The 55852-nt window shown below is 67.0% G+C and carries 53 protein-coding genes and 1 pseudogene (2 of these 54 cut by a window edge); 25 read left to right on the top strand and 29 right to left on the bottom strand.

The annotated features are described in order from the left end of the window. Positions 1-1579 carry the 3' portion of a dynamin family protein gene (locus ACWRN3_RS10445; protein WP_255175649.1) on the top strand. It extends 302 nt beyond the left edge of the window, so 1579 of the gene's 1881 nt are visible here — the last part of the coding sequence; its start codon lies off the left edge, out of view; it ends in the stop codon at positions 1577-1579. Continuing rightward, positions 1576-3069 (top strand): dynamin family protein, encoded by a 1494-nt coding sequence (locus tag ACWRN3_RS10440; protein WP_476740598.1) that lies wholly within the window; start codon positions 1576-1578, stop codon positions 3067-3069. The genes ACWRN3_RS10445 and ACWRN3_RS10440 overlap by 4 nt, the downstream gene beginning before the upstream one ends. Positions 3070-3099: 30 nt before the next feature. Here the strand turns inward: ACWRN3_RS10440 and ACWRN3_RS10435 are convergent, their stop codons facing one another. Both ACWRN3_RS10435 and ACWRN3_RS10430 read right to left on the bottom strand, forming a co-directional pair. Then, complete coding sequence (locus ACWRN3_RS10435) at positions 3100-3669, bottom strand: hypothetical protein (RefSeq protein WP_476740597.1); 570 nt, start codon at positions 3667-3669, stop codon at positions 3100-3102. Positions 3670-3674: 5 nt separating this feature from the next. Further along, a complete protein-coding gene (locus ACWRN3_RS10430; protein WP_324643014.1) occupies positions 3675-4064 on the bottom strand; it encodes a PLD nuclease N-terminal domain-containing protein in 390 nt (129 codons plus the stop codon). A 61-nt stretch (positions 4065-4125) separates the two neighbouring features. Between ACWRN3_RS10430 and ACWRN3_RS10425 the strand changes: the two genes are divergently transcribed. Further along, positions 4126-4437, top strand: a complete 312-nt coding sequence (locus ACWRN3_RS10425) for a DUF4229 domain-containing protein (protein WP_224026972.1) — start codon at positions 4126-4128, stop codon at positions 4435-4437. Here ACWRN3_RS10425 and ACWRN3_RS10420 read toward each other — a convergent pair. The 5 genes from ACWRN3_RS10420 to ACWRN3_RS10400 all read right to left on the bottom strand — a co-directional run bounded on the left by ACWRN3_RS10420 (position 4434) and on the right by ACWRN3_RS10400 (position 8856). Beyond that, the gene (locus ACWRN3_RS10420) at positions 4434-5315 is read right to left on the bottom strand and encodes a 1,4-dihydroxy-2-naphthoate polyprenyltransferase (RefSeq protein ID WP_476740596.1); all 882 of its coding nucleotides are present in this window, start codon (positions 5313-5315) and stop codon (positions 4434-4436) included. The genes ACWRN3_RS10425 and ACWRN3_RS10420 overlap by 4 nt on opposite strands. Positions 5316-5390: 75 nt before the next feature. Next, the gene (locus ACWRN3_RS10415; RefSeq protein ID WP_476740595.1) at positions 5391-6614 is read right to left on the bottom strand and encodes an AMP-binding protein; all 1224 of its coding nucleotides are present in this window, start codon (positions 6612-6614) and stop codon (positions 5391-5393) included. A 12-nt stretch (positions 6615-6626) separates the two neighbouring features. Continuing rightward, complete coding sequence (locus ACWRN3_RS10410) at positions 6627-7580, bottom strand: 1,4-dihydroxy-2-naphthoyl-CoA synthase (RefSeq protein WP_476740594.1); 954 nt, start codon at positions 7578-7580, stop codon at positions 6627-6629. A 22-nt stretch (positions 7581-7602) separates the two neighbouring features. Further along, positions 7603-8043 carry a VOC family protein gene (locus ACWRN3_RS10405; RefSeq protein ID WP_324643011.1) on the bottom strand — a complete coding sequence of 147 codons (441 nt, stop codon included), beginning with the start codon at positions 8041-8043 and terminating at the stop codon, positions 7603-7605. 51 nt (positions 8044-8094) lie between these two features. Next, on the bottom strand, positions 8095-8856 hold the full coding sequence (locus ACWRN3_RS10400; RefSeq protein WP_255173189.1) for a CPBP family intramembrane glutamic endopeptidase: 762 nt from the start codon (positions 8854-8856) through the stop codon (positions 8095-8097). A 208-nt stretch (positions 8857-9064) separates the two neighbouring features. On the opposite strand from ACWRN3_RS10400, the gene ACWRN3_RS10395 reads away from it, so the two are divergent. Then, entirely contained in the window at positions 9065-10525 is a 1461-nt protein-coding gene (locus tag ACWRN3_RS10395; protein WP_255173188.1) for an amino acid permease, read from the top strand. Between the two features lie 103 nt (positions 10526-10628). On the opposite strand, the gene ACWRN3_RS10390 is transcribed toward ACWRN3_RS10395, so the two are convergent. Further along, positions 10629-11366, bottom strand: coding sequence for a dienelactone hydrolase family protein (locus ACWRN3_RS10390; RefSeq protein WP_476740593.1), 738 nt, complete (start codon positions 11364-11366; stop codon positions 10629-10631). A gap of 110 nt (positions 11367-11476) precedes the next feature. Here ACWRN3_RS10390 and ACWRN3_RS10385 point away from each other — a divergent pair. Continuing rightward, positions 11477-12544 (top strand): annotated as a pseudogene (locus ACWRN3_RS10385) (DNA polymerase IV); the annotation flags it as partial. 162 nt (positions 12545-12706) lie between these two features. Here ACWRN3_RS10385 and ACWRN3_RS10380 read toward each other — a convergent pair. After that, entirely contained in the window at positions 12707-12883 is a 177-nt protein-coding gene (locus tag ACWRN3_RS10380; protein ID WP_255173186.1) for a CsbD family protein, read from the bottom strand. A 125-nt stretch (positions 12884-13008) separates the two neighbouring features. Between ACWRN3_RS10380 and ACWRN3_RS10375 the strand changes: the two genes are divergently transcribed. The 4 genes from ACWRN3_RS10375 (at position 13009) to ACWRN3_RS10360 (ending at position 16713) form a co-directional block, all read left to right on the top strand. Further along, positions 13009-13683 (top strand): pentapeptide repeat-containing protein, encoded by a 675-nt coding sequence (locus ACWRN3_RS10375; RefSeq protein WP_476740592.1) that lies wholly within the window; start codon positions 13009-13011, stop codon positions 13681-13683. A gap of 118 nt (positions 13684-13801) precedes the next feature. Continuing rightward, the gene (locus tag ACWRN3_RS10370; protein ID WP_476740591.1) at positions 13802-15028 is read left to right on the top strand and encodes a thiolase family protein; all 1227 of its coding nucleotides are present in this window, start codon (positions 13802-13804) and stop codon (positions 15026-15028) included. After that, positions 15028-15837: an enoyl-CoA hydratase/isomerase family protein gene (locus tag ACWRN3_RS10365; protein WP_255173183.1), complete on the top strand. Its 810-nt coding sequence runs from the start codon at positions 15028-15030 to the stop codon at positions 15835-15837. Before ACWRN3_RS10370 ends, ACWRN3_RS10365 begins: the two co-directional genes overlap by 1 nt. A gap of 3 nt (positions 15838-15840) precedes the next feature. Continuing rightward, positions 15841-16713: a 3-hydroxyacyl-CoA dehydrogenase family protein gene (locus tag ACWRN3_RS10360; RefSeq protein ID WP_324643004.1), complete on the top strand. Its 873-nt coding sequence runs from the start codon at positions 15841-15843 to the stop codon at positions 16711-16713. A 24-nt stretch (positions 16714-16737) separates the two neighbouring features. On the opposite strand, the gene ACWRN3_RS10355 is transcribed toward ACWRN3_RS10360, so the two are convergent. Then, positions 16738-16971 carry a DUF6480 family protein gene (locus ACWRN3_RS10355; RefSeq protein WP_324643002.1) on the bottom strand — a complete coding sequence of 78 codons (234 nt, stop codon included), beginning with the start codon at positions 16969-16971 and terminating at the stop codon, positions 16738-16740. Positions 16972-17045: 74 nt separating this feature from the next. Between ACWRN3_RS10355 and ACWRN3_RS10350 the strand changes: the two genes are divergently transcribed. After that, a complete protein-coding gene (locus ACWRN3_RS10350; protein WP_476740590.1) occupies positions 17046-17654 on the top strand; it encodes a GNAT family N-acetyltransferase in 609 nt (202 codons plus the stop codon). A gap of 20 nt (positions 17655-17674) precedes the next feature. On the opposite strand, the gene ACWRN3_RS10345 is transcribed toward ACWRN3_RS10350, so the two are convergent. Further along, positions 17675-18481 (bottom strand): SGNH/GDSL hydrolase family protein, encoded by an 807-nt coding sequence (locus ACWRN3_RS10345; RefSeq protein ID WP_476740589.1) that lies wholly within the window; start codon positions 18479-18481, stop codon positions 17675-17677. A 146-nt stretch (positions 18482-18627) separates the two neighbouring features. Between ACWRN3_RS10345 and ACWRN3_RS10340 the strand changes: the two genes are divergently transcribed. Continuing rightward, positions 18628-19344, top strand: coding sequence for a tyrosine-protein phosphatase (locus ACWRN3_RS10340; protein WP_476740588.1), 717 nt, complete (start codon positions 18628-18630; stop codon positions 19342-19344). 130 nt (positions 19345-19474) lie between these two features. Then, positions 19475-21604, top strand: coding sequence for a S1 family peptidase (locus ACWRN3_RS10335; RefSeq protein ID WP_476740587.1), 2130 nt, complete (start codon positions 19475-19477; stop codon positions 21602-21604). A gap of 61 nt (positions 21605-21665) precedes the next feature. Here the strand turns inward: ACWRN3_RS10335 and ACWRN3_RS10330 are convergent, their stop codons facing one another. Together ACWRN3_RS10330 and ACWRN3_RS10325 are read right to left on the bottom strand one after the other, a co-directional pair. Continuing rightward, the gene (locus ACWRN3_RS10330; RefSeq protein WP_476740586.1) at positions 21666-22394 is read right to left on the bottom strand and encodes a DUF4397 domain-containing protein; all 729 of its coding nucleotides are present in this window, start codon (positions 22392-22394) and stop codon (positions 21666-21668) included. A 99-nt stretch (positions 22395-22493) separates the two neighbouring features. Then, complete coding sequence (locus tag ACWRN3_RS10325) at positions 22494-22928, bottom strand: PaaI family thioesterase (RefSeq protein ID WP_476740585.1); 435 nt, start codon at positions 22926-22928, stop codon at positions 22494-22496. 142 nt (positions 22929-23070) lie between these two features. On the opposite strand from ACWRN3_RS10325, the gene paaZ reads away from it, so the two are divergent. Together paaZ and ACWRN3_RS10315 are read left to right on the top strand one after the other, a co-directional pair. Beyond that, entirely contained in the window at positions 23071-25182 is a 2112-nt protein-coding gene (gene paaZ, locus ACWRN3_RS10320) for a phenylacetic acid degradation bifunctional protein PaaZ (RefSeq protein WP_476740584.1), read from the top strand. Positions 25183-25358: 176 nt separating this feature from the next. Beyond that, complete coding sequence (locus tag ACWRN3_RS10315) at positions 25359-25754, top strand: VOC family protein (protein ID WP_476740583.1); 396 nt, start codon at positions 25359-25361, stop codon at positions 25752-25754. 93 nt (positions 25755-25847) lie between these two features. Here ACWRN3_RS10315 and ACWRN3_RS10310 read toward each other — a convergent pair whose 3' ends face one another. From ACWRN3_RS10310 to ACWRN3_RS10290, 5 genes are all read right to left on the bottom strand, one after another. Beyond that, positions 25848-26153 (bottom strand): hypothetical protein, encoded by a 306-nt coding sequence (locus ACWRN3_RS10310; RefSeq protein WP_255173173.1) that lies wholly within the window; start codon positions 26151-26153, stop codon positions 25848-25850. Between the two features lie 12 nt (positions 26154-26165). Next, a complete protein-coding gene (locus ACWRN3_RS10305) occupies positions 26166-27296 on the bottom strand; it encodes a S1C family serine protease (RefSeq protein WP_476740582.1) in 1131 nt (376 codons plus the stop codon). A 103-nt stretch (positions 27297-27399) separates the two neighbouring features. Next, positions 27400-28035, bottom strand: coding sequence for a TetR/AcrR family transcriptional regulator (locus tag ACWRN3_RS10300; protein ID WP_255173171.1), 636 nt, complete (start codon positions 28033-28035; stop codon positions 27400-27402). A 97-nt stretch (positions 28036-28132) separates the two neighbouring features. Then, positions 28133-29485, bottom strand: a complete 1353-nt coding sequence (gene paaK, locus ACWRN3_RS10295) for a phenylacetate--CoA ligase PaaK (protein WP_324642989.1) — start codon at positions 29483-29485, stop codon at positions 28133-28135. Between the two features lie 7 nt (positions 29486-29492). Then, positions 29493-29969, bottom strand: a complete 477-nt coding sequence (locus tag ACWRN3_RS10290; protein WP_255173169.1) for a hotdog fold thioesterase — start codon at positions 29967-29969, stop codon at positions 29493-29495. A gap of 267 nt (positions 29970-30236) precedes the next feature. On the opposite strand from ACWRN3_RS10290, the gene pta reads away from it, so the two are divergent. Further along, entirely contained in the window at positions 30237-32363 is a 2127-nt protein-coding gene (gene pta / locus ACWRN3_RS10285) for a phosphate acetyltransferase (protein ID WP_476740581.1), read from the top strand. A 77-nt stretch (positions 32364-32440) separates the two neighbouring features. Here pta and ACWRN3_RS10280 read toward each other — a convergent pair whose 3' ends face one another. Next, complete coding sequence (locus ACWRN3_RS10280) at positions 32441-33772, bottom strand: MFS transporter (protein ID WP_324642987.1); 1332 nt, start codon at positions 33770-33772, stop codon at positions 32441-32443. A gap of 260 nt (positions 33773-34032) precedes the next feature. On the opposite strand from ACWRN3_RS10280, the gene ACWRN3_RS10275 reads away from it, so the two are divergent. From ACWRN3_RS10275 to ACWRN3_RS10260, 4 genes are all read left to right on the top strand, one after another. Next, positions 34033-34755 carry a GntR family transcriptional regulator gene (locus ACWRN3_RS10275; RefSeq protein WP_255173166.1) on the top strand — a complete coding sequence of 241 codons (723 nt, stop codon included), beginning with the start codon at positions 34033-34035 and terminating at the stop codon, positions 34753-34755. 165 nt (positions 34756-34920) lie between these two features. After that, positions 34921-36267: an L-fuconate dehydratase gene (locus ACWRN3_RS10270; RefSeq protein WP_476740580.1), complete on the top strand. Its 1347-nt coding sequence runs from the start codon at positions 34921-34923 to the stop codon at positions 36265-36267. Further along, positions 36264-37748, top strand: a complete 1485-nt coding sequence (locus tag ACWRN3_RS10265) for an aldehyde dehydrogenase (NADP(+)) (RefSeq protein ID WP_476740579.1) — start codon at positions 36264-36266, stop codon at positions 37746-37748. Before ACWRN3_RS10270 ends, ACWRN3_RS10265 begins: the two co-directional genes overlap by 4 nt. Then, positions 37745-38980, top strand: a complete 1236-nt coding sequence (locus ACWRN3_RS10260) for a fumarylacetoacetate hydrolase family protein (RefSeq protein WP_476740578.1) — start codon at positions 37745-37747, stop codon at positions 38978-38980. The genes ACWRN3_RS10265 and ACWRN3_RS10260 overlap by 4 nt, the downstream gene beginning before the upstream one ends. A 62-nt stretch (positions 38981-39042) precedes the next feature. On the opposite strand, the gene ACWRN3_RS10255 is transcribed toward ACWRN3_RS10260, so the two are convergent. Next, positions 39043-39333, bottom strand: a complete 291-nt coding sequence (locus tag ACWRN3_RS10255) for a hypothetical protein (RefSeq protein ID WP_476740577.1) — start codon at positions 39331-39333, stop codon at positions 39043-39045. Positions 39334-39820: 487 nt separating this feature from the next. Here ACWRN3_RS10255 and ACWRN3_RS10250 point away from each other — a divergent pair, with 487 nt between their 5' ends. Together ACWRN3_RS10250 and ACWRN3_RS10245 are read left to right on the top strand one after the other, a co-directional pair. After that, positions 39821-40981 carry an acetate kinase gene (locus tag ACWRN3_RS10250; protein WP_476740576.1) on the top strand — a complete coding sequence of 387 codons (1161 nt, stop codon included), beginning with the start codon at positions 39821-39823 and terminating at the stop codon, positions 40979-40981. Positions 40982-40986: 5 nt separating this feature from the next. Then, complete coding sequence (locus ACWRN3_RS10245) at positions 40987-41547, top strand: GNAT family N-acetyltransferase (protein WP_476740575.1); 561 nt, start codon at positions 40987-40989, stop codon at positions 41545-41547. A 3-nt stretch (positions 41548-41550) separates the two neighbouring features. Here the strand turns inward: ACWRN3_RS10245 and ACWRN3_RS10240 are convergent, their stop codons facing one another. Together ACWRN3_RS10240 and ACWRN3_RS10235 are read right to left on the bottom strand one after the other, a co-directional pair. Beyond that, positions 41551-42747 (bottom strand): NAD(P)/FAD-dependent oxidoreductase, encoded by a 1197-nt coding sequence (locus ACWRN3_RS10240; RefSeq protein ID WP_476740574.1) that lies wholly within the window; start codon positions 42745-42747, stop codon positions 41551-41553. 4 nt (positions 42748-42751) lie between these two features. After that, a complete protein-coding gene (locus ACWRN3_RS10235) occupies positions 42752-42958 on the bottom strand; it encodes a hypervirulence associated TUDOR domain-containing protein (RefSeq protein WP_056392720.1) in 207 nt (68 codons plus the stop codon). Positions 42959-43202: 244 nt separating this feature from the next. On the opposite strand from ACWRN3_RS10235, the gene ACWRN3_RS10230 reads away from it, so the two are divergent. Next, positions 43203-43655 (top strand): SRPBCC family protein, encoded by a 453-nt coding sequence (locus ACWRN3_RS10230; protein WP_476740573.1) that lies wholly within the window; start codon positions 43203-43205, stop codon positions 43653-43655. 61 nt (positions 43656-43716) lie between these two features. On the opposite strand, the gene ACWRN3_RS10225 is transcribed toward ACWRN3_RS10230, so the two are convergent. Beyond that, positions 43717-45933 carry a S9 family peptidase gene (locus ACWRN3_RS10225; protein WP_476740572.1) on the bottom strand — a complete coding sequence of 739 codons (2217 nt, stop codon included), beginning with the start codon at positions 45931-45933 and terminating at the stop codon, positions 43717-43719. 155 nt (positions 45934-46088) lie between these two features. On the opposite strand from ACWRN3_RS10225, the gene ACWRN3_RS10220 reads away from it, so the two are divergent. The 3 genes from ACWRN3_RS10220 to ACWRN3_RS10210 all read left to right on the top strand — a co-directional run bounded on the left by ACWRN3_RS10220 (position 46089) and on the right by ACWRN3_RS10210 (position 49321). Next, positions 46089-46652, top strand: coding sequence for a hypothetical protein (locus tag ACWRN3_RS10220; protein WP_476740571.1), 564 nt, complete (start codon positions 46089-46091; stop codon positions 46650-46652). A gap of 23 nt (positions 46653-46675) precedes the next feature. Further along, entirely contained in the window at positions 46676-48307 is a 1632-nt protein-coding gene (locus ACWRN3_RS10215; RefSeq protein WP_476740570.1) for an FAD-dependent monooxygenase, read from the top strand. A 591-nt stretch (positions 48308-48898) separates the two neighbouring features. Continuing rightward, positions 48899-49321 carry an Hsp20/alpha crystallin family protein gene (locus ACWRN3_RS10210; RefSeq protein ID WP_255173155.1) on the top strand — a complete coding sequence of 141 codons (423 nt, stop codon included), beginning with the start codon at positions 48899-48901 and terminating at the stop codon, positions 49319-49321. Between the two features lie 184 nt (positions 49322-49505). On the opposite strand, the gene ACWRN3_RS10205 is transcribed toward ACWRN3_RS10210, so the two are convergent. From ACWRN3_RS10205 to ACWRN3_RS10180, 6 genes are all read right to left on the bottom strand, one after another. After that, positions 49506-50435 carry an NAD(P)H-hydrate dehydratase gene (locus tag ACWRN3_RS10205; RefSeq protein WP_324642968.1) on the bottom strand — a complete coding sequence of 310 codons (930 nt, stop codon included), beginning with the start codon at positions 50433-50435 and terminating at the stop codon, positions 49506-49508. Further along, complete coding sequence (locus ACWRN3_RS10200; protein ID WP_255173153.1) at positions 50419-51210, bottom strand: histidine phosphatase family protein; 792 nt, start codon at positions 51208-51210, stop codon at positions 50419-50421. Before ACWRN3_RS10200 ends, ACWRN3_RS10205 begins: the two co-directional genes overlap by 17 nt. Positions 51211-51382: 172 nt before the next feature. Further along, on the bottom strand, positions 51383-53074 hold the full coding sequence (locus ACWRN3_RS10195; RefSeq protein ID WP_476740569.1) for an alkaline phosphatase D family protein: 1692 nt from the start codon (positions 53072-53074) through the stop codon (positions 51383-51385). 169 nt (positions 53075-53243) lie between these two features. Then, positions 53244-54056, bottom strand: a complete 813-nt coding sequence (locus ACWRN3_RS10190) for an LCP family protein (protein ID WP_476740568.1) — start codon at positions 54054-54056, stop codon at positions 53244-53246. Positions 54057-54419: 363 nt separating this feature from the next. Continuing rightward, positions 54420-55565: an LCP family protein gene (locus tag ACWRN3_RS10185; protein WP_476740567.1), complete on the bottom strand. Its 1146-nt coding sequence runs from the start codon at positions 55563-55565 to the stop codon at positions 54420-54422. A gap of 127 nt (positions 55566-55692) precedes the next feature. After that, positions 55693-55852 carry the end of an arsenate reductase/protein-tyrosine-phosphatase family protein gene (locus ACWRN3_RS10180; protein WP_476740566.1) on the bottom strand. It continues 605 nt past the right edge of the window, so the window shows 160 of its 765 coding nt (coding positions 606-765); the start codon falls outside the window, past its right edge; the stop codon is at positions 55693-55695.

The following is a 55852-nucleotide window of genomic DNA, read 5'->3' as shown; positions in this document are numbered from 1 at the left end:
CCAGGCGGCCGACTCTGCGGGCGACGGCGGGGACGGCAGCATCGAGCGCCGGCCCATCGAGCTGTCAGAGCTGCCGGCACTCGTCTCCGAGCAGGGCAACCCTGGAAACAGCCGGAAGCTCGCGGCCGCGGAAGTTTGCCTGCCCCGCCGCGTCCTCACCGGGGGACTGACCATCATCGACTCCCCGGGGGTGGGCGGCATGGGCTCCACCCACACGCTGACCACCCTCACCGCCCTTCCCACCGCGGACGCCATGCTGCTGGTCTCGGATGCCTCCCAGGAATACACGGAACCGGAACTGCGATTCCTGCGCCAGGCCATGCGGATCACCCCCAGCGTTGCCGCCGTCCTCTCCAAGACGGACCTGTACCCGGACTGGCGCCGGGTTGAAGAGCTGGACAGGAACCACCTGGACCAGGTGGCGCCGGACATCCCGTTGTTCCCGTTGTCCGCAGACCTCCGCCTCGAGGCCTCACGCCTCCAGGACGCCGAGCTCAACGCCGAATCCGGCTTCCCAGCCCTGGTGTCACACCTGCGAAACGACATCGTGGGCAAGGCGCAGCGCATCCAGCGTCGCTCCGTCAGCCAGGACCTCCTCTCCGTCACCGAAAACCTGCGCCTGTCCCTGCAGTCCGAGCTGGACGCGTTGGAAAACCCCGACGGCACGCCGCAGATGCTCGCAGCCCTGGAGCAGGCCAAAACGGAGGCGGACGAGCTGCGAAAGAGGTCCGCGCGCTGGCAGCTGACGCTCAGCGACGGCATCAACGATCTCATCGCCGACATGGAATACGACCTCCGCGACCGCCTGCGCCGGATCCAACGGGAAGCCGAGAACGCCATCGACCAGGGCGATCCCGGTCCTGTCTGGACGCAATTTTCCGCGTGGCTCGAAGAGTGTGTCGCCGCGGCGGTCTCGGACACCTTTGTCTGGACCAGCGAGCGGTCGCAATGGCTGGCCGCGCAGGTGGCTGAGCACTTCGCCGCAGAGGAGGTGTCACTGCCCGTCCTGCACGTGTCCGACTCCGGGGACGCCCTGGACCCGGTGGACCAGATGCCCGGGCTGGATCCCGGCCGCGTGAACCCGATCCAAAAAGTCCTCATCGGCATGCGGGGATCCTATGGCGGCGTCCTGATGTTTGGACTCCTGACGGGGATTTTCGGGATGGCCCTGATCAATCCGCTCTCCGTGGGTGCAGGGCTGCTGCTGGGACGCAAAGCCTACCGGGAGGACAAGGAAACGCGGCTGAAGCGCCGCCAGGGCGAAGCGAAAGCGCTGGTCAGGCGCCAGCTGGACGATGTCACCTTTCAGGTGGGCAAGCAGCTGAAGGACAGGCTGCGCCTGGTTCAGCGGACCATCAGGGACCACTTCACCGATATCGCGGATGAATACCACCGGTCGTTGTCGGACTCGGTGGCAGCAGCCCAAAAGGCAGCCAACTCGTATGCCCAGGAGAAGGAAGGCCGCATCCGGGACATCAGGGCCGAGCTCAAGCGGGTGGACGCGCTGCACCGCGCGGCTGAAGCGGTGGCAGCGGAGGTTGCCGCGGCCGGGACCCGTACCGCGGCAGGGGTGGGATGACGGCGTCCACCACAGCCGGAGCCGCGGCACTGATCCGCGAAGCGCTGGAGGCCTATGCGGATGACCCGGATGCCGTCCAGGCGCTGCAGGGCTACGCGCAGCGGTTGGCCGAGCCCCTGAGGATTGCCGTTGCCGGCATGGTGAAAGCAGGGAAATCCACCCTCCTGAACGCCATCATCGGCGAGGAGATCGCGCCCACGGACACCGGCGAATGCACCCGGATTGTGACCTGGTACCGGCACGGACGCACACCCCGCATTACCGTGCACCCCACGGACGGCGTGCCCCGGAACCTCCCGCTGAAGCGCGTGGACGGGCGCCTGGTCTTCGTCCTGGACGGCGTGCGGGCGGAGGACGTGGAGCGCCTCGACGTCGAATGGCCGTCGCCGGCGCTGAAGGCCATGACGCTGATCGACACCCCCGGCATCGCTTCCCTTTCCCAGGATGTGTCGGCACGGTCCCTCCGGTTTCTGACCCCGGAGGATACGCCGTCGGAGGCTGATTCCGTGATCTACCTGATGCGGCACCTGCACGAATCCGATATCCGGTTCCTGGAGTCCTTCCGCGACATCGGGGCGGGACGCTCGGGCACCGTCAACGCCATCGCCGTGCTGTCCCGGGCCGACGAGGTGGGAGCCGGCCGCATCGATTCCCTGCTGTCCGCCGGCACCATCGCGGAACGGTACAGCCGGGACCCCAACCTTCGGAAGCTGGCGCTGGGCGTTGTCCCGGTGGCAGGGCTCCTGGCCCAAAGCGCCCGCACCCTGCGCCAGGCGGACTTCGAGGCCCTCCAGCTGCTTGCCACCCTGGACCGCGCCGCACGCGAACGGATGCTGCTGTCGGCCGACAGGTTCCGCCGCTCCGCCGAACCGGAGGGACTGACGGAAGAGGCCCGGGCATCACTGCTGGAGCGCTACGGGCTCTTCGGCATCCGGCTCGCCATGGTCCTGGTCCGCAACGGATTCGGGGAGCCCACAGCCCTGGCCCATGAACTCGCCCGGCGCAGCGGCCTGGACCCACTGCTGGAGCTGCTGGACCGCCAGTTCCAGGCGAGGGCCGGGGCGCTGAAGGCCAGGACCGCGCTGGCCGCGGTGGAAGACCTCCTGGCCAGCCGGCCCCGGCCGGGAACGGAGCAGGTGGCGGCATCCCTGGAGCGGCTGCAGGCCGGCGCGCACGAATTCCGTGAGCTCCGGCTGCTGGCGGCGTTGCGGACCACGGGGGTGGAACTGACCCCGGAACTGGCGGCCGAAGCTGAACGGCTCATCGGCGGCCAGGGCGCCACGGCATCCCAGCGGCTGGGGGTAGCGGCCGGTTCGGCTCCCGAGGTGCTGGCGGCCCAGGCCCGCCAGGTGCTGGGCCGCTGGCGCGCGGTCGCTGAAAGCCCGCTGACTGCACGGTCAGCCGTGGAAGCCTGCCGGGTGGTGATCCGCAGCTGCGAGGGCGTGCTGGCCGATTGCACGGGCCGGACGCGGCAGCCGCAATCGGCATAGTGCGGCCGGCAAGGTAAGGACGCGCGCGGCTCAGATCCGCGGACGCTGACGCTTCAGCCAGGCTCCCGCGGGCGGCAGGAACAGGAGCACCAGCCCGGCGAAGGCCAGGAGAAGTTCGGCGCCCCACAGCATCACCACGTAACTGCCCGCGGCGCCACTGGGGACCAGGAACGCGGACGCAAGGACCATGATGGGCAGATGGCCGGCCAGCAGCAGCACCAGGGCCCAGCGGCCCCAGGGCCGGCGGCCCATTACTGCGGCCAGCACAGCGGCCTCCAGCACGGTGACCAGGAGCAGGGCGCCGATGCTGCCCCAGAATACGATGTTCGCTGCGGTTCCCACCGATCCCGCATCGCTTCCCGAGGCCATGTCCGCCACCACCCCGCGAAGCCGCTGCAGGTTGGAGTCACGGGCCACGAAGGAGCCCAGCAGTACTGCCAGCCCGGCGGCGAAGCTGAACAGCCACAGCGAGCGGGCAGTGCGGACGGTCCGCGGCGCAGGGAGAGTGACTGGGATGGGCGGTGGCGCTGAGTAGGACAGGCCGGGCCTCGGTGGGGGAGCGGACAACCGCCGCTCTTCTCCTCCGGACGGGGACGCCATGGGCCTTATTTCAGTCCGTCGGTATCGTGTTCGTCCGTGCCGCGCGGGTGCTTCCCGCCGTCCTCCTTGGCCTTGGACTCCAGCTCGTCACGCAGCTTCTTGAGCCGCTCGGCCTCGGCCTGGCTGCGGCGGCGCGCCTCCAGGTTGCGGAGGAAGTCCGGGTCGTCATCCGGGGCGGTGGGGTGCGGGTAGCTGGGCCGCGGCTGCGCAGTGCCGCGCGGCCGGCCGATCAGCAGCCACAGGACGGCGCCGAGGACGGGGAGGACGATCTGCACGATGATCCACGCGGGTTTCGAAATGCCCCGGGTCAGGCGGCCTTCAGTGCGGATCACGTCCACCAGGCCATACACAAAGATGACGAGGACTGCGACGGCCAAAGCCACACGGAAGAGCATGCCATTAAGTCTATCGTCAGGACGCGCAGGGGCCGCTGGCCGGGGCGGCTAAACTTGAATAGTGGCCTTTTTGAAATATTCCCTGATCCGCCTGGCAATCTTCGTGCCCCTGTTTGTCCTGTTCGCGCTCCTGCAGGTCGGGGCGCTGATGGCGGTTATCTGCGCCGCACTCATTGCGTTTGCGATCAGCTACCTGTTCTTCCAGAAGCAACGCGACGCCGCTTCGGCAGCCCTGCAGCACCGCTTCTCCGGGAAGGCCAAGCCGATGCGTTCGGCCGGTGAGGTCCAGGACGCCAACGCCGAGGACGCCCTGCTGGACGCCAACCCGGACATCACCATCAACAACGCCAAGGGCAGCGGCAAGAAGAGCTAGAACCCGTGGCTGAGGACCAGCCCCAGTGAGAACAGCACGCTGTAGCCGAGGTTGATCAGGCCGGTCTGCTTCAGGACCGGGATCAGGCTCTTGCGCTTGCGGCCGTTGATCATCAGCCAGGCCGGCATCAGGCAGGCCGGAATGAGCAGCAGCACGATCAGGATCCACGGCCGTCCCGGCGCCAGGATCACCACCAGCAGGATGGCCACGGCAAGCATCAGGACGTAGCTTTCGCGCGCATGCTTGTCACCAAGCCGCACGGCCAGGGTTTTCTTGCCGGCCTGCATGTCGGTGGGAATATCCCGGACGTTGTTGGCCATGAGCAGCGCGGTGGCGATCAGCCCGGTGCCGATGGCGCCGATGACAGAGGACAGGCTGATGTGTCCGGCCTGCGTGTAGGTGGTGCCCAGGGTGGCCACCAGGCCGAAGAAGACGAACACGAACAGGTCGCCCAGGCCCATGTAGCCGTAGGGGTTCTTGCCGCCGGTATAACCCCACGCGGCCATGACGCAGCCCAGGCCCACCAGGATCAGCCACCATGCCTGGGTGAGGACCACCAGGACCAGGCCGAACACCATGGCCAGGGCGAAGGTGCCGAACGCCGCCCATTTGACGTGTTCTGGCTTGGCGGCACCGGAGCCCACCAGCCGCAGCGGACCCACCCGGTCATCGTCCGTCCCGCGGATGCCGTCCGAGTAGTCGTTGGCGAAGTTCACGCCCACCTGGAGCAGGAGCGCCACCAGCGCCGCGAGGATCGCATTGGGCAGGAGGAACGAGTCCATTTCGTAGGCGGCGGCGGTGCCGATCAGCACCGGCGCGATCGCTGCCGGCAGCGTCCGGAGTCGGGCGCCTTGGATCCATTGGGCGGCTGTTGCCACGGTTAGTACCTCGTGTTGTTTCGGTAAGACGGCTGGATGGAACGTGTGCACCGGCCGCGGTGGTGCAGGTCCACTCTACTTTCCCCCGTGCCGGGTGCTGAGTTCGGCGGCCATGGCGAGCCGGTCCGGTTTTCCGTTGGGCAGCATCCGCAGGGCAGGTGCGGTGAGGACCGTTTTGGGTGCCAGCACGCCCAGTTGCCGCTGCCAGTGCTGTTGAAGCACGACGGCGGGGTCCCCGGCTTCCTGCCCGGGCCCGCCTTCAACGGCCGTACTGTTGCCGGCGGCACCTTCAGGTGCCAGCGCCACGTAGGCCGCCACGGCCTGGCCCCATTCCGCGGAAGGGACGCCGGCCACGAAAGCCGCTGCGACGGCGTCGGACTTTTCCAGCTGCTCCTGCACGTGGCCGGCCGAGACCTTGACGCCGCCGGTGATGATGACGTCGTCCGCCCGGCCCAGCACGGTGAGCCGGCCGTCGTCGTCAATCGTGCCGAGGTCGCTGGTGCGGTACCAGCGAACCCCGTCCTCCTCGAAGAATGTTCGGGTTTCCTCATCCGGGGCCTCGATGTACCCGGCAGCCACGGTGTCCCCGCCCAGCAGGATCCGGCCGTCCTCCGCCACCCGGACCGAGACGCCCTCCAGGGGGTAGCCGTCGTACACGCAGCCGCCGGAGGTTTCCGCGGAACCGTACGTGGTGACCACCCGTACTCCTGCGTCGCGGGCGGCATCCAGCAGGGCCGGGGACGCAGGGGCGCCGCCCAGCAGGATGGCGTTGAAACGGCGGAGCACGGCGAGCGTGTCCGGCGAAGGATCGTCCAGGAGCCGCTGGAGCTGCGTGGGAACCAGGGAAGTGAAGCGGATCTTGTCCGTGAGTTCCAGCGCGGCCGACGTGAAGGCCTCCGGGGTGAAGCCGCCGGACATGTCCATGACCCACGGCCGCGTGCCGGCAAAGAGGGACCGCACCAGCACCTGGATGCCGGCCACGAACTGCACGGGCAGCGCCAGCAGCCACTGGCCCTCGCCCTTGAGCCGCAGTGCGGTGGCCATCGAGGACGCCGCCAGGGACTCCACGGTCAGCAGGGTCGCCTTGGGCGTGCCGGTGGAACCGGAGGTGCGGACCACGGCCACGGCGTCGTCGCAGCCGGGGGTCTCCACGTGGCCCACCACCAGTCCGCCGTCCGGTCCAACGGACAGTTCGACGGCGGGACCCTCGCCGTGGAGGGCGGCCGCGAGGGCCTTCAGGGCCGGTTCGATGTTGAGCGGGCCGCCGTGGGCAGTGCTGGGTGAGGCTTCGCTGTTCATTGCCGTCCTGCCTTAGAAGTAGTGCGGGAAGCGTGACCAGTCGGGGTCGCGTTTTTGCAGGAAGGCCTCCTTGCCCTCCACAGCCTCATCCGTCATGTAGGCCAGCCGGGTGGCTTCACCGGCGAACACCTGCTGGCCGGCCAGGCCGTCGTCGGCCAGGTTGAACGCGAACTTCAGCATGCGGATGGCCTGCGGGGACTGCCGGGCGATGTCGGCGGCGTACTCGAGCGCCACCTCCTCCAGGCGTTCGTGGTCCACGGCCTCGTTGACCGCGCCCGTGCGAACCATGTCTTCTGCGGAATATTCGCGGGCCAGGAAGAAAATCTCGCGGGCGGTCTTTTGGCCCACCTGCCGGGCCAGGAGCGCCGAGCCGTAGCCGGCGTCGAAGCTTCCCACCGTGGCGTCCGTCTGCTTGAACTTTCCGTGCTGCCGGGACGCGATGGTGAGGTCTGAGACCACGTGCAGCGAGTGTCCGCCGCCGGCCGCCCAGCCGTTGACGACGGCGATGACCACCTTGGGCATGGTGCGCATGAGGCGCTGGACTTCCAGGATGTGCAGCCTGCCGGCCCGGGCGGGGTCGATGGTTTCCTGGGTCTCGCCGTCGGCGTACCGGTAACCGTCCCGGCCCCGGATCCGCTGGTCGCCGCCGGAGCAGAAAGAGTGGCCGCCGTCCTTGGGGGAGGGACCGTTGCCGGTCAGCAGGACGGTGGCGACGTCTGGCGTCATCCGGGCGTGGTCCATGGCGCGGTAGAGCTCGTCCACGGTGCCGGGCCGGAACGCGTTGCGGACCTCCGGGCGGTTGAACGCGATCCGGACCGTGGGCAGGTCACGTACCCACACGCCACTGGAATCCCGCTCCACCTGCCGGTGGTAGGTCATGTCCTGGAAGTCCTCGAAGCCGGAGACCACCCGCCAGCGCGTGGGATCGAAGACGTCGGACACCGGGGCGGGGATCTGGTTGCTCACCGTCCAAGTCTAGTAATCGTGCTTAGCTGATGCAGAACTCGTTGCCCTCGGGGTCCGCCATGGTGTGCCAGGAATGCGGTCCCTGCCGAGCGGACCAGAGGAAGGAAGCCCCGCGTGCCTCTAGTTCGCGCCGCACCTCATCCTTGTCCCTGCCGTCCAGCCGGACGTCCCAGTGCACCCGGTTCTTCACCGTTTTTCCCTCGGGCGCCGTCTGGAACAGGATGCGCCGTTCGGGATCCGGCGAGCCAATCTCCTCCGGCGGGCGGATGGCGGCGCCGTCCTTCCACACCAGGTTGCCGCGGTGGGTCATGGACTGGTTTTCGGTGGCATAGCCCTGCTCGATCATGGAGCGGATGAACCCGGCGTCCTGGGGTTCGACCGCCCACTGGAGGGTTTCGGCCCACCAATCGGCAAGCTCATGCGGGCGGGCGGAATCGACAACAATCTGGATGTTCAGTCCCATCCGTCCACGGTAAGGGCGGCCGGGGCGTTGCGGAAGGTCCTGTGCGCGCGCCTAGGCCTGGACGTTCTGCATCTGGTCAAACAGTTCCGGCGGGATGGCGTAAACAAGGATCACGGCCAGCAGGTTCTTGGCGGCGTGCACGAAGTAGGAAAACATGAGGTTCTTCCCGGTCCACATGTAGACGGACACCAGGGTGGCACCCATGGCCAGGTAGGGGAGCAGGGCAGTCAGGGTCAGCGCCTCCTGCCCCACGATGTGCAGCGCGGCGAACAGCACCACGGACAGGGCGCAGCAGATCCAGACGTTCACGCGCCTGGACATCTTGCCGATGAGCAGGTGGCGGAAGATGTACTCCTCCACGAACGGACCCACCACCACCAGCAAAGGCACCATGAGCCACGCCGGGACCTGCTGCATCAGCGCCTGCAGTCCGGCCTGGTTGGCGGAGGTTTCAACCTGCCCGTTCGCGGCCACCACGACGGCGGTCAGGATCATCATCGCGATCACGGCTGCCGGCACCATCAGCAGGGTGAACCAGGGCCGGGTCGCCAGCACTTTGAGATCCCGCGCCACCACCCGGCGGGCGGCCAGGAGGGCGAGTATTCCGACCGAGGCATAGAACAGCAGGTTCACGGCATAGGAGGCTGCTGCCGGGGACGGGGCCACCAGCCGGAGCAGCGGGGCCAGTACATTTCCGGCCACCGCGAAGAACCCCGCAATGGCAACGTAGAGGCACAGCGTCGCCAGGTCCAGGGGGGAGAAACGGTAGAGCTGGGGCTGCGGAGCGGGCGGTAAGCGGTGGGCTGTTGCCATGGTCCCAGCCTATCGCCGGGCGGCGGGGTGTAGTGCGCGTCACGTACCACTCCGGACGGTCTTGTAAGATGTACAGGTCGCGTGAAGCTTCGGCAGTTCGACCGATCCACCCTCACATCTGTTGGTCCTCAGGCCTAAAGGCCGAATTTTGTGAGCTTGATCATACGAAGACCGGATGCGGCCAACCCCCAACCCACAAGGAACAGTTGTGCCTCAAAGTACCCCCACAGACCTAAAGAACAGCACGGCGCCATCCTCCGCCGTCGACCCTTCCCTCAGCGCCGAGGGCTATAAAAAGACGCTGGGCCGACGCCACGTCACCATGATCGCCATGGGCGGCGCCATCGGCGTCGGCCTCTTCATGGGTGCCGGCGGCCGCCTCGCCTCCACCGGTCCCGCCCTGATCTTCTCCTACGCCATCGCCGGCGTCATCGCCTACCTGCTCATGCGGGCCCTGGGCGAGCTCATCATGTACCGCCAGACCTCCGGCTCGTTCGTCAGCTACGCCGGCGAGATGTTCGGCAAGAAGGGCGCCTTCCTCTCCGGGTGGATGTACTTCATCAACTGGGCCATGACCGGCATCGCGGAGCTCATCGCGATCGGCCTGTACTTCCAGTTCTTCTTCCCCAACGTCCCCGTGGAACTGTCCGCCATCGCAGCCCTGGTGCTCCTGGTGGCCGTGAACCTGTTCAGCGTCAAGGCATTCGGTGAATTCGAATTCTGGGCTTCCGTCCTGAAGGTCTCCGCCATCGTCATCTTCCTGGCCGTGGGCACCTTCATGGTGGTCACCAACGCCAAGGTGGGCGACGGCCACGCATCGGTCAACAACCTCTTCGCGGCCGACGGCGGCATGTTCCCCAAGGGCGCCCTGGTCATGATCCTGGTGCTGAACGCCGTGATCTTCGCCTACAACGCCATCGAACTGGTGGGCATCACCGCCGGCGAGATGCAGAACCCGGAACGCGAAGTTCCCAAGGCGATCCGCGCCGTCGTGGTCCGTATCGTCGTGTTCTACGTTGGCTCCGTGACCCTGCTCGCCATGCTGCTGCCCTCGGACCAGTACAAAGCCGGCACCTCCCCGTTCGTCACGGTCTTCGGCCAGATGGGCCTGGGCTGGATGGGCGACGTCATGAACATGATCGTGATCACCGCCGCTTTGTCCTCCTGCAATTCGGGCCTCTACTCGATCGGCCGAATCTTCCGCACCATGGCCAACAACGGCCACGCGCCGCAGTGGCTGACCCGCATGTCCACCCGCCACGTGCCTTACGCGGCGATCCTCGCCATCGGCGCCGTCTACTTGGTGGGCATCCTCCTCAACATCTGGCTGGGCGGCTCACACGCCTTCGACCTCGCACTGAACACCGCCTCCATTGGCGTGATCTTCACATGGGGCTCCATCTTCGCCAGCCAGATCGCGCTGCGGAAGAAGAAGGGCAACGTCTCCAGCCTGCCCATGCCGGGCTCACCCTGGACCAGCTGGGCCGGCCTCATCGCCCTGCTCGCCATCACCGTGCTCATCGGTTTTGACACCATGACCAGCAAGGACGGCGAAGTGTTCTACCTGGGCCTGTGGACGCTGGCCACCATCCCGTTCTTTGCCGTGGTCCTGTGGCTTGGCTGGCAGAAGGTCAAGAACAACCAGCCCAAGAGCGAGCTCTTCAGCTAGCGCTTTCCGGACAACGTTCGACGGCGGGCCGCCCCTTCAGTGGGTGGCCCGCCGTCGGCGTTTTCACGGGGTGCCGGGACAGGCCCAGCCCATCAGCTGCTGTTTAGTCCTTCAGGTACCTGGCGAAGTGGTCCTGGATGCGCTGCCAGGCCTCGGGGGCGGAGTCCGGGTCCGGCCCCACGCCCATGACCCGCATCAGCGGCCTGAGGAGAACCGGCCCCATTTCTTTATCATTGAGGAAGGAGTGGCCGGCACCGGGAAATTCTTTGACGCTGTGCTCGATGCCCAAGTGGTCCAGTGCTGATTCGAGCCGTGACGCGGCCCCCTTCAGGGACCTGTCCGCGCCGCCGTAGTTGGCCACGATGGGGCAGGAGCCGCGCAGTGCGTCTTCCAGTTCCTGCTGCTGCTTGCCCGGGAGCCGGCCGTAGTTGACGGAGGCAGCGTCGAACCCGTCCCGCGCCACCAGCAGCGCGAAGCCGCCGCCCATGCAGAAGCCGATCACCCCGGTTTTGCCGTTGCACAGTTCAGACTCCGCGAGCCAGGTACGGGCCGTGGCGATGTCGGTGAAGGGACGCCCCGTGCGGGCCGCCATGGCCCGCATGGTTCCCACCAGGCAACGCCGCGGGCCGCCGTCGCTGTACAGGTCCACGGCCAGGGTGAGGTACCCGGCCCGGGCCAGCCGGTCCGCGTGCCGCCGGGTCTGGTCGTCCAGGCCGAACGCTTCATGGATCATCACGACGCCGGGAAAAGGCCCCTGTCCAACAGGTACGGCAAGGTAACCGTGCAGGGAAGGGGATCCGCCGGCAGCCCTGCCCGCGGCGCTGAGATCTACATTCGTCATGGGCCAAGGCTAACCGGGAGCCTATGGGATGTCGCGCGTTTCGCGCCCGCGGTATTCGCCCGCGGGAGGCGGGGTGGTGCGCGCTGCACGGCCGGTGCAGACTGGGGCTTGTGAGCGAACAGTGGGTGCTGCATGTGGACCTGGACCAATTCATCGCCGCCGTCGAGGTACTGCGCCGTCCCGAACTTGCAGGCAGGCCGGTCATCGTGGGCGGCCGCGGCGACCCCACGGAGCGGGCAGTGGTGTCCACGGCGTCCTACGAAGCACGGGCCTACGGCGTGGGGTCCGGAATGCCGCTGCGGATCGCCGCGCGGAAAGTGCCCGATGCGGTCATCCTGCCGGTGGACCACGAGGCATACCTTGAAGCATCCGAAAAGGTGATGGCGGTCCTGCGCGCCCAGCCCGGAACCACCGTCCAGGTGCTCGGCTGGGACGAGGCATTCGTCGGCCTTGAGACGGCCGATCCCGAAGCCTTCGCCCGCCGGCTGCAGGAGGCAGTCCTGGCGGAAACCCAGCTGCACTGCAGCGTCGGCGTCGGGGACACCCTGGTCCGGGCCAAGGTCGCGACAACGTTCGGCAAACCCGCGGGCGTTTTCCGCCTCACGCAAGGGAATTGGCTTGAGGTCATGGGGGAGCGGCCCACCATCGACCTGTGGGGCGTGGGAAAGGCGGTGTCCCGCCGGCTCGCCACCCTGGGGATCACGACCGTTGCCGAACTGGCAGCGGCGAACCCCGATGACCTGGTTCCCGAATTCGGTCCGAAAATGGGGCCCTGGTACGCGCAACTGGGGCGGGGCGACGGTTCCCGGACCGTCGATGACACCCCGTGGGTGGCGCGCGGGCACAGCCGTGAGACCACTTTCCAGCGGGACCTGACCGACCGGGCACAGATTGAGGACGCCGTCCGGGAGCTGGCCGCGCACGTCATGGACGATGTCACCGGTGAAGGCAGGCCGGTGGTCGGCCTGACGTTGAAGGTCCGCTACGCCCCGTTCACCACCAGGACTTACGCGCGGAAAATCCCCGAGACGTCCGATCCCGCCGTGGTCCTGGCAGAGGTGCTTGGCCTGGTCTCAAAGATCGAACCCGGCAACGCTGTCCGGCTGCTGGGTGTCCGGGCCGAGATGACCATGCCCGAAGATTCCCGAAAGGGGCACACGCCAACCCGCCGCGGCTGGTACCCCCACCGATTGCTGCGTAGATGCCGTTTTGAGGCCTCAAAACGGCATCTACTCAGCAATCGATGGTGGGTGGACAGCGAAACGGCGGCCGATCCATTGGATCCGCCGCCGTTTTGGGCTGTTGCAGCACGCCGTTCGCTGCGGCTGCACCAGCAACGACTAGCTGCGCTTGAACTCGTCCTTCACGCTTTCGCCCACCTTCTTGGCGTCTGCCTTGACCTGGTCGGCCTGGCCTTCTGCCTTCAGGCGGTCGTTGTCGGTCGCGTTGCCTGCAGCTTCCTTGGCCTTGCCGCCAAGGTCCTCTGCCGCGTTACTGATCTTGTCTCCGAGGCCCATGGTTCCGGCCTCCTTTCGTTTCCGTCGATCAACCGTGCTCTTTCACCATAAACAAAGCTTGCTTACTATTTCAAGTACCAGGCTGCAGTTGCCTCCTGCCGGCTGCCCGGCGTTAGGCTCGGCCTATGGATAAAGGACGTGGCACGGCGGGGGCCAAGGTGGCCCCGCCCCGGCTTTCCGCGGTGGAACTGCAGGATTTTGAAGAACTGCCGGAGCCGGTGTTCCGCCGCGGGGACCGGTACGAAAACCTGCGGTTAAACCGCGCCGCCCTGGATGGCCTTGACCTGGGTGAAGCCGTATTTGCCGAGTGCCGGTTCGATGCTCCGTCTTTCAACGAGGCGCAGCTCCGCGGCACCTCGTTCCGCGACTGCATCCTGGCGGAGGCCTACGCGCCGGTCTTCCAGGGTGCCCGCAGTACCTGGCGGGACGTGGAGCTTCACAACCCGCGCCTGGGCTCCGCCGAATTGTATGAAAGCGGCTGGCAGTCCGTCCGGATCGACGGCGGCAAGCTGGACTACCTCAACCTCCGCGGCGCCAAACTCGCGGACGTGCTCATCAGCGGCTGCATCATCAACGAACTGGACCTGGGCGGTGCCGGCGCAACCCGCGTGCGGCTGGAAAACTGCACCGTTGGATCACTGGACCTGACGGGCGCCAGGCTGAAGGACTTCGACCTCAGGGGCACGGACTTCCGCAGGATCAGCGGCCTTGGCAGCATGTCCGGGCTTGTGATCGATGAGTATCAGTTGGGCCTCCTGGCGCCGCTGATCGCCGCGCACCTGGGGGTGCGGGTCCTGTAACCGGATGCGCGGCCGGGGCCGCCCGTGTACCATTTACAGAACGAACGGTCGGTAAGTGGAGGATTCTGCTGCGCCGGCCGCCGATGACAGTGCTGTTTATCGCGTGAAGGGTGTTTCCATGGCTGCAACCGCAGGTCCACAGGCTTTCCTTGTTGGCGGGGTCCGAACGCCCGTAGGCAGGTACGGGGGCGCCCTGTCCTCCGTCCGGCCGGATGATCTTGCAGCCCTGGTGGTCCGCGAAGCCGTGGCACGCGCAGGCCTGGATCCCGAGAGCGTCGACGAAGTCATCCTGGGCAACGCGAACGGCGCGGGGGAGGAAAACCGGAACGTGGCCCGGATGGCCACCCTGCTGGCCGGGCTGCCGCTGCATATTCCGGGAATCACGGTGAACCGGCTCTGCGCTTCCGGCCTCAGCGCCATCATCCAGGCCAGCCACATGATCAAGGCCGGAGCCGCGGACATCGTCATCGCCGGCGGCGTGGAGTCCATGAGCCGCGCCCCCTGGGTCCAGGAAAAGCCAACCAGCGCGTTCGCCAAGCCCGGCCAGATCTTCGACACCTCCATTGGCTGGCGTTTCACCAATCCCCACTTCCAGCACGGCGGCCTGTCCCGGGACGGCAAGATGACCTACTCCATGCCGGAAACGGCGGAGGAAGTGGCCCGGGTGGACGGCATCTCCCGTGAAGACGCTGATGCATTCGCCGTCCGTTCCCACCAGCTCGCCCTGGACGCCATCGAGGCCGGCCGGTTCAAGGACGAAATCGTGCCCGTCACAGTCAAGACCCGCAAGTCAGAGACCGTGGTGGACACCGACGAGGGCCCGCGCGCCGGTACCAGCATGGACGTTCTCGCCAGGCTCAAGCCCGTGGCGCACGGCGGGTCCGTGGTGACGGCCGGGAACTCGTCATCCCTGAACGACGGCGCCTCCGCCATTATCATCGCTTCGGAAGCAGCCATTGAGCGGCTGGGACTGATCCCCCGTGCCCGCATCATCGACGGCGCTTCTGCCGGCTGCGAGCCCGAAATCATGGGCATCGGCCCGGTCCCCGCCACCCAGAAGGTGCTCAAGCGGAGCGGCTTGAGCGTTGGCGACCTGTCCGCCGTCGAGCTTAATGAAGCCTTTGCCACGCAGTCCCTGGCCTGCATCCGCCGGCTCGGACTGGAACCGGAGATCGTGAACCGCGACGGCGGCGCCATCGCCCTGGGGCACCCGCTCGGTTCCAGTGGGTCACGGCTCGCCATCACCCTGCTGGGACGCATGGAACGCGAAGACGCAAAAATCGGCCTGGCCACCATGTGCGTTGGGGTCGGCCAGGGCACCGCGATGCTGCTGGAGAAAATCTGATGACGTCCGCGGTGGACCTCGCGGCAGAAAGCTTCTCCGCGCTGCTCGTGGAGGAGCGCGAGGACCGGGTGGTGGTGCTGCTCAACCGGCCCCAGGTGAAGAATGCGATCGACCAGCAGATGGTGGATGAACTCCACACTGTCTGCGCAGCCCTGGAACAGAACCCCAAGGTACTGATCATCGCCGGCGTGGACGGGGTCTTCGCCTCCGGTGCCGATATTGCCCAGCTGCGCGAACGCCGGCGCGATGACGCCCTGCAGGGCATCAACTCCACCATCTTCGTCCGGATCGCCAGGCTGCCCATGCCGGTCATCGCCGCCCTGGACGGCTACTGCCTGGGCGGCGGCGCGGAACTAGCCTACGCCGCGGACTTCCGCATCGGCACCCCCAACGTGCGGATCGGCAACCCGGAAACAGGGCTGGGAATCCTGGCGGCGGCCGGTGCCAGCTGGCGGCTCAGGGAACTCGTCGGCGAGCCGCTGGCCAAGCAGATCCTGCTGGCCGGGCTGGTCCTTGGCGCCGATGAAGCCAAAGCGGCCAACCTCATCACGGAAATCCACGATCCGGCAGAACTCCTGGACGCTGCCCACAGCCTGGCCAACAGGATCGGGCGGCAGGACCCATTGGCCGTCCGCATCACCAAATCCGTATTCCACGCCCCCGCGGAAGCGCACCCGCTGATCGACCAGCTGGCCCAGGGCATCCTCTTCGAATCGCAGGCCAAATTCGACCGGATGCAGGCCTTTTTGGACCGCAATGCAGCGAAGAAGGCAAACGCCGCCTCCGCCCACCCCGCCGACGGAAAGTAGACCATGAGTAATTCATCAGTAGCCCCCGGTCTTCCCCCTTACGTGGGCGTGCTGGGCGGCGGCCGCATGGGCGCCGGCATCGCGCACGCCTTCCTGATCAAGGGCGCCAACGTGCTGGTGGTGGAACGCGACGACGTCTCCGCCGAAGCTGCCCAGGAACGGGTGGAATCCGCCGCCTTGAAAAGCATTGAACGCGGGGCCGTGGATGCCAACTTCGAAGAACTGGTGACCCGGCTGACCGTCAGCACCGACTACGACGCGTTCAAGGACCGCCAGCTGGTGGTGGAAGCAGTCCCCGAAGACTGGGACCTGAAAGTCACCGCGTTGCGGGGCATTGAGGAACGGCTTGCAGAGGAGGCCTTCATGGCGTCCAACACGTCATCGCTGTCCGTCAACGGCCTGGCCCGCGAACTAAAGCGGCCGGAGAACTTCCTGGGCCTGCACTTCTTCAACCCTGTGCCGGCATCCACGCTCATCGAGGTGGTGCTGGGGGAGCGCACGTCTCCCGAACTTGCTGCCGCGGCGAAAACCTGGGTGGAGGCACTCGGCAAGACCGCCGTCGTCGTCAATGATGCCCCGGGTTTCGCGTCCTCACGCCTGGGCGTGGCCATCGCGCTGGAGGCCATGCGGATGGTCGAGGAAGGCGTCGCCTCCGCCGGGGACATCGACAACGCGATGGTGCTGGGCTACAAGCACCCCACCGGGCCGCTCAAAACCACGGACATCGTGGGCCTCGACGTCCGCCTGGGAATCGCCGAGTACCTCCACTCCACCCTTGGCGAACGGTTCGCGCCCCCGCAGATCCTCAGGGACAAGGTGGCCCGGGGGGAACTCGGACGCAAAACCGGCAAGGGATTCTTCGACTGGCCCAGCTAGGCTGCCCGCCGGCCGGAAGCGGGCCTAGTCGAAGAAGCCCACGATGTAGCCGATGAAGTACAACAGGCACAGCAGGACCACCACGCCGATGATGCCGATCCACAGGAACTGGGTGCCCCTCCTGGTGCCGTGCTCCTCGTGGCCCTGCGGACCGGCGGTGGAGGCTTCCCCCGGCGGGGTTTCGCCCGGTGGAACCCCGCCGCCAGGCTCCAGTCCGGTGATCTTGTCGTCCTCGGGATCCGGGTTGGTTCCTGACACAATAACTCCCTCGCTCGACGTCCTGGTGCTTGCCCCAGCGTAACCCGCGCGGTTGGCGGGCCTAGGCTGGTGCAGTGACTTTCCTTGAACCCCTTACCCTGACCGGCCGCCGTGTAATCCTGGAGCCGCTCGCGGAAGAACACCACGACGGGCTGCTGGACGCGGCCAGGGACGGCGAACTCTGGAAGCTCTGGTACACCTCGGTGCCCGCGCCGGACGCCATGGCCGCGGAGATCAGGCGCCGCCTCGCCCTGCAGGAACAGGGATCCATGCTGCCCTTCACCACCCGGCTGATTGATCCACGCACAGGTGGCCCGGGCCGCATCATCGGCATGACCACGTACATGAACATCGACGCCATCACGCCCCGCGTGGAAATCGGTTCCACCTGGAATGCGGCCTCGGTGCAGGGGACAGGGACCAACCCCGACTCCAAGCTCCTGCTTCTCCGGCATGCCTTCGAGGTGCTGGGCTGTCCCGCCGTGGAGTTCCGCACACACTGGCTGAACCACCAGTCGCGGGAAGCCATAGCACGGTTGGGCGCCAAGCAGGACGGCTTGCTCCGCAGCCATTCACGGACCAGCGATGGAAACCTCCGGGACACGGTGGTGTTCTCCATCCTGCAGCATGAATGGCCGGCCGTCCGTGCCGGGCTGGAATACCGGCTGGCCCGCCGCGGCTAAGTGGTTGAGTTCTGGGAAAGTCAGCTCAGGTTGAAGGCGCCCTGGCTACGGAGCGAGTCGTAGTAGCCAAGACGATAGCCGTCACCATTCGGGTGGAAATTGGCGGGATCTGCTGGGTTGGTGGGGTGGAAGGTTATCCACGGATCGGCTGAGCCGATACCGTGGGCGTTGAAAGCAGTGGCTACATCAACGTATTGAGCCCCTGTATTTGCGGCAACTCCTGCAATCAAACCGTTAAGAATGTCAGCCAGCGGGTTGGCAACCGGAGCAAATTGCTGGTCCGGTGCGAACAACCTTGGGTATCCCGTCAATACAACCTTGGCGCCGGGAGCTTTCGCATGAATCGCGCCGACTAAAGTTGCCAAGGCTGTGGCAAGGCTTCCGTCCGTTAGCTTTGCCTGAGCGCCCGCCAAACTGCCGGTGCAGGTTAAAGAGGCCGGATCGGGCAGGCATGCACCAAGTATGGCCATTGTATTGACGTCATTTCCGCCGACCGTAACAGTGACCAGGTCTGTGCCCACCGCAACGGAGGTTTGAACGTCCAGGAGGACGTCTGCAACAACCTGACCGGAACATGCCGCGTTGGTTAGTTCTAAGCCCGGAAGTTTGTCGGCGATGGCGGGATATCCCCTCCGGCTTACATAGCAGGTTGGATCTGTGTAGGGCACAGCCCCCTGTCCCGCCGCGTAGGAATCACCGAGGGCGACGTAATCGACCTTGGATGGTGCCGCTTCGGCTGGAACAGCCGCAAGGCCTGATGCCATCACCAGGCTCGCGAGGCCGGCCACCAAAGCCGGGATTCGGCGTCGTAATGCAGATTTTCCCACTGGGTTCCCCTTTGAACATCAGTCACGTTGAGTAGCTTGCGTTGCAAGAGTATTGCCCAGTAGGCGTTGGCCGTGAGGTCTTTATACCCTTTTGCCGCTTACTCTTGTGACGGGCAGCATTCGGGAGCAGGTGGTTAGCTGTGCGGATGAGCGATTCGGGCGGGCCCGTCAACTGGGACGGGGCCGTGAATGCCTGGCACGTGGCCGGCGGCATCTTTCGCATGGGCAGGCTGGAGTGGCTTACCGAGCTGGGCTGGAAGCAGGCGTACGACGACGGCATCCGCACAGTGGTGGACCTGCGCAACCCCGCAGAGGCGCAGCGGCGGGAGACGGACCCCTTGGTGGCCGAGGCAGCGTGGCCGGGAATCACAGTAGTCCCGGCGCCGACAGAAGAACCGGGTGACCCTCGTTTCACGGACCTGTGCGGGCCCTACCTCAACGATCCGGTTCACTACGCGGACAACGTCAAGCTGTTTCCGGAAAAGATTGTTGCTGTCTTCCATGCAATCGCTGCCGGTGCCTCCGCCTCCGTCCTGATTCATTGTGCTGCCGGGAGGGACCGGAGCGGAATGATCGCCGCGATGGTCCAGGACCTCGCCGGTCACAGTGACGAGGACATAGCGGCCGGCTACGCGCGGGCCGCTCGCGGGATCAACGACCGCTACGGGACCCACGGGCCGCCACACGCCCGCGAACGACACCTCCCGGAAAGCGAACTTGCTCCGCTTCTTGAGGAACGCGGCCATGCTGTGGTGGCTTTTGTCCGGCAATTGGATACCAGGGCATTCCTGCTGGAGCACGGCCTTCCCGCCAATGAATTTGACACTCTTCTCACTCTTATGCGCGGCCCGGTACCCTTGTGACCAAAGTGACTGCTGTGACGGATGATGCTGATTTGATACCCCCACCGTCACAGCGGAGCGAGACGTGTCATTGAACGAGCGGACGGCGACCGGAATGAAACGAATCCTTGCCACAGGAACGGTAGCGGGAATGGCCCTGACTTTAGGGTTGGCCGCAGTCCCGGCCCTGGCTGCCAGTGGACCGGCGGTAACGGACTCCCCGGCGCCGGACAGCACTACCAGCCCCACCGCCGGAACAAGCGCGGCCCCTGCCGGGCAGACGTCGATGCCGTCAGACACGCAGCTTGCTGAAGCTGTGCGCCGGGACCTCGGGATGAGCTTGGCGGCATTCAACGCCGCCGGAGAACTGGGCCGCAGGGCAGCCGACGCCCTCCCGTCACTGCGCAACGTCCCGGGCTTCGTCAGCATCAGGATCGACGGCGGCCGGATCCTGGTTGCCGGGTCCGGCGAGGCGCTCCAAGCCAAGGTCGCCGAACTGAACCAGGCGGCCCCGGGAGGCTTTGAACTGGTTCCTCCTCCGACCCGCGATGGGCGGACGGATGCCTCTCCGGCGGTCCCTGCTGCCACACCCGTGCCCCAGGCACGGGATGACGCGGCCCGGGAGCAGGCAACTGCACCTGCAACCGCCGCCACCCGCTCCGAAGTGGCCACCAGCGTCGAACAGCTTTTCCAGGCCTACCTCCGCGACGTTGGAACCGCAGGGCTGCAGGCCGTGGTTGCCGAGGCTGGAAAATTCGTGATCCGTTTAGGCGGAGTCGCCGCCGCACAGTCAGCCGCAGACGGCGTTGCAGCGGCAGGTCCCGGCAACCAGGCCGCTGCTGCCCCAAGCCCTGGGAGGATCTCGCCATCGGAATTCGTTTCGAAGTACACCAACGTCGTGCTCGACGGCGCCTCCCCCCTCAAGCCGGAAGCTGACGTCCCCGGCGGTGTTGGGTACAGATCCGACACCGGATTCACCTGTTCGACAGGCTTCTCCGCCTTTGATCCGGCGGGACTTCCCACTGTCCTGACCGCTGGACACTGCGCAGAAGACGGTACTGCCAAAACAGCCGACTTGCTGCTCGGGGGAGCACCGGCAGGCCGACTGGGCAGCTTCGAGTTCAACCAGTTTGGCGGTTCTGGTAACTCCCCGGTGCTGGACCCAAACACCCCCACGGGCACCGACTACACTGCACTCACCGATCCGGGCAACGTGGGAACTGACATCGCCGTCATTGGAACCATCCCGCAGGGCCTGGACCCGCTGCCGGCCACCAGCACCCACGGGGACCCGTCGCAGCCAAACCCGGACGTCAAGATCATCGGAACCGCATCCCCGGTGCCCGGCATGCCCGTCTGCCGTTCCGGATGGAGGACGGCGTGGTCCTGCGGCCACATCAGCGCGGTGGGAATCTTCCTGGTTGGCGGCCCCAACTACCCCACAGACCCTAATGACATCCGTGCGTTCAACGGGTTCCTCTCCTACGACGTGCAGTCCAGCGGCGGTGACTCAGGCGGTCCGTGGATCAGCGGTAACTTCGCAGTGGGCACCCATTCCGCCGGTGACTCGGACGGGGTCCGGAACATTGCCGTGGCAGCCACCCTGGACGACTCGCTCAAGGTGCTGCCGGGCTACGAACTGGAACTCTTCCTCAACAAGCCTGCCGTCACGGCTCCAGGACCCGGGGAGACCTACCAGCCAGGGCAAACCATCAGCGGCCAGGTTCCTGCGGCACCGGCCTCAGCGGTTGCAACCGGTTCCAGTGTCCGCATCACGGTCCAGGGGAAGGACCCGTTCGATGTGCCCGTGTATGCAGACGGGAACTGGAGCTTCACCGCCCCGCAGGATACGGACACACTCCGGTTCACGGCTGAGACGGTCAACGGGTTCAGCAGGTCGGGTGCCGGCAGCTTTGAGTTTGCCCCGGCCGCAGCCCAGCCACCTGGTCCGCCTGCCCCCACCGGCCCGCCGGCAACTCCGGCCCCGACCACCCCAGCCCCGGCTACCCCGACCCCCGCGGCGACGCCATCTTCGCCGCCCGCCGAGACGCCCGTCGTCGTGACCCCGCCTTCAAGCACTCCGGTCTCCACCATGCCGCCGACTGACCTGCCGCCGGCGGACCTGGCCGATACGGGCGGAAACAGCAATGATTCCGCTGATCTGGCCTATACCGGATCGTCAGGGGTGGTCATCGCGGCGATTGCCGCAGCCGCAGCGCTCGCCGTCGGGATTCTGCTGACGGTGCTTGTACGCCGGCGGAACCGGCGGCCTTCCCGGTAGCCGCTACGGACCGGCCCACACATACAGAGTCCGGTCCGTAGCGATCCCGGGGGAACGGCGCTTAGCGCCTCCCGGTTGCGTTAGCCTCAGTGGCGTCCGCCGCACCTCTGCCGTCAACCACCTGGACCGCAACGTCCAGCGTGCCGTCCGCCAGGCTTCCCCAGGCGTAGACGATGGTGTTCTTGCCGGCTTCGACGGTGATGTCGGCTGGACCGATCACGGGGTCGGTGGTCCCTGCCGCTGCCACCGAGGCCGAAACCGTGCCGGCCTTCAGCTTCAGGGTCGCCTCATCAGGGTTGCTGAGGCCTTCAATCACGGCCGTTCCGCCGGCCAGCACGTCCACCGCGGGCGCTGCGGCCACGTGCCGGACTGTCAGCTTGCCCTTCGTGTCATTGCCGGGGGCCTTGGTGTCGTTGGTGAAAAGGGTCGCCGTGGGGGCTCCGCCGGCGTCAAGGTGCGCCACTGCCGTGTAAGTGCGGCCCTCGTCGAGCTGCACATCGACCGGGCCGATCACCGGGTTTTCGGCGCTGGTGGCGTCCGAAGCGGTGATGGCGATCTGGTAATCGCCGGCGGCCAGTTCCAGCGGTCCGGCCAGGGTGCCGGGCGTGAAGTCATCAAGGGTGAGCTCGCCGTTCACCCAGACATCCACGGTCAGGCCGGGTACCCCGTGTAGGACCGACAGCAGGGCGGGGTCGTCATCGTGGTGCCAGTTGCCGGCCTGGGCGGGAGCGGCGAAGGCCAGTGAAGCAGCAAGGGAAAGTGCTCCAGCGGCATAGGTTATTTTGCGCATTTCGAACTCCTTGGGGGATGCCCGGTAGCCGGGCTGGTGATGCTGACACGTTTATTACCTTCCGAACGCCGCCCATGAATGCACTGCCCGCGAATTTGTTCAGTTTTTTTGCTTCATCAGGAGGTTGGTGATGCGCAGGGTGCACAGCCGCTGGCCGGCTTCATTGGTGATGAGCACCTCGTGCGTGGTCAGCGTCCCGCCCAGGTGGATGGGCGTGGCGGTAATGGTCACCTGGCCCTCGCGTGCGGAACGGTGGTGCGTGGCGGAAACGTCAACGCCCACCGCCGTCTTGCCCATGGTGCTCGCGTGGATAACGGCCGCCCAGGACCCCACCGCCTCTCCCACGGCCAGCGAGGCGCCGCCGTGCAGCAGCCCGAACGACTGCCGGTTGCCCTCCACGGGCATGGTGGCCACCACCCGCTCCACGGACTCCTCCAGGATTTTCACGCCCATCTTCTCGTCCAGCTCGCCGAGGGTGATTTTCCAGAGCTGGTGCTGGCTGTCGGAAGCATCCTGGGGTGACGGGGCGTTCATGCGTTCTCCTTTGGGTGGCCAATTCGGTCCTGGCCTTCTAGTGTGCAGCACGGCACTTCATGTATGGTGAATATATTACCGAACGGACGGTCAGTAATGGCCGGCCCGTTTGCCTGCCCCCTTGTTGGAAGGACCGTCAACGATGACCACCACAGCCACAGCTCCCCAGGCCACGGTCGACACCGTGGAGACAGTGCCCAGCTTCGTCATGGACGCATGGTGGACGCCCGACGCCGGCTCCTCGGCCTCCGCGGTCCCCGTCAGGGATGCGAGCATCGGGGAGGTCCTGGCCAAGGTGAGCACGGAGGGGCTGGACCTCGCCGCCGTCGTGGAGTACGGCCGCACCACCGGCCAGGCCGGACTGGGCCAGCTGACCTTCCACCAGCGCGCCCTCAAGCTCAAGGAGCTGGCGCAGTACCTCAACGCCCGCCGCGACCACTTCTATGGCTTCTCCTACCAGACCGGCGCCACCAAGATCGATTCCATGGTGGACATCGACGGCGGCATCGGCGTCCTCTTCACCTTCGGTTCCAAGGGCCGGCGTGAGCTGCCCAACTCCCAGGTGGTGGTGGACGGTCCCATGGAGGTGCTGTCCAAGGACGGATCCTTCGCCGGCGAACACATCTACACCCGCATCCCCGGCGTCGCCGTGCAGATCAACGCCTTCAACTTCCCGGTCTGGGGGATGCTCGAGAAGTTCGCTCCCGCCTTCCTGGCCGGCGTCCCCACCATCGTCAAGCCGGCCACTCCCACGGGCTATGTTGCGGCCGCAGTGGTCAAGGCCATCGTGGAATCGAACATCCTGCCCAAGGGGTCGCTGCAGCTCATCTCCGGCTCGGTCCGCGGGCTGCTGGACGTGCTGGACTACCGCGACCTGGTGGCGTTCACCGGGTCCGCCTCCACCGCCAGGTCCCTGAAGGCCCACCCGAATGTGGTGGAGGGCGGCGTCCGGTTCACGTCCGAGACGGACTCCCTGAATGCCGCCATCCTTGGTCCGGATGCCGTAGAGGGCACCCCGGAATTCGATGCTTTCGTCAAGTCCGTGGTCACCGAGATGACCGTCAAGGCCGGCCAGAAATGCACCGCCATCCGCCGGGCCATCGTGCCGCAGGAGCTGGTGCCCGCCGTGTCGGCAGCCATTGGCAAGCGGATCGCCGAGCGCGTGGTCCTGGGTGACCCCCGCGGGGAAGGCGTCACCATGGGCGCCCTTGCGTCGGTGGAGCAGCTGGAGGACGTCCGCGCTGCCGTGCAGTCAATGCTCGACGCCGGCGGCGAGCTTGCGTACGGAACGCTCGATTCGCCGTCGGTCACCTCCGCCGACGGAACCACCGGGGTAGTGGACGGTGGGGCCTTCATGGCTCCCGTGGTCCTGAACTGGGACAACCCAGAAGCTGAAGCCATCCACTCGCTCGAAGCCTTCGGGCCGGTATCCTCCGTCATCGGCTACAAGGACCTGGCGGATGCCGTACGCCTCGCCGCCCGCGGCGGTGGTTCGCTGGTGGCATCCGTGTGCACCAACGATCCCGAGGCGGCCCGCGAGCTGGTCACCGGCATCGCGGCCCACCATGGCCGCGTCCTGATGCTGAACCGCGAGGACGCCCGGTCCTCCACCGGCCACGGCTCACCCGTTCCCCACCTGGTCCACGGCGGTCCGGGACGCGCGGGCGGCGGCGAGGAACTGGGCGGCATCCGGTCCGTGCTGCACCACATGCAGCGGACCGCCATCCAGGGCTCGCCCAACATGCTGACCGCGGTTACCGGCGTGTGGCACACCGGGGCTGACCGCAACTTCACGGTGGAGACCGAGGGCGCGCATCCGTTCCGGAAGAACCTGTCCACCCTGCGGATCGGCGACGCCGTCCGCTCGGACCTGCGGCAGGTCACACTGGAGGACATCAGCGCGTTCGCCCACTCCACCGGGGACACGTTCTACGCCCACACCAACCAGGAAGCGGCGGAAGCCAACCCGTTCTTCCCGGGCATCGTGGCGCACGGCTACCTGCTGCTGAGCTGGGCTGCCGGACTCTTCGTGGAGCCTGCGCCGGGCCCAGTCCTGGCCAACTACGGCCTGGAGAACGCACGCTTCCTCACCCCCGTGGCCGCCGGCGATTCCATCCGGGTGACCCTCACCGCCAAGAAGATCACCCCGCGTGAAACCGACGAATACGGTGAGGTGGCCTGGGACGCTGTGCTCACCAACCAGAACGACGAGATCGTGGCCACCTACGACGTCCTCACCCTGGTCGAAAAGTAACCCAACGCCCCATCACTTACTGCCGGTTTTCCCAAACGCCCCATCACTTCTTTCAGGAAAGTGATGGGGCGTTTGGGTTTGGTGGGCGGGAAGTGATGGGGCGTTTGGGGGCGGTCCTTTTTGGGCCTGCCGGGCGTAAGATTCTGCCCGTAGGAGGTGGCCCAATGACCCTGAGAATGAACGCAGCCACAACCATCCTGCCGGTTGATGATGCAGCGCGCGCCCGCAGTTTTTACACGGAAAAGCTGGGACTCCCGCACCGTGGAAAAACGGAGGACGGAAGCGAACTGCTCGGCGCCGACGGCGGCCCGCTGCTGCAGCTGATGCCGGTCTCGGACGGCAGGCACTCGTACCATACCGCGCTGAGCTTTGAGGTCGCCGATATCGAGGCAACCGTCCGTGACATGGAGGCAAGGGGAGTCATTTTCCAGGACTACGACCTGCCCAACCTCAAGACGGAGAACCATATCTGCACTACCGGCTCGGAAAAGTGCGCGTGGTTCATGGACACCGAGCACAACATCCTGTGCGTCCACGAGAACCTGGGCGGGAAGCTGGAGTACCAGGTCTAGGCCTGCCGACAAACGCGGCTCCGCCGTTAAACACAGCAGCAGGGGCGCCCCGGTCGGATCGGGGCACCCCTGCTGCTTGTCTCTGTCCGGAGGTCAGCTTTCGGCGCCGCCGTGCAGGCCGTCGTCGCTGCTGTCATCCTCGCGTCCGGTGCCGCGGCCTTCTTCGCTGCGGTCCGAGAGGTCCATGTTGCCGCGGGCCTCGTCCATGGTCGGGCCGCCTGCCGGAACGCTGTAGGTGTCGGGGCGGATGCCGTGCGACTGTTCCTCGATCAGGGCCTGCTCCTCGCTGAAGCGGATCACGTTGGCCTCGTCGCCGGCGTCGCCGGGAATGTCCTCACGGAGCTTGGACGGGTCCGGGACGATGAATCCTGCGTCAGGTTCTTCCTTGGGGTGGCTCATGTTTCTTCCTTCCTATCGGGTGGTTGTAGTGGCGGGACGGTCGGTGAGGTCCACCTTGATGTCCAGGCTTTGGTCCCCCCGCTTGACCTTGAAGCCTACGGTGTCGCCGGGGTTGCGCTTGCGCAATTCCGCCAGGAGCTTTTCGGGCGTGGTGAGCTCAACGCCCTCCATGGACTGCAGGACGTCCCCGGGGCGGATTCCTGCCTTCCCTGCCGGGCCGTCCGTGTCCGCGGCGAGGACCACTACTCCGGATCCTCCCTGGATGCCCAGCTGGGCGGCGATCTGGGCGGTCAGTTCGCCCGGGGTAAGGCCCAGGTAGGCGTGCTTGGCGGTGCCGCTGGCCAGCAGCTCCTCCGCCACGTCCACTGCCGTGGCGGCCGGGATGGCGAAACCAAGGGAGACCGCACCGGCTGACGGCGGGATGTACGCCTCGCTGATGCCGATTACCTCGCCGCGCATGTTGATCACGGCACCGCCGGAGTTGCCGGGGCTGATGGGTGCGTCCGTCTGGATGAGGTCCACCAGGGAGAGGCTGTTGGATGCGGACCCTGGAATGGAGCGGTGCAGCCCGGAAATGATGCCTGCGGTGGCCGTGTTCTCGAATCCGAGCGGGGAACCCAGGACCAGTGCGCCTTCGCCTACCTTGGGCAGCGTGGTCTGGTACGTGGGTTTCGGCAGGCCGGTGCGCTTGGCCTGCACCAGGGCCAGATCCGTCACGGCGTCGCTTGCCTTGACCGTCCCTTCCACGCGCTGCCCGTCGGCAAATCCGACCTCCACGTTGGTTGCGCCCCGGATCACATGCTCGTTGGTGAGGATCAGTCCGTCGGCGGAGTAGACAACGCCGCTGCCCAGGCCGCCCTGGGTGAAGATGGTGACCACGGATGGGGAGAGGTTTTCCACGAGCTGCGGCAGGTTGCCGGCCGCGGTTCCGGAGTCCGGGCCTGCGCCGGTGGTTGGCGCTGCCGAAGCGGAAGCCCCTGAGGCCGGGGCCGACGGCGCTGCCTGGCCTGGGGAGGAGGTGCCAGGGGCCGGGGGAGCAGGCGAACCGGTGCAGCCGCTAAGTGCCAGGGCTGCGGTCAGGAGTCCGCCCGCGAGTACTGTCCGGGGCCGGCATGAACGCCGTGGATCATTGGCCTGGCTCATTCAGGACCTCCCTGCGGACGATGGCTTTCTACCACCGTAGCCGGGGAGCCCGCCAAATACCAAGCACGCTTATTAGTTGCCCGTGGACCAGTGGATGCGCGGCCTACACGTCCGCATGGAGGCCGTCGAACGCCATGGTGATGACGTCGTCGGCAAGCCGCTGCGGGGAGAGGGAGCCGCCCGGCTTGTACCACTCCACGATCGAGTTGATCATGCCGAACAGGAGGCGGCTGACGGTTCGGGGATCGATGTCCTGGCGGAGCGAGCCCTCATCGCGGGCAGCCGAAATCAGCACAGCCACCTTGTGGTCGAAGGTCCGGCGGCGTTCCAGCGCATCCCGCTCAATTTCCGTGTTGCCCCGCAGCCGCAGCAGCAGGGTGACGAACGGCAGACGGTCCACCAGCACGGCCACCGTCTGCCGGAGCACGAACTCCAGCCGGGCATCGGCAGCCCCGGAAGTGGCCTCCGGCCGTTCAAGGATGGCCTCAAGGCCGCCCAGGGCGTGGTCGAGGGCAAGTTTGAGGAGGTCGCCCTTGGACGGCACGTGGTGGTAGATGGCGGATTTGGAGATGCCCAGGTTGTCCGCCAGGATCCCCATCGAGGTGGCGTCGTAGCCATGGCGGTTGAAGACGTCGACGGCGATGCGCAGCACGGACTGCTGGTCGTAGCCGGGGCGGCCGCGCTTTGCTGTTCCGTTTGCTGGGCCGGTGGGGCTGGATGTTTCGGTGGTGCTGGGCATAGTGGCTAGTTTCTCACGAACGGTCGGTCGGTCCGGGAGCCGGCGCCGGCCGGGCAGCAACCCGGCCGGCATCGGCTGTGCCCGGCAGCATCTTCCGTTACGCCTTCGGCCGCATGTCGTAGATGCGGCGCAGTTTGCCGTTGGACCGCTCCAGCGAGCCCGGCTCCACCACGTTCACGGTGCACGAAGAACCCACATGGATCTTGATCTGCTCCTTCAAGGTGCGTGCCGCCGTCGTGCTCTGCTCAACGGTGACCGCGTCCCGGCGCTCGATCCGGACGGTCAGCTGGTCCATCCGCTGGCCTTCCGGCCGGGTCAGTTCGAGCTGGAAGTGAGGGCTCAGCTCGGGGATGCGGAGGGCGATTTCCTCGATCTGGGACGGGAACAGGTTCACGCCGCGCAGGATGATCATGTCGTCGCTGCGGCCGGTGATGCGGCCCATCCGGCGGTGCGCCGGGCGGGCGCTGCCGGGCAGCAGGCGGGTGAGGTCCTTGGTGCGGTAGCGGATGATCGGCAGCGCTTCCTTGGTCAGGGACGTGAAGACCAGTTCACCGTGCTCGCCGTCGCGCAGGACGTTTTCCTTGCCCGGGGCCGGGTTGAAGGCGTCGATGATCTCGGGGCGGAAGTGGTCCTCCCAGATGTGGCTGCCGTCCTGGGTCTCCACGGCCTCGCCGGCAACGCCCGGGCCCATGACCTCGGACAGGCCGTAGATGTCGCACGCTTTGATGTTCATCATGACCTCGAGCTCGTGCCGCATCTCCTGCGTCCACGGCTCGGCGCCCAGCACGGCGAACTTCAGCGAGGTGGAGGCGGGGTCGATGCCCATGTGCGCCATGGCGTCGGCGATGGTGAGCAGGTAGGTGGGCGTGGCGAGGATGGCGTCCGGCTTGAAGTCCTGGATCAGCTGGATCTGGCGTTCGGTCTGGCCGCCGGACATGGGGATCACGGTGCAGCCCAGGGCCTCGGCGCCGGCGTGCGCTCCCAGGCCGCCGGTGAACAGGCCGTAGCCGTAGGCGTTGTGGACCTTCATGCCGGGGCGGATGCCGGAGGCGCGGAAGCTGCGGGCCACCAGCTTGGCCCAGTCGGCCAGGTCCTGCTTGGTGTAGCCGACGACGGTGGGCCGGCCGGTGGTGCCGGAGCTGGCGTGGATCCGGGCCACTTCTCTTTGCGGCACCGCGAACATGCCGAACGGGTACTCCTGGCGCAGGTCCTCCTTGGTGGTGAAGGGGAAGTTGCCCAGGTCCTCGAGTTCGCGCAGGTCGGTGGGGTGGATGCCGGCCTCGTCGAACTTGCGCTTGTACAGCGGGACCCGCTCGTAGGCGTAGGCAACGGTGTGTTGCAGCCGGCTGAGCTGGAGGGCTTCGAGCTCGTCGCGGGAGATGGTCTCCTCGCGGTCCAGGCCAGGGTCGATGCCGGCAGCGGCGGGGGTTTCGGGGGCATGCAGGGTCATGATTTTCCTACTTCTTGGGGATGGTGCGGCTGCGTCCGCGGAACTCGGCGATGAGCTCGCCCGGGGTGCTGGAACTGGGCTGGCCTTCGGCAGCCGGCGCAGCGGCGTCGGCGGCGAAGATCTGGATGTCGTAGAGTCCGCTGCGGCCGGCGCTGGAGCGGCGGTCGGCCACTGCGGTGAGCACCTGGCCCCGGAAGGCGGGCTTGAGGAAGTTGATGTCGACGCCGGAAGCGACGGTGATGGTGCCTTCCTCGCCGGGTGCAGGGTGGATGGGGTTGCACGCCAGGGCGAAGGCGGTGTCGCCGAAGGCGAAGATCATTCCGCCGTGGGCCATGCCGAAGCCGTTGAGCATTTCCTGCCGGAGCGTCATCCGGATGGTGGCGTGGCCGTCGCTGAGGGCCAGGACCTCAATTCCCATCCATTCGGAGGCGTAGTCGTTTTCCAGGATGGGGTGGGTGGCCCCGGAAAGTGCAGTTTCAGCCATGCGTCATTGCCTCCAGCTTTATTTACCGAATGTTCATTAGGTAATCCCATGAGGGGGTCCGGTGTCAAGGGGAGGCGGGATAGGGCACGACGCCGGGACACACCTTGCGCGGCTGGGCGCCCCGTCACCGATTGCTGCGTAACTGCCGTTCTCAGCGCCCAAAACGGCAGTTACGGAGCAGTCGACGCTGGGTCGGCCGCCCCGCGCGCGGCCTCGAAGTGCAAGGATGGGGGGACCGGCACCAGCAAGAACAGCAAAGGGCGGACCATGGCCAAAGGCATCTACGTCAGCGCAACCACCCCCGGCTCGGGCAAGTCCCTTGTGGCACTCGGCCTGGCGGACACCCTGCACCGGCACGCGGACAGGATCGGCTTCTTCAAGCCGGTGGTCCATGGCCCCTCGGCAGCCGACGACCCGATGGTGGCGCTGATGAAGGCCCGGTTCGCCCTGGATGACGAGCGCTGCCGCGGCGGCCTGACCTACGACGAGGTCCGCACCCTGCTCGCGGAGGGAAACCGGGCGGAAATTGATGCCCGGTGCGTGGAGATTTTTGCCGACATCGCGCGCCATTGCGACGTGGTGATCGTGGAGGGCACCGACCTGGTTGGCCAGGATTCCGCCGTCGAGTTCGACCTGAACGCCCGGCTGGCCAACAACCTCGCCACGCCCGTGGTGGCCGTGGTGGGTGCCAAGGGGCGGACCGTCCCGGAAACCGCTGCCGCCGTCGAAGTTGCCCGCAAGGAGCTCGCCGCCGAACGGTGTGCGCTGCTGGCCATCATGGTGAACAGGGCCAGCGCCGGCGACCTGGACGCCATCGCGGCTGCCCTGAAGCCCGGCGCTTCCGGCCGCCCGGTGTACATCCTGCCGGAGCTGGAGGAGATTGCCCGCCCCACCACCGGGGAAGTGGCTGCGGCGCTGGGCGTCCGCCAAATCGCGGGAACGCCTGACATGGAACGTGACGTCAGGGACATCAAGGTTGCCGCGATGAACGTGGGCAACTTCCTGAACGTGCTGGACGAGGGCGCCCTGGTGATCGTGCCGGGGGACCGGGCAGACGTGATGGTGGCCTGCCTGGCCTCGTCCTTCTCGCCCGAATTTCCGGTGGCGTCGGCGCTCATCCTCACCGGTGGCCTGGCCCCGGACGCCAACATCTACCCGCTCCTGGCGCAGGCGCCCTTCCCTGTCTTTGCCGCGGACGAGGACACGTACCAGACGGCCCGCCGGGTGTCCGAGGTGCGCAGCGAAATCTGGTCGGGGCACCGGCGCAAGGTGGCATCCGCGCTGGGCCTCTGGTCCCGCCGGGTGGACGAGGCCGAGCTGGTGGAGCGGCTGCATTTGCCGCGGGCGGAACGGATGACGCCGCTGCGGTTCCTCCACGACCTGATCGAGCGGGCCCGGGCGCAGCGCCGCCACGTGGTGCTCCCCGAGGGGACCGACGTGAGGATCCTGCGGGCCGCCGAGATCCTGCACCGCCGCGACGTCTGCGACCTGACGCTCCTGGGCCCGGAGTCCGACGTCCGGGAGCTGGCCGCGGCCAACGGCATCGACCTGTCCGGCATTAATGTCATCGACCCAGCCACCTCGGACCTGCGGCTGAAGTTCGCCGAGAAGTACGCGGAGCTGAGGGCACACAAGGGCGTGGACCTGCCCAAGGCCCTGGAGATCATGCAGGACGTGAGCTACTTCGGCACCATGATGGTCCAGCTGGGTGTGGTGGACGGGATGGTTTCCGGTGCCGCCCACACCACCGCGCACACCATCCGGCCGGCGCTGGAGTTCGTGAAGACCCGCGAGGGCGTGAAGATCGTGTCCTCGGTGTTCCTGATGCTGATGCCGGACCGGGTGCTCGTGTACGGCGACTGCGCGGTGAACCCGGATCCCAACGTGGAGCAGCTGGCCGATATTGCCCTGGCCTCGGCCGAGACCGCCGCGCAGTTCGGGGTGGAACCGCGGGTGGCCATGCTGTCCTACTCCACGGGCGGCTCCGGCGCGGGCGAGGCGGTGGACGAGGTGCGGCAGGCCACCGAACTGGTCCGCGAGCGCCGCCCGGACCTCGCCGTGGAAGGCCCCATCCAGTACGACGCCGCCGTGGATGCCTCGATCGCCGCGTCCAAGATGCCCGGTTCCTCCGTGGCCGGGCAGGCCACGGTGTTCATCTTCCCGGACCTGAATACGGGCAACAACACCTACAAGGCGGTGCAGCAGAGCTCCGGGGCGGTGGCGGTGGGACCGGTCCTGCAGGGGTTGCGGAAGCCGGTCAATGACCTTTCCCGCGGCTGCACCGTGGAGGACATTGTGAACACGGTGGCCATTACGGCGATCCAGGCGCAGACACCAGCGCAAACAGACCCTCCATCGCAGGCGAAGGTCCCGGCGCAGGCGCCGGCCTCGTAGGGGACCATGCAGAAAAGTACGACGCCGGCACTATGCAAAGTGCCGGCGTCGTACTTTTTGTCTGGGTGCTGAAGGGTCTAGGCGGCTGCCTTGACCTTCAGCGGCTCGATCTTGCCGATGACGAACAGGTAGTTGGCCGCTCCGATGAGCGAGATCGCGCCGATGACGGCGAGCGGCGCCACGAAGGATCCGGTCTGGTCCACCAGGACGCCGATCAGGATGGGCGTGAAGATGCCGGCCAGGTTGGAGGCAAAGTTCTGCAGCCCGCCGATGGAGCCCACGTGGCGTGAGCTCGGGGCGACGTCGGCCGGCAGCGACCAGATGCCCGTGGCGGCCACGGTGAGGCTGGAGTAGGCGACGGACAGCAGGGCCAGGGCCATCCATGCTTCCGGAACCAGTGCGGCGAACATGATGACCGAGCCGCCGGCCAGGCCGCCGGCGATGGCCGTCTTGCGGACCTTGCTGACCGGGGATCCTGCGCGGACGGCGCGGTCGGCCAGGTAGCCGCCGAGCCAGCCGAACAGGACCGCGCAGATGCCGGGGATCGCGCCGAAGAAGCCGAGCTTCAGGAGGTCGAAGCCGCGTTCCTTGACCAGGTAGCTGGGGAAGAACGTGATGAAGAAGTAGATGGCGCTGTTCAGGCAGAAGAAACCGAACATCATGCTGAGGATGGTGCGGTACTTGAAGAGCGACCGCCACGGAAGTTTGGCTGCGCCTTCGTCATCGCTTGCCGCGCCGCGGGCGCCGCCCTCCTGGATGTAGCTGACCTCCGCGGCGTTTGCCCCGGCGTGCTCCTCCGGGTTGCGGTAGTACTTCCACCAGACGGCGGCCCAGATGATTCCAAGGACACCGATGATGATGAAGACGGCGTGCCAGGAGGTAAAGGCGACCACCAGGGTGACGATGGGCAGCGCGATCACCGCTCCGACGCGGGAGCCGGAGTCCCAGATGCTGGTGGCGAAGGCGCGTTCCCGGACGGGGAACCAGGTGGCCACCACCTTGGCGGCGGTGCTGGGGGCAGGGCTTTCGCCGACGCCCAGGAGGAAGCGGGCGGCGAACAGGGACCAGAAGCTGGAGGCTGCCGCCGTCACCATGGTGAAGACGGACCACCAGATGGCGGCCAGGGAGAACGAACGGCGGGGGCCTACCTTGTCCACGTACCAGCCGGCAGCGAGTTGGAAGAAGTCGTAGGCCCAGAAGAAGGCGGCAAAAATGAGCCCCTGCTGGGTGGCGCTGAGCTCAAAGTCCTTGCCCATGAAGGGCAGGGCGACGCTGAGGCTGGACCGGTCAAGGTAGTTGATGCTGAGGCCGATGAAGGCAAGCCAGATGATCACCCAGCGCTTGCGGGTCATGAGGCGGGGCTGGGGGGATGAATTGGCAATGGAGGTCTTACTTCCGAGCGTAGTCATGCGGTCTCCTTCGACATATACATGGCTTCGGGTACGGGGCGCACGGGCGGGAGGGGAGGACGCGGAAGGTGTCAGCGCCAAATCGTATAGGAATTGGATTAATCATATAGATAATGTGACCGGGATCAAGTGCCTCTCCAAAAAAGCCCTTCCATGAAGGCTGTGGGGGGTGTGGCTTATGATTCCCCCAAGCGACTCCCGGCCGAAAAGGCCATGTCCAAGCTCCGCAGCAAGTCCAACCCAGTGCAAGAGGTAACCGCGTGCCCCCACGTCAACCATCCGAAACCTCCCGCGGCAAGGCCGCCGTGCCCGACGTCTATTCGTCGATGCGTGCCTCAATCCTGGAGGGCGAGATAGCGCCCGGCACCCGGATCAACATTGACGCCGTCGCCCGCAGCCTCGGAGTGTCGCAGACGCCCGTCCGCGAGGTCCTTCAACGGCTTGAGGGCGACAACCTGGTGGTCTACAACCCCGGCCGGGGATACAGCACCACCCCGCTGCTGGACCTGCCGGAACTGCGCTCGCTGTTTGAATTCCGGCTCCTCGTGGAACCCTGGGCGGCCCGCGCGGCCGCTGTTGACCGCCTCGCCAATCCGGCCGGCGCGCTGGAGAAGGAACTGGGCAGCTTCCGGAGCGCCATGAAGCGGAGCAAGGACCTGCGGCAGGATCTGGTGGCCCATGACACCCGTTTCCATGACACCATCCTTGCCGCCTCGGGAAACCCCGTGGTCCGGCATGCCTTTGCCCAGACCCACTGCCACCTGCACACCTTCCGGCTCTACCCGGCGGATGTGGACGGGGCCATTACGGTGGCTGAGCATACTGCGGTCAGGGAGGCTATCGAGGCCTGCGATCCGGAGGGGGCAGAGGCGGCCATGACGACGCATATCCGTAATTCGTTTGACCGCTTTGCGCAGGCCTTTGAGGTGGAACTTGCCCCGCTGGAGGACAGTGGACCGCCGCGCAAGCACATCATCACCTAGCTCTCGACGAACAGCCCCGGCCCTGGACGGCCGGGGCTGCTGCGTTTGGTGGGGCATGCTGGCCGGTCATGGGTTGACGTACGTCACGTCTCCTATATGATTTTAGAAATTCGTATAGGAATCGAATCTTTCCCTTCTCCAGTTCCGCTCCGAAAGTTGAGATCCATGCCTTCCATCACGTCCATCAACACCCAGGACGTCCGCTTCCCCACGTCCCTTGAGCTCGACGGTTCAGACGCGGTCAACGTAGACCCTGATTACTCGGCCGCCTATGTGGTCATCCGCACAGATGCGGGCGACGAGGGCCACGGCTTCATTTTCAGCTGCGGCCGCGGCAACGAAATCCTGACTGCAGCCATTGACGCCTATGCCCGCCTGCTGTTGGGCCGCGACATCGACGAACTCATCGGTGACCTGGGCGCGGCCTCCAGGCTCCTCATCCACGACTCCCAGCTCCGCTGGCTGGGCCCCGAAAAGGGTGTGACGCAGATGGCCTGCGGCGCCCTGGTCAGCGCACTGTGGGACATCCGTGCCCGCCGGGAAAACAAGCCCCTCTGGCTCCTCCTCAGTGAGATGACACCCGAGGAACTGGTCAGCGTGGTGGACTTCACGCATATCCGCGATGCCCTCAGCCCGGAGGAGGCACTTGAGATCCTCCGTGCCGGCCAGGACGGCAAGGAGCAACGCATCGCGGAACTCAAGGCCGACGGCTTCCCCGCCTACACCACCTCCCCGGGGTGGCTGGGCTACAGCGACGAGAAACTGGTCCGGCTCAGCAAGGAGGCGGCGGCCGACGGGTTCTCCATGATCAAGCTCAAGGTGGGCGGGGACATCAGCGACGACCGCCGGCGCATGGCCCTGGCCCGCGAGGCCGTGGGCGACCTCCCCATTGCCATTGATGCCAACCAGCGGTGGGAGGTGTCCGAGGCGATCGAGTGGGTCAACCAGCTGTCAGAATTCAGCCCCTACTGGATCGAGGAACCCACCAGCACCGACGACGTCCTGGGCCACGCCGAAATCCGCAGGGGCGTTGCCCCGGTCCGGGTGGCCACCGGTGAAGCAGTGCAGAGCCGCATCGTCTTCAAGCAGCTGCTCCAGGCCGGCGCCATCGACGTGCTGCAACTCGATTCAACCCGGGTGGCCGGCGTCAATGAGAACATCGCCATCCTGCTGCTGGCAGCCAAATTCGGGGTGCCCGTCTGCCCGCACGCCGGCGGCGTGGGGCTGTGCGAGCTGGTCCAGCACTTCTCCTTCTTCGACTACGCCGTGGTGGGCCGCAGCCAGGAAAACCGCATGGTCGAGTTCGTCGACCACCTGCACGAGCACTTCGCCGAGCCGGTCAGGATCACGAACGGCCGTTATGCTGCACCGGAACTGCCCGGCACCGGCGCTGAGATGCTCAGTGCCTCCCGCGCCCGGTGGGAATTCCCCAACGGCGCCGGATGGCAGGAAGTGGGCAACCGCGCCGCCGTCACCGGCGCAGCCCTGGCCCCTGCCGGAGCCGGCCGATGAGCGCAGGAGTAAACGCCGCCGTCCAAGCCGCAGCGTCCGCCTTTGAAAAGGGCCGGATCGTAGACCCCAACACCCGGGCCGGCTGGCTCGAAGCCATCGCCGCCGGCCTGGAGCAGGACGCATCCGGGCTGGTGGAAACGGCCGTCCGGGAAACCCACCTGGGTACCCCGCGACTGGAGGGGGAGCTCAAGCGCACCGTCTTCCAGCTGCGGCTGTTCGCGGACGAGATCCGCCGCGGCGAGCACTTCGACGCCACCATCGACCACGACGACCCCGCCTGGGGCATGGGGCCGCGGCCGGACCTCCGGCGGTACAACGTGCCCCTCGGCGTCGTCGGCGTCTTCGGAGCCTCCAACTTCCCCTTTGCGTTCAGCGTGATGGGCGGTGACAGTGCCTCAGCCCTGGCGGCGGGCTGCTCCGTGGTGCACAAGGCCCATGACGCCCACCGCGAACTTGCCGCCCGCACCGCACAGGTAGTAATCGATGCCCTGGAGGACGCCGGAGCGCCGCACGGCCTCTTCTCAATGGTGACCGGCCGCCAGGCGGGGGAGGCCCTTGTTGACCATCGCCTGGTCAAGGCCATCGGCTTCACCGGCTCCACCGCCGGCGGCCGTGCCCTGCTCACCCGGATTGCTGCACGCCCCGAACCCATCCCCTTCTTCGGCGAACTGGGCGGCATCAACGCCGTCTTCGTGGCGCCCGGCGCGTGGTCAGCCCGGCAGGCAGAGATCATCAAGGGCTATGCCGGTTCCTTCACCCTGGGCATGGGCCAGTTCTGCACCAAGCCGGGGCTGCTGTTCGTCCCCGCTGGGGACACGGAGGCGCTCCGCAGCCAGCTGGTGGAGGCGCTGGCAGGGTTCGCTCCCGCCCGGCTGCTCAGCGACCGCCTGCACGCGGGCTACGCCGACGCCGTCACCACGCTACGGGACAGCGGGGGAGTGGGAGTCCTGCTGGAAGGGGACTTTGCGGACGAACCCGCGCCCACCGTCCTGCGCACCACGGCGGAGGAGGTCCGAAAGAACCCCGGCCTGCTGCGGCAGGAAATGTTCGGCCCCGCCAGCCTGGTGGTGGAGTACCAGGACCAGGCGGAGCTGCCGGAGCTGGCGGCGCTGCTCGAAGGGCAGCTGACCACTACGCTGCAGGCAGAGGAGGACGACGACGTCTCCGAACTCGCTGCCCGGCTGGCGGACATCAGCGGGCGGGTGCTCTGGAACGGCTGGCCCACCGGTGTCACCGTCAGTTACGCCCAGCACCACGGCGGCCCCTACCCGGCCACCACCTCGAACACCACGTCCGTGGGGACGGCGGCCATCCGGCGCTTCCTCCGCCCGGTGGCATACCAGTCGTTCCCCGCAACGCGGCTGCCCGAACCCCTGCAGGACAGCAATCCGTGGCGGGTCCCGCAAAGGGTCGACGGCGTCTGGCGGCACCCTGAGTCGGACGCTTCCCGTGACGGGGCCGGGACGGGGGTGCAGCAGTGAGTACGACGCCCGGGGCTGTACGTTCTGTCCTTCCCGAGGATGCCGATGACGCGCTGCTCATTGGCCGGGTCTGGGATGGTGAAACGGGCGGCCCGCGCGTTGTGGCCGTCAGCGGGGGCACCATCTTCGACCTGCACCGCCTGGCCGCCACGGTCTCCGGCCTGCTGGAACTGCCGGACCCGCCCGCAGCCGTCCGCGCGGCCCTGCTGGATCCCGACCTGGCCGAGCCCCGCTGGGCGACGGCCGACGTCGTCAATGCCTCCCTGGCCGGGGACGGCAGGACGGTGGACGCCACCGAAACCAGGCTCCTGGCACCCATTGACCTCCAGGTCATCAAGGCCTGCGGCGTCACGTTTGTGGACAGCATGATCGAACGGGTCATCGAGGAGCGCTGCGCGGGCGACGCCGCACGGGCTGCGGAAGTACGGGAACTGGTGGGCCGTGCCCTGGGCGGAAGCCTCGCCGACCTGAGGCCCGGATCGGCGGAGGCGGCCGAAGCCAAGCGGGTCCTCATCGCCGAAGGGCTATGGTCGCAGTACCTGGAGGTGGGGATCGGGCCGGACCCGGAGGTCTTCACCAAAGCGCCCGTCCTGTCATCGGTGGGCCTGGGCGCGGACATCGGCATTCCTGCCTTTTCGTCCTGGAACAACCCGGAGCCGGAGCTGGTGCTGATCGCCACGTCCGGCGGCCGCGTTGTGGGCGCGACGCTGGGCAACGACGTCAACCTGCGCGACGTGGAAGGCAGGAGCGCCCTGCTGCTGGGCAAGGCCAAGGACAACAACGCCTCCAGCGCGCTGGGGCCGTTCATCAGGCTGTTCGACGGTGCCTTCACCCTGGACACGCTGCGAGATGAGGAGATCCTGCTCCGCGTGGACGGTGCGGACGGCTACCTGCTGGAGGGCCGGAACAGTGTGTCCCGGATCAGCAGGCCCTTCGAGGAACTCGTGGCCGCCACCTACGGAAAGCACCACCAGTATCCGGACGGCTTCGCGCTGTTCACGGGGACCCTCTTTGCGCCCACGCAGGACCGGGACGAACCGGGCCAGGGATTCACCCACAAGCACGGCGACACCGTCACCATCCGCAGCCGCCACCTCGGTGCCCTGGTCAACCAGGTGGGTCCGTGCGAGGAACTCCCGGCCTGGACGTTCGGCCTCCGCCAGCTTTTCGACTACCTGGCGAGCCAGGGTCAGGAGCTGGGGCAGGGGCAGGGCGCCCGCCTGGCCCGCTAGTGGCAAAGGACGACGCCGGCACCCTGGTGGGTGCCGGCGTCGTCCTTTTGCGTATGGCTCTGTCAGCTGTTGTCCGGCTTGGCCAGGCTGTCCGGGTCTTCCTGCTTGGCCGGCTCGTCCGAAAGGCCCTGCGGCGTAAGGTCCAGTCCTTCCCGGTCTTCGGGAGCCTCAGGGGCTTCCCCGGTTTCGCCGGCCTTGAGGTGGCCGGTATCGTCCAGGGCCGGGTTGGCGCCCTCCACGCCCGTGGGATCATTCTTGCTGCCCGAGTCGGGTTGCGCGTCGAGCGGGGCGGTGCTGCTGGATCCCGTGTTGGTGGGGTCGTTCTCGTCGATCGAAGTGGGCTCGTTCGTCATGGAATTGTCCTCTCGGCGTGGTCCAGCCTTGTTTGCCGACTCTATGCACAGGCTGCGCCTCTCCGCAAGGAACCCCACAGTCACGAAAAAGGTGCGCCCCGTTCACTGAGCGCACCCTTCTCGATTTCCGTTCGCAGCCGTTTCCGATCGACTGCATCTATAGTAAGCATGCTGATGATATTTTTGGCAAGCCGCCCGAAACCCTGTGACGAAAGCGTTATCAGCACCGCAGGTCAGGACCAAAAGTGCGCCAGCTCAGTGCTGTCCTCAGCAAGTTCCAAGGCTTCCCTGATCTTCCCGCCGGAGATGGTGAAGACGAGGACTTGACGCTGGTCCATGGGACTTGCCGTCGCGCTGCGCGTGGGTGGTATGGATTCCAACGGCGTACCTGTCACCGAGGACGGCAACACGCTGCTGAGGACTGGCCGTTAGCCGCGCCACCTATAGTGGGGGTTGAACTGCAGACGCCAGGCTGAGGAGGCCCCGCATGCTCGTGCTCGTCATCAACTCCGGTTCGTCGTCGCTGAAGTACCAGGTCCGGGACGTGGCCGCCGGGACGGTGCTCACCGAGGGACTGATAGAGAAGATCGGCATGGGCAACGGCGGGGGCGGCGATGGCCAGATCGAAGGCCCGCGGGACCATGCCGAGGCCCTGGAGCAGGTTGACGCGGCCATCCACCAGGAACTGGGCGACCTGGAGCTCGGCGCGGTGGGGCACCGGGTGGTCCACGGCGGAGAACGCTTTTCCGAGCCCGTGATGGTGGACAACGAAATCACCCGCGCCATTGAACGGCTCAACCCCCTGGCGCCGCTGCACAACCCAGCCAACGTCCTGGGCATCCGCGCCATCACCAAAAAGTGGCCCAAGATGCCGCAGGTGGCCGTCTTCGACACCGCCTTCCACCGCACCCTGCCCGAGCACGCCTGGCGCTACGCCGTCCCGGACGAGCTCTACACCAACCACGGCATCCGCCGGTACGGCTTCCACGGCACCTCGCACGAGTACGTGGCGCGACGGTCAGCGGCGCTGCTGGACCTCCCCATCGAAGAGTTCGACGCCGTCATCGCCCACCTGGGCAACGGCGCCTCCGTCACCGCCATCCGCGGCGGACACTCCGTGGACACCTCCATGGGCTTCACTCCGCTCGAGGGCCTGGTGATGGGCACCCGCTCCGGCGACCTGGACCCCTCCATCCTGGTGTTCCTGGGCCGGGCAGGGTGGACGCCGGAGGACATCGACACCATGCTGAACCGGGAATCGGGGCTGAAGGGCCTGGCCGGGAACAACGACATGCGCTCCGTGGTGGAGGCCTCGGAGGCCGGCGATGAACGCGCCTCGATGGCGCTCGCCGTCGCGTCCTACCGGCTTGCCAAGTACATCGGCGGCTACCACGTGGCCGTCGGCGGGGCCAAGGCGCTGGTGTTCACCGCCGGAATCGGCGAGAACTCCCAGCAGTTCCGCGCGCTCGTGGCTGACCACCTGGGTGCCCTGGGTATAGAGCTCGACGGCGGCCTGAACGCCCAGCGTTCAAAGGAACCGCGCGTCATTTCCACGCCGTCCTCCGCCATTCCCGTCCTGGTGGTACCCACTGACGAGGAGCGCGCCATCGCGGAGGCCACTGCCGCCGTCGTCTCTTCCAGCCGCTGACGCCCATGCCCGCGATTTCCCTGCCCATCCGCACCGGGCGCCTGGTCCTGCGCCGGTTCGATGGCGGTGACCTGGACGCCTTCCACGCCTACCACTCGCTGCCGGAGACCGCCCGGTTCCTGCCCGGCCCGGCCAAGACGTACACCCAATCGATGGAGCGGGTGGGCCGGTACGCCAACTTTGTCTTCGAAAAGGAAGGCGACTGGGTGGCCCTCGCCATCGAGGCAGCTGACGAGCCGGGCCTGCTGGGCGAGGTGGTGCTCAAATGGCTCCCGGGACATGGACAGGGCGAGGTGGGATGGACGCTTGCCCCGGCGGCGCGCGGCAGGGGCTACGGCACCGAGGCGGCCAACGCCGTGCTGCGGCTGGGCTTCGAGGAACTGGGCCTGCACCGGATCGAGGCCCGGCTCGACGAGCTCAACGGCGCGTCCGCGTCGCTGTGCGACAGGCTGGGCATGCGGCTGGAGGCGCGGCACATCGACAAATGGCACTACAAGGGACAGTGGGCCACCGAGCTGGTCTACGCCATCCTTGCCGACGAGTGGCGGACCGGTTCCCGCAGCTAGCCCCTACGCGCGGCCCTTGAGGATCAGGTTCCAGTAGATCTTCGGGAACAGGTCCCGGTCCACCACCCAGGACAGCCTGCTTTCGTTCCAGGTGGGCACGCGCGGGATGGTGGGCATGGGCCGGTAGCGGTCATCAAATTCGGCGAACACCACGGTGTCCCGCGACACCGTGAACGGGCATACCGAATAACCGTTGTACTTGGCACGCAGCGGTTTGCCCTTGCGGGCCGCCACCAGGTTCTTCGCCACCACCTTGGTCTGCTTGCGCAGCGCCCCGCCGGACTTGGAATTGGTAGTACCCGCGGCGTCGCCCAGGGACCACACATTGGGGTACCGGAGGTGCCGCAGCGTCTGCCGGTCCACCTCCACGAAGCCGCCCGCGTCCCCGGGAGCCGGCAGGTCCGTGGCCTTGAGCCAGCCCGGGGCCGACTGCGGCGGGACGGCGTTGAGGACGTCGTACGTCAGGTCCTCCGTGGTGTGCGCGGCATGGTCCCGGATGGTGGCGCGGCGGCCGGCAGGACTTACCGCCACCAGCTCACTGTTGGTCCGCAGTTCGATTCCGTACTCGGCGATCTTGCGGTCCAGTTCCCGGTCCACCTCCGGCACCCCGAACACGGTGGGGTAGGGCTGCACCATCACCACCCTGATCTTGTCCAGGACCCCATGTTCCCGCCAATAGTCGCAGGCCAGGTACATGGGTTTCTGGGCGGCGCCGCCGCATTTGATGGGTCCGGCCGGCATGGTGAAGACAGCCGTCCCGGAGGTCATGGCGCTGAGCAGCGTCCAGGCTTTGGGGGCCAGATCGAACTCGTAATGGGATGCGCCGTACGGTGAATGCACGGCCTCGGCCAGTCCCGGCACCGCGTCCCAGTCGTACTGCAGCCCCGGGCACACCACCAGTTGCCCGTAAGCCACCAGGGCGCCTGATTCCAGGCTGACGGTGTTGGCCCGCGCGTCTACCCCCACGGCGGCATCCCGGATCCAGGTGACGCCCTGGGGGATGACGGATTGCTGCGGCCGGATGGCCTCCTGGGCCCGCGCCCGGCCGCCGGCAATGTGCGAGAACAGCGGCTGGTAGAGGTGGTGGTCCCGGGGTTCGATCACGGCCACGTCCTTGACGCCGTAGCGCTGCAGGCGGGCCGCCAGGGAAATGCCGGCGTTGCCGCCGCCAATGATCACTACCTCGTGCTGGTCAGCCACGGGACTACTTCTTCTCGGTCAGCGCAGATGCCTTGTGCGCTGCCCGGGCGCCCGTCTTGTCCGATTCGACCACGTACTGCGGCTCATCCTCGCTGGCGCGGTGCGTGTTGCCGTCGAGCTCGAAGTCGCTGGTTTTCTTTTCGACAATTTTGCCGTGCGTCTTGCCCTGTGAAGTGTTCCACTCCACGTGCGTTCCCTTGCTCAGCGACATCTGCACTCCTTGGCTGGGTGATGCGGTGGGTCTGTGCCGCTCTGCGGCCCGGCTGCCGCCCGGGCGGGCGTCCCCGGAGCCAATCGTAAGCATGATTACGTTGTTTTGGCAGCTACGTGTCCGAACCCTGGGCCCGGCTGCCTGCAGCACGGGATGGCGGGCATTGACACCGGCCGCGTCCAGGGCCATGCTGTCCCTGCCGGCCGCGCCCGGCCGGCATCAGGTGCCCTCAAAGGAGAATGCTGTGCCTGTTGTAGAAGAAAGCGTCGTCATTGCCCGGCCACCGCAGGAGGTCTTCGATTTCCTGTCGAACTTCGAAAATGTCGCTGTCTACGATTCCTCGGTGACCTCGTCGGAACGGGTCGGCGAAGGGCCGGTGGGAATGGGCACCCACGGCCGGGGAACCAGCAAAATCATGGGGCGGCACTTCGACTGGACCGTCGAGGTCAAGGAGTTTGATCCGCCCCGGCGCATGGTGTCCAAATCGGTGGAAGGGAAGCTGGACTTCACCGTGACGTTCACCCTGGAGCCTGCCGACGGCGGGACGCGCGTGACCCAGCGGATCGATGCTGCGTCCGGCCTCGGGGGCATCTTCGGCAAGCTGGCCGACCCGCTGGTGGAGAGGGCCCAAGGCCGGACTGTCCGGGCCAACCTCGAAACCCTGGCGGAATGGATGGCCGAACACCCGCAGCCCTGATCACCCGGCAGCGGTCAACGTTCGACGGCGGCTGGAAGCCTCCGCCTGGCGCAGCCCGGGCCTACCTGGGGCCCGCCCCGGGAATCAGCTCGGTGGCGCCCAGGGCATCGGCGATGAACGCGTAGTCCCAGGCACGTTCACGCCACTGCACGTACCGGCCGGACGCACCGCCGTGGCCGCCGTCCATCTCAATCTTCATGACAACCGGCTCGGACCCCGTGGTCTTGTTCCGCAGCTCCTGCACCCACTTGGCCGGCTCCACGTAAAGGACGCGGGTGTCGTTGAAGGACGTCACCGCGGCGATCCTGGGATAGGCCACCTCCCGCACGTTCTCGTAGGGCGAGTAGGACTTCATGTAGGCATAGGCCTGCGGATCCGTAATGGGGTTGCCCCATTCCTCCCACTCCAGCGCGGACAGCGGCAGGTCTGGATCCAGGATGCTGGTGAGCGGATCCACGAACGGCACCTGCGCCACGATGGCCGCATACTTCTCCGGTGCCATGTTGGCGACGGCGCCCATCAGCAGGCCGCCCGCCGAGCCGCCCAGTGCCGCGATCCGGGCAGGGTCCACCCAGCCGGAGTTTGCCAGCCAGTCGGTGGCGTCCACGAAGTCGGTGAAGGTGTTCTTCTTGGTGAGCTTCTTGCCGTCCTCGTACCAGTGCCGGCCCAGTTCCCCGCCGCCGCGGATGTGGGCGATCACGAACACCACGCCGCGGTCCAGCAGTGACAGCCGGGCGATGCCGAAGCCGGGATCCATGCTCATCTCGTAGGAGCCGTACCCGTACACCAGGCCCGCCGCCGTCGAATCCTGCTTGACGGACTTGTGCCGCAGGACGGACAGCGGGATGCGCGTGCCGTCCCCCGCCGTCGCCCACTCACGCGTTGCCACATAGTCGCTGCCGTCGTAGCCGCCCAGCACCGGGCTTTCCTTGCGGAGCAGCAGCTCGCCGGCGGGCTGCTCCGGGGTGGGCAGCACGAAGTCGTAGATGCGCGACGGCGTGAAGTAGGACGTGTAGCCCAGGCGGATCAGGGGCGCCTCGTAGTCTGAGCCGCCCACCCCCGCGGTGTACAGCTCCTCGTCGAAGGCGGGTTCAACGGGGTCCTGCTGGGCGGCCATGCCCAGTCCGGCCAGCCCCATCACCTGGACGCGTTCGATGGTGTCCTTGCGGATGGACACGATCAGGTGCGTGGCGGTGACGCCCGCGCCGTTGACGCGGACGTCGTCGGAATGCCCGACGACGGTCTGCCAGGTTTGTTCCGCCAGCGGCTTTTCCAGCTCGGCCGGGTCAGCCAGGGAAACCATGGAGTTGATGGCGCTGCGGTTGTGGGTGAGCAGGATCCTTTCCTGCCCGTCGAGCAGGAAAGGCTCGGCCTCGTACAGGACGCGTTCGTTGCGGGAAATCACGGTGGTGACGGCGGCGGTGGGATCGTCGAAACGCAGCAGCCTGGTTTCGCTGTACTCCGAGCATCCGATCCCCAGCACCAGGTAGCGCCGGTCCGCGGACAGCTCGAAGCCCAGCCACATGGCGGCGTCGTCCTCCTGGTAGACCACCACGTCGTCGGACACCGGGGTGCCCAGGACGTGCGCCTTCACCTGGTAGGGGCGCCAGGACTCGTCCACCACGGTGTAGAACAGGCGGGTGCCGTCCGGGGAGAACGCAACTCCGTAGAAGATGTTCTCGATGACATCCGGCAGGAGTTCGCCGGTGCGCAGGTCCTTGATCCGCAGCGTGAACCGTTCGTCGCCGGCGTTGTCCACCGCGTAGGCGTACAGGTTTCCGTCAACGGTGACGGCGGTGCCCCCCACCGAGAAGAATGGCTTGCCCTCGGCTTCAACGTTCCCATCGAGGAGGATCTCTTCGCCGGGAATCCCTACCCCTGCCTCCACTGCCGGCGGAGTCCAGTCGGCCACCTTGTCCCCGGTGTCCTGTGCCTTCACCCGGCAGTGGATGCCGTATTCCTTGCCCTCCGCGGAGCGGCTGAAGTACCACCAGCCGTCCTTGCGGTGCGGGACGGAAAGGTCGGTTTCCTGGGTGCGGCCCTTGATCTCCTGGAAGATCGCCTCGCGGAGCGGTTCCTGGTGCGCCGTGACGGCTTCCTGGTAGGTGTTTTCGGCCCGGAGGTGCTCCACCACCTCCGGCGACTCCTTGTCCCGCAGCCACTCGTAGTTGTCCACGAACGTCTCCCCGTGGTGGGTGCGCTCGGTGGGGATCTTCTTGGCAACCGGGGGCGCCGGGATCGCAGTACCGGTGGAATCCTGCAGGGAAGTGGAGGTCATGGATTCAATATATAGACCCCCTCCGGCAAGTCGGCAGGACGTTCGCTGACGGGGGAGAGGCGGCGAGCGGAAAGGAGGGCGAAAGACTCTGGGACCCCTCAGCAGTGCCGGGCAGGCTGGAAGGGCGCTGAGGTGCGCAGGGAGAGGAGAACACGATGACCCACGAAACCGGGCCTGCTCCGCGGTCCACCGCATGGCTTGCCGTTGCCCGCGGTGTGGGAACGTCATGCATTATGCTCGCCCGGCGGCGGGTGCATCTTCCCAAAGACCATGTGGGCCGGGTGCTGCGCTTCGCGGACGGAAGCACATCGCGCGTCTACCGGGAGACCGCCGTCGACCGCCAGCCAAGCGAGCCCTGCGTGCTGGTGGTGGCGTTCACGCTCAGGTGGGTGCGGGGGCGGGCGCACCGCCTGTTCGAGGTGGAAAGCCTGCTGAATACACCGTTGTTCGTGGGGTTCCCGGGCTTTGTCTCCAAGCTCTGGTGCGCCCACGACACGTTCGGCGCCTACCGCGGGTTGTACGAGTGGGACGGCGCCGAGCAGGCCCGCAAGTATGCTGCGGCCCTCTGGCGGATCCTGGAACTGGTCAGTGTTCCCGGCTCCATCAGCTACAAGGTCCTTCCCGGGCTGCGCCGGGACGAGGTGCTCGCTGACCCCGCCCGAATGCTGGCGGCATCCTCGTCCGACCACGCCTGGTGGCGGCTCCTTGCCGAGGCGTGACGGGCAGGAATGATGGCGCGGGCATGGCGGGCTGGAAAAGTCCGACGGCGGACACCGACGTCCTAGTGGTGGGCGCGGGGCCCGCGGGGCTCGCCACGGCCCTTCAGGCCCATGCGCACGGCGCCACCGTCCGGGTGGTGGACCGGCGTGAACACCGGGTCCGCCCGTCCCGGGCCATGATGCTGCATGCCCGGGCCCTTGAGGGCCTGCGCCCGCTCGGGGTGACCGAGGAACTGCTGAACCGCGCGGACACCACCCCCGAAGCACGCATCCACCTGGGCCGCCGTACAGTCGAGGCACGGCTCGGCCACGCCGACCTCCCGGACACCGCCTTCCCGCACCTGACCATGGTCCGCCAGGCCGACGTCGAGGACGTTCTCTGGCAGGCCCTCCACGCCAGGGGCGTGCCTGTGGACTGGGGCGTCGAATTCCGCGGACTCTTCCACGGCCTCACAGTGGAAAGCGGCGGAGTGCCGGCGCTTTCGGAAGGACCCGTACACGCCGATCTGCAGGACGTTCACGGCGGCCGCGGAGTGCATCGCAGCCGGTTTCTCGCGGGCTGCGACGGGCAGTCGAGTACGGTCAGGGGCCTCCTCGGCGCTCAGTGGCGCGGCGGCCCGTACGGGGTGGAAGCGGTGATGGCCGACCTGGAACTGGATGGTTCCCTGGACTCCGGGCTGCTGCACGTCGCCGTGGGGCAGGCGGGGCTGGTCTTTCTCTTCGCCCTGGGTGAGGGGGCCACCTGGCGGATGCTGGCCACCCGCCCGGCAGTGCCCTCACCCGAAGCGCGCTTCGGCCAGCTGGGTCCGCCCGTCCCGGCGGAGGACGTGGCGCGCCTGGTCCGGGAGTCGGGGCTCGGCGCCGCAGTCCGCGAGGTGCGCTGGTCGGCGCAAATCCCGCTGCAGCACAGGATTGCCAGTACGTTCGGCAATGATCCCATTTTCCTGGCCGGTGATGCCGCGCACGCCCACTCCCCGGCAGGCGGCCAGGGCATGAACAACGGCATCCTCGACGCCCTCAACCTGGGCTGGAAGCTCGGTTTCGCCTCGACGGCAGGCAGGCCGCTCCCGGAACTGCTGGAAACCTATGGGCAGGAGCGGCGGCTTGCCGCCCGGCGGGTGCTGGCACTGACGCATGTCATCTTTTTTGGAGAAGCCTCACCGCATCCCGCCGCCCGCCTTGCCCGCAACGTCCTTCCCCTCCTTGCTCCGGCCCTGCCGCTGTTGCTCCGGCAGCGGTGGCTCACGTCCAAGGGCATCAGGCTGCTGGCCCAGCCGTTCGTGCACTACCGGAACAGCGTCATTTCCCGTGACGGCACGCCTCCGGCCAAAGCGTGGCCGAGGCCGGGAGTACGGTTGCCGGATGCGTCGGCTTCGGTCGACGGCCGGCTGGTCCGCCTTCACGAACTGACCTCCGTGCCGGGTATCCACCTTTTACTGGAGCGCGACGCCGAACCGGTCGCTTCGGCTGCCCTCCGCACCCTCCTGCCGGCAGAGGGGCAGGGCCCGCTGCTCCACGTCCACCGGCTCACCAGCCACCCGGGGCAGGGTGTGGTTGCGGTCCGCCCCGACGGGTACGTGGGCTTCCGCTGCGGCGAGGCGGACCCGGTCCAGCTGCGTGCCTGGCTTCGGCTGGTCGGTGCCGCACCCGACTGAACGCGGCCCACCTTGGTAACCTCCCGTCGTCGGAATGCTCCATCACTTATGGCTCCTAAAACCGGTGTTTAGGGACCAAACCTGATGGAGCAACCCGGGGGAGGGAGGGTGGTTGCGGGCGGACGGCAAGCGTAGTCTGGTCAGTCCAAGGCACATCCGCCCAGTGTGAGAGGGGAAGTTCATGACCATCCCGCCAGTGCACGAACCTGAGCCGTTTCCGCCGGACCCCGGCCCGGAGCCCACGTCCCCGGACCCCACCCAGCCACGGCCGCCCGGCCCGCCGTCCCCGAATCCGTTCCCTGCGCCGGCGCCCCCGGGCCCGTTGCCCGTCCCGGATCCAGGCCCTGCTCCGCTCCGTCCGGACCCCACCAGGGACTGACCGCGAACCTTAAAAAGGGCCTTCTGCCGGCTGCGCATGCGCAGGTGGAAGGCCCTTTTTCCGTGCCCGGGCAGGGGCAGGAAATAAACCGGAATCCGCTGCTGCAAGCCCTTGCAGACTTGCTGCTGCAGTGCTACAAAATCTATATCAGCCACTACAGATCGGCTGATACGGAAACTGTGTTGGACCATCTCTTACGAGGAGGGAGAGCCATGTTGATGCGAACCGATCCGTTCCGCGAGCTGGACAGGCTGGCCCAGCAGGTCCTCGGCACGGCTGCACGCCCGGCGGCGATGCCGATGGATGCATGGCGTGAGGACCAGGAATTCGTCGTGGCCTTCGATTTGCCCGGCGTTTCGGTGGACTCGGTGGACCTGGACGTTGAACGGAATGTCCTGACGGTGCGGGCCGAACGCCCGGACCCGGCGGGCAAGGACACCGAACTGGTCGCCTCTGAACGGCCGCGCGGCGTCTTCAGCCGCCAGCTGATCCTTGGCGACACTCTGGACACCGAACATGTCAAGGCCAGCTACGACGCAGGAGTCCTGACGCTGCGCATTCCGGTCGCCGAAAAGGCCAAGCCGCGCAAGATCGAGATCGAAACGAAGGGGGCAAAGCAGGAAATCGCCGCTTAGTTTCACACAGGACCGGGAGGCGGGCACATCTGTTGGCTGCCTTTTCGGGGCGAATCGCCATTCTGTGCACGCCACAGCGCCAGACAGCGCATCGGCAGCGTAGGCCTTAACCTCCCGCCACGGTGGCCCCCGGCTTCGGCCGGGGGCCATCGACGCGTCTGGGCCCCGCCGCTGAAGCCTTGCGTCAGACGCTGAGTTCCAGCATCAGGGCGGGCAGTTCATCGGCGAGTTCGCGGGCCAGGAATCCCAGCGGCCCCAGCCTGCTCGCCAGCCGGTCCGCCGCCGCCGCGTGCAGGTGGGTGCCCCAGCAGGCCGCCTGGGCGCCGGTGGTTCCGCGGGCACGGAGCCCGGCAATCGCTCCGGCCAGGACGTCGCCGCTGCCGGAGGTGCCCAGGCCGCCGTACCCCGTGGTGATTTTCCACAGTTCGGGCTCGTCCGGCTCCAGCCCGGGCGGCTGGGTGATGAGCCCCTGGCAGCTGACCACGGCGCCGAACTTCGCGGAGATCTCCGGGAGGTCCTTTTCGAGGTCCTCCACATCCCGTCCCAGCAGGATCCCCGCTTCCGTGGGGTTCGGGGTAAGGATCAGCCGGCCGCGCCAGGGGTCCAGCTGGTCCTTGAGCTGCACCAGGGCGGCCAGTGCGTAGGCATCGAGGACGACGGCGGGTCCTTCAGTGCCGTCAGGATCGGAGCTGCCGTCACGGCTTGCCTCGTGTTCCAGCAGCGCCTCGAGCAGTTCGCCGGCCAGGTCCGGATCATCCAGTCCGGGCCCCACCAGCACGGCGTCCGCCCGGTCCAGGTAGGAGGCTATTGGCGCCAGCTCCGGCTTGACGGATCCCCCCGGGGTTTCCGGCAGGCCAATGGCGCCGCACTCCGGCAAAGCAACCCCCAGCTGCACGGCCACCGATTCCGCCACCGCCAGTGTGAGCTTCCCGGCCCCAGCGCGCAGGGCCGAAACCCCGGCCAGCAGTGCAGCGCCGGGAGTGGCCCGGGCCCCGCCCACCACCAGCACCGACCCGCGTGAATACTTGTCCGCGCCCGGCGCCGGCAGCGGCCATTCGCGCAGGAGTGACGGCGCTACCAGGGTGGCGCCGGAGGGGTCACCGCGGCCGGACACTGGTGTCTCCCGCGTGCTCGGTGACAGCGACGCCCTGCTCCGCCAGGTGGTCGGCCACATTGAAGCTTTCCAGCGTCCACGGCCCCACTCCGGAGGGCCGGACGAACCGGGTGATCGAGGCGTTAAGGATGGCTTCTGTGGCCGCGAGGTCCAGGAGTTCCTTTTCGCTGAGTCCTTCGAGCACGTACCGGAACAGCATGATCACGGCGTCGTGGCACACCAGCATCACCCGGTGGCCGGTGCCCAGGTTGTTCAGTTCCGCCAGCACCGACCGCAGCCGCAGCGCCACGTCGGCCCAGGATTCCCCTCCCGGCGGCCGGTAGTACAGCTTGCCCAGCCATTCCCGGCGCTCGGATTCCTCGGGGTAGCGGTTCTCGACGCCCAGCCGGGTGAGCCGGTCCAGGATGCCGAGCTCGCGGTCGCGGAGCCGCTCATCGATGCGCACCTCCAGCGGCCAGCCGGCGGTTTCCACCGCAATCTCCGCCGTCTGCCGGGCGCGCGCATAGGGGGAGGAGACCACTGCGTCCGGGCGGAACTCCCCGGCAATCCGCGCGAGCGCGGTGCCCAGCGCCTTGGCCTGGTCCCTGCCCGTTCCGGAGAGGTCCACGTCCGCGTCCCGGGCGGGAACCTGGATGACCTCCACGCCGGCCTCACGCGCCTCGGTGGCCGCAACGTTGCCTTCGCTCTCGCCATGCCGGATCAGCAGCAGCTCCACCGCCCCGGCTTCCTGGACCGCCTCCGTCAGGCCGTCGTCGTTCGAAGATCCGCCGTTCACAAAACCACCCCGTCCTCGCCGAGCAAATAACACCGCCACATGCCGTGCCGAATGCAGGAACACTACCAACGGCGTACCCAGGGGGCGGCGGAAAATAACGGACGACGGCGGCAGGGCACCGTGGGTGCGCGGGCCGCCGCCGCCATCGCAACAGCAGGGGATGGAACCGAAGTCAGCGCTCGGGCGTCAGGACCTTGGTGAACACCGTGCCGCCGTTGGCGTTGCGGAGGCTCACCGTGAAGCTGTTGTCCTCACCCAGCTGGACGTGCCCGAAGAACTGGTTCCCGCCGTCGCGGGGGGACTCGCCGGCGAAGCGCCCGGTCTTGGAGAACACCACCTCGGGGCCGAACGTGCCGTCCATCGCATTGGGGCCGAACGATCCCGCCGCGATGGGACCGGCCACGAACTCCCAGAACGGGTCGAAGTCCGTGAAGGCAGCCCGTTCGGGGGAGTAGTGGTGGGCGGCGCAGTAGTGCACGTCAGCAGTGAGCCACACCGTGTTCTTCACGCCGTTGCGCTTGAAGGCACTCAGCACCCCGGCGAGCTCCAGCTCACGGCCCAAGGGGGCGCCGGCGTCGCGGTTGGACAGGCTCTCCTCGTTCACCGCGCCGTCCGGCACCACGACGCCCAGCGGGAGGTCGTTGGCGATCACCTTCCAGGTCGCCTTGGACTTGCTGACCTCGCTGACCAGCCAGTCCACCTGCTCCTGGCCCAGGATGGCGGTGGCGTAGGGTTCTTTGCCGTCGGTGTTGGGGGACTTGTAGGTGCGCATGTCCAGGCAGAAGATGTCCAGCTGCGGGCCGCGGGAGATCTTCCGGTAGATGCGGGCCGGCTGGTACGTGCCGGCGTCGTCGAATGTTCCCGGACGCCAAATGGCCGAGCTGTCCGCGATGGGCATGTTCTCCTGCCAGGCCTGCCGGCCGCGGGCGGCGAGGGTGTTGACGTCCCGCACCGTGTAGCGGGAGTCATCCAGGATCTGGCCGGGGTACCAGTTGTTGTGCGTCTCGTGGTCATCCCACTGCGCGATCACCGGCACGTCCGCGAACAGGGCCCGCATGTTGGCGTCCAGGGAGTTGTAGCGGTGCCGGCCGCGGAACTCGGTGAGCGTCTCGGCAACCTTGGACACCTCTTCCGTGACCAGGTTCCGCCACACCTGCCCGTCCTTTTCCACCACGGTTTCGGCGATAGGGCCGTCGGCGTAGATGGTGTCGCCGGAGTGGATGAAGAAGTCCGGGCGGGTCTGGTGCATGGCACGGTAGCCGCGCATGCCGCCAATCTCCTCGTTGATGCCCCACCCCTGGCCGGCGGTGTCACCGGTCCACACAAAGCTTTGCGCTGACGACGCCGGGACCTCGCCTCCGTTGCTGGTCCCGCCGGTGCGGCCCCTGCCGTTGACCGTCCCGGCGTCCGGCGCCGTGCGGAAGCTGCCGCTGACCGTCTCGCCGGCCACGCCGCCGTCGTCCTCGAAGCCGATTTCCAGCGCGAAGCGGGTGTTGGAGGGCAGGTTCCCGGCGTGGATCTTGGCGGTGAAGTCCGAGGCCTGCGTGGCCCGGGGCCCGCGGAGGACCCGCTCGAAGGCGCCGCGCCCGCGCAGGACCTGGCCGGCGTCGTCCACTGCCCGGAGGACCGCCGTCATCCGCCCGGCGCCCGAGGCACGGGACCAGAGGACGGCGGAATCGGAGGTGACGTCGCCGGTGGCGATGCCGCTGGGCAGGGTAAGCCGGTTACGGACCAGCGCGAGGCCGGCGGGAGATTGGGTCGCTGCCGAAGCGTTGGCGGCAGGCACGGATGCCAGCGCGGCGGCGAGGACGGAACTCTTGACGATGGTGCGGCGGGAAACCCCTGCCTGGGAGGACTCAGTCATGTCCTCAGGCTTTCCCGGGCCGGCACACAAATTCCGGCGGCCGGGTGAACCCGGGGTGTACGACGCGCAAATATACCCGCGCCCCGCACGTTCCCTGCGGCCCCTGACATGTGGGCCGCGGAAAGCAATTTGCGCCGCGAAATCTTATATGGGCGTCACCAGGGCCCCGCTACGGCTTCGCGAAGTCCGCGATCCGGCCCTCCCGCAGGGCCGCGCCCACCGCCGCGATGCCTCCGTAGTCCGGGAACAGCACGGACTGCCCGGCCACGAAGCCGGAGCCCGTTGTCGGAAGCGTCATGGTACCGATGGCGTTCACGTCCAGGTTCCGCAGGCCGTAAGCCAGGATTGCGGCCTGGACGGGATCGAAGCCTTTGTCCACGGTGAGGCAACACGAGGCAAAGTCCACCAGCGAACGGACGGCGTTGACGTCATTCAGGGCTCCGCCGCCCGTGAGCCGCGCCAGGATCGCGCGGAGCATGATTTGCTGGTCGCGGACCCGCTGGAAGTCGCCGTCGGAAAAGGCATAGCGCTCGCGGGAGAACTCCAGGGCGGCCTGGCCATCGAGGTGGTTCACCCCGGCGGTGAAGACGTGTTGGGTTTCGACGGAGGCCTGGAAGGCCATCGGCACGTTGACGTCGATGCCGCCCAGGCCGTCCACCAGGAGTTTAAACCCGCCAAAGTCCAGCATCAGGGTGTGGTCGATGGTAATTCCCAGCAGTTGCTGGACCGTGGCGGTTTCCATGTCGATCCCGCCGTATTGCAGCGCGGCGTTGATTTTGGCGCTGCCGTAGCCGGGGATGTCCACCCAGTTGTCGCGGTTGATGGAGATGAGGTATAGGCTTCGCCGGTCGGCAGGGACGTGGACCACCATGAGGGTGTCTGCCCGCTGGTCCTGAGGTTCGCCGGTGGCTGCCGTATGGGCTGCGGCGTCGCGTGCCGGGGTGCCGCCGCGGATGTCGCTCCCGATGACCAGGATGTTCATGGAGGTTCCCGGCAGTTCCGGAATCGGGGCAGGCGGGGGAGGGGGAGCAGGAGCCGGTGGGGGCGTTTCGGATGGTGTAGGTGTAGCCGTAGGCGTGGAACTGGGCGACTCGGTTTGGGTGGCTGCAGGCTGCGCTCCTTTGTCGGCACGGTTCAGGCTGAAGACCGCGATGCCAGCCGCTACTACTAGCGCCAGCACCACTATTGCCGCCACCCAACGGCGGCGCCCCAAGGCAATCAGCCAGGCGGGCTGGTGGGTGGATTTGCCGGTGGGCCGGGAACCGGAGTCTTCGGGCCCGGCTCCGGATGGATCAGAACTGCCTGGGATGCTCAAGACGCCTCCACCTCTTTGTGACTGGTCGGATCAGTGTCCGTCCCGAAGGGGCCAGTTGGCTACGAAGTTTGCCAAACTGTCACCTGCCAGTGCTTCGCCGAGATCTTTGATTGCCATTTGGTTCGGAAGGACGATGGATTGGCCGTCCGGGGAGGTTCCAACCCCAAGGGTGGGAAGGGTGAACATCTCCATGTCACCGGCACGAACGTTGCGCAGTTCAAGGGCGAGGTTGCCCAGCGCCGCTGAATTGAGTCCGCTGTCCACGCTGATGAACGGTGCCATTGCAGTGACCACGTTGTGCACCTTTACAGGGTTCAGAAGCGTTTCAGGGCTGAGGTTCTTGGCGAAGAGCGCCCGCACGAAAACCTGCTGGTTGCGCACACGCTGGTAATCGCCGTCCGTGAAGGCATAACGCTCGCGCACGAATTCGAGGGCGTGCTTGCCGTCGAGCAGGTTGCGTCCCTGCTGGTAGGAGAATTTGTCGTGCGCGGAAACGAAGGACTGGGGAATGTTGACCTCTACCCCGCCAAGGGCATTGGTAAGCCCAACAAAACCCTCAAAATCAACCATAGCCACGTGGTCCACGCGCTCGTTGAACATCGATTCCACTGTCTGCACCATCAGGGGCACACCCCCGTAGGCGAGAGCGGCATTGATTTTTGCCCTGCCATGGCCCGGGATGTCCACCCATAGGTCCCGCATCAGTGAGACTGCGAATATTTGGGAGCGGTCGCCCGGGATGTGAACCAACATGAGGGTATCGGCGCGCTGATCCGAGCTGCTGCCGGTCACCGCGGTGTCAGCCGTCGCCCCGCGGCTGTCGCTGCCCATCACCAGGATGTTCAGTGCCTTACCGCTGGCAGCTTCAGGCGGTGCGGCGGCTGCGGGGCCCGCAGCCGGGCCGCTGCCGGCACCTTCAGCTCCCATTACCCCGGCCGGTGTAACCGAGCGGAGCTGCGGGCGGTCGGACTCGGACGGGAAGGGATTGTCGATGACCTTGGCCTGTGAATCGTAGGCACGGCCGAGGCTGAACAGGTAGGCGCCGGCTGCGGCGGGTATCACGATCGCCACGGCCAGCAGCACCAGCAGCGTGGTTCGCAAGGGGTGCCGACGGCGTCTGGACCGGTCAGCAACAGGGATGTCGCGGGGATTCCGAAGCTTCGCCTGGGTGCTCATTTCGGAAAATTAGCACCGGGAAAAACGCCTTACATCGGGGGAATCCACAGAAAAACCGCACTCTTGCCCCACTGCCGCCGGCAGGCCTGAAGTCGGGACGGCGGATAGGTAGCGAGCCGCCACTCCTCTACGGGTGGCCCTGGGGCCGCGCGGCGTCCGGGCCAATGGGTGCGTTGAGGCGGGCGTGGCGCAGGATGGAGATGATCGCGGGGGCCAGCTGGTCTTCCATCTCCCGGTAGACCTCCGGCGCACGGCGGTACGGGTCCACGATGTCGTTATCCGATGCG

The organism is Pseudarthrobacter sp. rb (assembly GCF_056389225.1).
This window is presented reverse-complemented; position numbering and strand designations above follow the sequence as displayed.

Bases quoted from the DNA above. Each gene is read 5' to 3' on its own strand.
- ACWRN3_RS10440 (WP_476740598.1), top strand. From the start codon at position 1,576: ATGACGGCGTCCACCACAGCCGGAGCCGCGGCACTGATCCGCGAAGCG.
- ACWRN3_RS10435 (WP_476740597.1), bottom strand. From the start codon at position 3,669: ATGGCGTCCCCGTCCGGAGGAGAAGAGCGGCGGTTGTCCGCTCCCCCA.
- ACWRN3_RS10430 (WP_324643014.1), bottom strand. From the start codon at position 4,064: ATGCTCTTCCGTGTGGCTTTGGCCGTCGCAGTCCTCGTCATCTTTGTG.
- ACWRN3_RS10415 (WP_476740595.1), bottom strand. From the start codon at position 6,614: ATGAACAGCGAAGCCTCACCCAGCACTGCCCACGGCGGCCCGCTCAAC.
- ACWRN3_RS10405 (WP_324643011.1), bottom strand. From the start codon at position 8,043: ATGGGACTGAACATCCAGATTGTTGTCGATTCCGCCCGCCCGCATGAG.
- ACWRN3_RS10400 (WP_255173189.1), bottom strand. From the start codon at position 8,856: ATGGCAACAGCCCACCGCTTACCGCCCGCTCCGCAGCCCCAGCTCTAC.
- ACWRN3_RS10390 (WP_476740593.1), bottom strand. From the start codon at position 11,366: ATGACGAATGTAGATCTCAGCGCCGCGGGCAGGGCTGCCGGCGGATCC.
- ACWRN3_RS10380 (WP_255173186.1), bottom strand. From the start codon at position 12,883: ATGGGCCTCGGAGACAAGATCAGTAACGCGGCAGAGGACCTTGGCGGC.
- ACWRN3_RS10375 (WP_476740592.1), top strand. From the start codon at position 13,009: ATGGATAAAGGACGTGGCACGGCGGGGGCCAAGGTGGCCCCGCCCCGG.
- ACWRN3_RS10370 (WP_476740591.1), top strand. From the start codon at position 13,802: ATGGCTGCAACCGCAGGTCCACAGGCTTTCCTTGTTGGCGGGGTCCGA.
- ACWRN3_RS10365 (WP_255173183.1), top strand. From the start codon at position 15,028: ATGACGTCCGCGGTGGACCTCGCGGCAGAAAGCTTCTCCGCGCTGCTC.
- ACWRN3_RS10360 (WP_324643004.1), top strand. From the start codon at position 15,841: ATGAGTAATTCATCAGTAGCCCCCGGTCTTCCCCCTTACGTGGGCGTG.
- ACWRN3_RS10340 (WP_476740588.1), top strand. From the start codon at position 18,628: ATGAGCGATTCGGGCGGGCCCGTCAACTGGGACGGGGCCGTGAATGCC.
- ACWRN3_RS10335 (WP_476740587.1), top strand. From the start codon at position 19,475: ATGGCCCTGACTTTAGGGTTGGCCGCAGTCCCGGCCCTGGCTGCCAGT.
- ACWRN3_RS10330 (WP_476740586.1), bottom strand. From the start codon at position 22,394: ATGCGCAAAATAACCTATGCCGCTGGAGCACTTTCCCTTGCTGCTTCA.
- ACWRN3_RS10325 (WP_476740585.1), bottom strand. From the start codon at position 22,928: ATGAACGCCCCGTCACCCCAGGATGCTTCCGACAGCCAGCACCAGCTC.
- paaZ (WP_476740584.1), top strand. From the start codon at position 23,071: ATGACCACCACAGCCACAGCTCCCCAGGCCACGGTCGACACCGTGGAG.
- ACWRN3_RS10315 (WP_476740583.1), top strand. From the start codon at position 25,359: ATGAACGCAGCCACAACCATCCTGCCGGTTGATGATGCAGCGCGCGCC.
- ACWRN3_RS10310 (WP_255173173.1), bottom strand. From the start codon at position 26,153: ATGAGCCACCCCAAGGAAGAACCTGACGCAGGATTCATCGTCCCGGAC.
- ACWRN3_RS10305 (WP_476740582.1), bottom strand. From the start codon at position 27,296: ATGAGCCAGGCCAATGATCCACGGCGTTCATGCCGGCCCCGGACAGTA.
- ACWRN3_RS10300 (WP_255173171.1), bottom strand. From the start codon at position 28,035: ATGCCCAGCACCACCGAAACATCCAGCCCCACCGGCCCAGCAAACGGA.
- paaK (WP_324642989.1), bottom strand. From the start codon at position 29,485: ATGACCCTGCATGCCCCCGAAACCCCCGCCGCTGCCGGCATCGACCCT.
- ACWRN3_RS10290 (WP_255173169.1), bottom strand. From the start codon at position 29,969: ATGGCTGAAACTGCACTTTCCGGGGCCACCCACCCCATCCTGGAAAAC.
- pta (WP_476740581.1), top strand. From the start codon at position 30,237: ATGGCCAAAGGCATCTACGTCAGCGCAACCACCCCCGGCTCGGGCAAG.
- ACWRN3_RS10280 (WP_324642987.1), bottom strand. From the start codon at position 33,772: ATGACTACGCTCGGAAGTAAGACCTCCATTGCCAATTCATCCCCCCAG.
- ACWRN3_RS10270 (WP_476740580.1), top strand. From the start codon at position 34,921: ATGCCTTCCATCACGTCCATCAACACCCAGGACGTCCGCTTCCCCACG.
- ACWRN3_RS10265 (WP_476740579.1), top strand. From the start codon at position 36,264: ATGAGCGCAGGAGTAAACGCCGCCGTCCAAGCCGCAGCGTCCGCCTTT.
- ACWRN3_RS10255 (WP_476740577.1), bottom strand. From the start codon at position 39,333: ATGACGAACGAGCCCACTTCGATCGACGAGAACGACCCCACCAACACG.
- ACWRN3_RS10250 (WP_476740576.1), top strand. From the start codon at position 39,821: ATGCTCGTGCTCGTCATCAACTCCGGTTCGTCGTCGCTGAAGTACCAG.
- ACWRN3_RS10245 (WP_476740575.1), top strand. From the start codon at position 40,987: ATGCCCGCGATTTCCCTGCCCATCCGCACCGGGCGCCTGGTCCTGCGC.
- ACWRN3_RS10235 (WP_056392720.1), bottom strand. From the start codon at position 42,958: ATGTCGCTGAGCAAGGGAACGCACGTGGAGTGGAACACTTCACAGGGC.
- ACWRN3_RS10225 (WP_476740572.1), bottom strand. From the start codon at position 45,933: ATGACCTCCACTTCCCTGCAGGATTCCACCGGTACTGCGATCCCGGCG.
- ACWRN3_RS10220 (WP_476740571.1), top strand. From the start codon at position 46,089: ATGACCCACGAAACCGGGCCTGCTCCGCGGTCCACCGCATGGCTTGCC.
- ACWRN3_RS10215 (WP_476740570.1), top strand. From the start codon at position 46,676: ATGGCGGGCTGGAAAAGTCCGACGGCGGACACCGACGTCCTAGTGGTG.
- ACWRN3_RS10210 (WP_255173155.1), top strand. From the start codon at position 48,899: ATGTTGATGCGAACCGATCCGTTCCGCGAGCTGGACAGGCTGGCCCAG.
- ACWRN3_RS10195 (WP_476740569.1), bottom strand. From the start codon at position 53,074: ATGACTGAGTCCTCCCAGGCAGGGGTTTCCCGCCGCACCATCGTCAAG.
- ACWRN3_RS10190 (WP_476740568.1), bottom strand. From the start codon at position 54,056: ATGAACATCCTGGTCATCGGGAGCGACATCCGCGGCGGCACCCCGGCA.
- ACWRN3_RS10185 (WP_476740567.1), bottom strand. From the start codon at position 55,565: ATGAGCACCCAGGCGAAGCTTCGGAATCCCCGCGACATCCCTGTTGCT.